The organism is Massilia sp. Soil_C_3 (genome assembly GCF_057657035.1).
Window position 1 is genome coordinate 115,344 of the sequence record NZ_JBDGJG010000007.1, and the last position, 53,632, is coordinate 168,975.

The 53,632-nt window shown below is 65.4% G+C and carries 52 protein-coding genes and 1 tRNA gene; 14 read left to right on the top strand and 39 right to left on the bottom strand.

All coding sequences use genetic code 11. From position 1 onward, the window contains the following. The first annotated feature begins 18 nt into the window (after positions 1-18). On the top strand, positions 19-1,338 hold the full coding sequence (locus AC3A6F_RS15680) for an SGNH/GDSL hydrolase family protein (protein ID WP_487682272.1): 1,320 nt from the start codon (positions 19-21) through the stop codon (positions 1,336-1,338). An 88-nt stretch (positions 1,339-1,426) separates the two neighbouring features. After that, a complete protein-coding gene (locus AC3A6F_RS15685) occupies positions 1,427-1,891 on the top strand; it encodes a hypothetical protein (RefSeq protein ID WP_487682274.1) in 465 nt (154 codons plus the stop codon). 84 nt (positions 1,892-1,975) lie between these two features. Here AC3A6F_RS15685 and AC3A6F_RS15690 read toward each other — a convergent pair whose 3' ends face one another. Beyond that, complete coding sequence (locus tag AC3A6F_RS15690; RefSeq protein ID WP_487682276.1) at positions 1,976-3,376, bottom strand: aminotransferase-like domain-containing protein; 1,401 nt, start codon at positions 3,374-3,376, stop codon at positions 1,976-1,978. A gap of 134 nt (positions 3,377-3,510) precedes the next feature. On the opposite strand from AC3A6F_RS15690, the gene AC3A6F_RS15695 reads away from it, so the two are divergent. Beyond that, entirely contained in the window at positions 3,511-3,747 is a 237-nt protein-coding gene (locus tag AC3A6F_RS15695; RefSeq protein WP_487682277.1) for a hypothetical protein, read from the top strand. Positions 3,748-3,809: 62 nt separating this feature from the next. Here the strand turns inward: AC3A6F_RS15695 and AC3A6F_RS15700 are convergent, their stop codons facing one another. The 3 genes from AC3A6F_RS15700 to AC3A6F_RS15710 all read right to left on the bottom strand — a co-directional run bounded on the left by AC3A6F_RS15700 (position 3,810) and on the right by AC3A6F_RS15710 (position 5,566). Continuing rightward, a complete protein-coding gene (locus tag AC3A6F_RS15700; RefSeq protein ID WP_487682279.1) occupies positions 3,810-4,196 on the bottom strand; it encodes a cupin domain-containing protein in 387 nt (128 codons plus the stop codon). Between the two features lie 138 nt (positions 4,197-4,334). After that, entirely contained in the window at positions 4,335-4,724 is a 390-nt protein-coding gene (locus AC3A6F_RS15705; RefSeq protein ID WP_487682281.1) for a hypothetical protein, read from the bottom strand. 104 nt (positions 4,725-4,828) lie between these two features. Continuing rightward, positions 4,829-5,566, bottom strand: a complete 738-nt coding sequence (locus tag AC3A6F_RS15710) for a DUF72 domain-containing protein (RefSeq protein WP_487682283.1) — start codon at positions 5,564-5,566, stop codon at positions 4,829-4,831. Positions 5,567-5,699: 133 nt separating this feature from the next. Between AC3A6F_RS15710 and trxC the strand changes: the two genes are divergently transcribed. Further along, positions 5,700-6,137 carry a thioredoxin TrxC gene (gene trxC, locus AC3A6F_RS15715; protein WP_487682285.1) on the top strand — a complete coding sequence of 146 codons (438 nt, stop codon included), beginning with the start codon at positions 5,700-5,702 and terminating at the stop codon, positions 6,135-6,137. Positions 6,138-6,236: 99 nt separating this feature from the next. Beyond that, positions 6,237-6,599 carry a DUF4870 family protein gene (locus AC3A6F_RS15720; protein WP_487682287.1) on the top strand — a complete coding sequence of 121 codons (363 nt, stop codon included), beginning with the start codon at positions 6,237-6,239 and terminating at the stop codon, positions 6,597-6,599. Between the two features lie 34 nt (positions 6,600-6,633). On the opposite strand, the gene AC3A6F_RS15725 is transcribed toward AC3A6F_RS15720, so the two are convergent. From AC3A6F_RS15725 to phaC, 4 genes are all read right to left on the bottom strand, one after another. After that, positions 6,634-7,797, bottom strand: coding sequence for a cystathionine beta-lyase (locus AC3A6F_RS15725; RefSeq protein WP_487682289.1), 1,164 nt, complete (start codon positions 7,795-7,797; stop codon positions 6,634-6,636). 32 nt (positions 7,798-7,829) lie between these two features. Then, complete coding sequence (gene rimO, locus AC3A6F_RS15730; protein WP_487682291.1) at positions 7,830-9,278, bottom strand: 30S ribosomal protein S12 methylthiotransferase RimO; 1,449 nt, start codon at positions 9,276-9,278, stop codon at positions 7,830-7,832. Positions 9,279-9,527: 249 nt separating this feature from the next. Next, positions 9,528-10,094: a polyhydroxyalkanoate synthesis repressor PhaR gene (phaR, locus tag AC3A6F_RS15735; protein WP_005670179.1), complete on the bottom strand. Its 567-nt coding sequence runs from the start codon at positions 10,092-10,094 to the stop codon at positions 9,528-9,530. A 205-nt stretch (positions 10,095-10,299) separates the two neighbouring features. After that, a complete protein-coding gene (phaC, locus tag AC3A6F_RS15740) occupies positions 10,300-12,042 on the bottom strand; it encodes a class I poly(R)-hydroxyalkanoic acid synthase (RefSeq protein ID WP_487682293.1) in 1,743 nt (580 codons plus the stop codon). Positions 12,043-12,093: 51 nt separating this feature from the next. Between phaC and AC3A6F_RS15745 the strand changes: the two genes are divergently transcribed. After that, positions 12,094-12,357 carry a hypothetical protein gene (locus AC3A6F_RS15745; RefSeq protein ID WP_487682295.1) on the top strand — a complete coding sequence of 88 codons (264 nt, stop codon included), beginning with the start codon at positions 12,094-12,096 and terminating at the stop codon, positions 12,355-12,357. Between the two features lie 26 nt (positions 12,358-12,383). On the opposite strand, the gene pgeF is transcribed toward AC3A6F_RS15745, so the two are convergent. Both pgeF and AC3A6F_RS15755 read right to left on the bottom strand, forming a co-directional pair. After that, positions 12,384-13,172, bottom strand: coding sequence for a peptidoglycan editing factor PgeF (gene pgeF / locus AC3A6F_RS15750; protein WP_487682297.1), 789 nt, complete (start codon positions 13,170-13,172; stop codon positions 12,384-12,386). Continuing rightward, positions 13,169-14,275, bottom strand: a complete 1,107-nt coding sequence (locus AC3A6F_RS15755) for an RluA family pseudouridine synthase (RefSeq protein ID WP_487682299.1) — start codon at positions 14,273-14,275, stop codon at positions 13,169-13,171. Before AC3A6F_RS15755 ends, pgeF begins: the two co-directional genes overlap by 4 nt. Positions 14,276-14,339: 64 nt before the next feature. On the opposite strand from AC3A6F_RS15755, the gene AC3A6F_RS15760 reads away from it, so the two are divergent. Then, the gene (locus AC3A6F_RS15760; RefSeq protein ID WP_487682300.1) at positions 14,340-15,242 is read left to right on the top strand and encodes an outer membrane protein assembly factor BamD; all 903 of its coding nucleotides are present in this window, start codon (positions 14,340-14,342) and stop codon (positions 15,240-15,242) included. 160 nt (positions 15,243-15,402) lie between these two features. Here AC3A6F_RS15760 and yaaA read toward each other — a convergent pair whose 3' ends face one another. Then, positions 15,403-16,173 (bottom strand): peroxide stress protein YaaA, encoded by a 771-nt coding sequence (yaaA, locus tag AC3A6F_RS15765; RefSeq protein ID WP_487682302.1) that lies wholly within the window; start codon positions 16,171-16,173, stop codon positions 15,403-15,405. Between the two features lie 36 nt (positions 16,174-16,209). Here yaaA and AC3A6F_RS15770 point away from each other — a divergent pair, with 36 nt between their 5' ends. Continuing rightward, a complete protein-coding gene (locus tag AC3A6F_RS15770) occupies positions 16,210-16,665 on the top strand; it encodes a putative toxin-antitoxin system toxin component, PIN family (protein ID WP_487682304.1) in 456 nt (151 codons plus the stop codon). A gap of 30 nt (positions 16,666-16,695) precedes the next feature. After that, positions 16,696-17,853, top strand: a complete 1,158-nt coding sequence (locus tag AC3A6F_RS15775; RefSeq protein WP_487682306.1) for a pyridoxal phosphate-dependent aminotransferase — start codon at positions 16,696-16,698, stop codon at positions 17,851-17,853. Between the two features lie 3 nt (positions 17,854-17,856). Here AC3A6F_RS15775 and AC3A6F_RS15780 read toward each other — a convergent pair whose 3' ends face one another. The 17 genes from AC3A6F_RS15780 to AC3A6F_RS15860 form a co-directional block, all read right to left on the bottom strand. Next, positions 17,857-18,333 (bottom strand): hypothetical protein, encoded by a 477-nt coding sequence (locus AC3A6F_RS15780; RefSeq protein ID WP_487682308.1) that lies wholly within the window; start codon positions 18,331-18,333, stop codon positions 17,857-17,859. Between the two features lie 140 nt (positions 18,334-18,473). Continuing rightward, positions 18,474-19,805, bottom strand: a complete 1,332-nt coding sequence (gene paeA / locus AC3A6F_RS15785; protein ID WP_487682310.1) for a polyamine export protein PaeA — start codon at positions 19,803-19,805, stop codon at positions 18,474-18,476. A 99-nt stretch (positions 19,806-19,904) separates the two neighbouring features. Beyond that, positions 19,905-20,669 carry an AAA family ATPase gene (locus AC3A6F_RS15790; RefSeq protein WP_487682312.1) on the bottom strand — a complete coding sequence of 255 codons (765 nt, stop codon included), beginning with the start codon at positions 20,667-20,669 and terminating at the stop codon, positions 19,905-19,907. Beyond that, on the bottom strand, positions 20,666-21,016 hold the full coding sequence (locus tag AC3A6F_RS15795) for a translation initiation factor Sui1 (protein ID WP_487682314.1): 351 nt from the start codon (positions 21,014-21,016) through the stop codon (positions 20,666-20,668). Before AC3A6F_RS15795 ends, AC3A6F_RS15790 begins: the two co-directional genes overlap by 4 nt. Beyond that, the gene (locus AC3A6F_RS15800) at positions 21,006-21,203 is read right to left on the bottom strand and encodes a type II toxin-antitoxin system antitoxin (protein ID WP_487682316.1); all 198 of its coding nucleotides are present in this window, start codon (positions 21,201-21,203) and stop codon (positions 21,006-21,008) included. The genes AC3A6F_RS15795 and AC3A6F_RS15800 overlap by 11 nt, the downstream gene beginning before the upstream one ends. Positions 21,204-21,215: 12 nt before the next feature. Beyond that, positions 21,216-22,112 (bottom strand): SPFH domain-containing protein, encoded by an 897-nt coding sequence (locus tag AC3A6F_RS15805; RefSeq protein ID WP_487682318.1) that lies wholly within the window; start codon positions 22,110-22,112, stop codon positions 21,216-21,218. A gap of 83 nt (positions 22,113-22,195) precedes the next feature. After that, complete coding sequence (locus AC3A6F_RS15810) at positions 22,196-23,515, bottom strand: TonB C-terminal domain-containing protein (protein WP_487682320.1); 1,320 nt, start codon at positions 23,513-23,515, stop codon at positions 22,196-22,198. 80 nt (positions 23,516-23,595) lie between these two features. Continuing rightward, on the bottom strand, positions 23,596-24,612 hold the full coding sequence (locus tag AC3A6F_RS15815; protein WP_487682321.1) for a tetratricopeptide repeat protein: 1,017 nt from the start codon (positions 24,610-24,612) through the stop codon (positions 23,596-23,598). 10 nt (positions 24,613-24,622) lie between these two features. After that, on the bottom strand, positions 24,623-25,513 hold the full coding sequence (locus AC3A6F_RS15820) for an ExeA family protein (protein WP_487682323.1): 891 nt from the start codon (positions 25,511-25,513) through the stop codon (positions 24,623-24,625). Then, positions 25,513-27,318, bottom strand: coding sequence for a pilus (MSHA type) biogenesis protein MshL (mshL, locus tag AC3A6F_RS15825; RefSeq protein ID WP_487682325.1), 1,806 nt, complete (start codon positions 27,316-27,318; stop codon positions 25,513-25,515). The genes AC3A6F_RS15820 and mshL overlap by 1 nt, the downstream gene beginning before the upstream one ends. Positions 27,319-27,332: 14 nt before the next feature. Beyond that, entirely contained in the window at positions 27,333-27,692 is a 360-nt protein-coding gene (locus AC3A6F_RS15830) for a hypothetical protein (protein ID WP_487682327.1), read from the bottom strand. Next, a complete protein-coding gene (locus AC3A6F_RS15835) occupies positions 27,677-28,351 on the bottom strand; it encodes a hypothetical protein (RefSeq protein ID WP_487682329.1) in 675 nt (224 codons plus the stop codon). Before AC3A6F_RS15835 ends, AC3A6F_RS15830 begins: the two co-directional genes overlap by 16 nt. A gap of 8 nt (positions 28,352-28,359) precedes the next feature. Then, positions 28,360-29,007: a hypothetical protein gene (locus AC3A6F_RS15840; RefSeq protein WP_487682331.1), complete on the bottom strand. Its 648-nt coding sequence runs from the start codon at positions 29,005-29,007 to the stop codon at positions 28,360-28,362. Next, complete coding sequence (gene pilM, locus AC3A6F_RS15845; RefSeq protein ID WP_487682333.1) at positions 29,004-29,936, bottom strand: type IV pilus biogenesis protein PilM; 933 nt, start codon at positions 29,934-29,936, stop codon at positions 29,004-29,006. Before pilM ends, AC3A6F_RS15840 begins: the two co-directional genes overlap by 4 nt. Positions 29,937-30,131: 195 nt before the next feature. Continuing rightward, on the bottom strand, positions 30,132-30,611 hold the full coding sequence (locus tag AC3A6F_RS15850) for a type II secretion system protein (protein ID WP_487682335.1): 480 nt from the start codon (positions 30,609-30,611) through the stop codon (positions 30,132-30,134). Positions 30,612-30,809: 198 nt separating this feature from the next. Beyond that, on the bottom strand, positions 30,810-32,042 hold the full coding sequence (locus tag AC3A6F_RS15855) for a type II secretion system F family protein (protein ID WP_487682337.1): 1,233 nt from the start codon (positions 32,040-32,042) through the stop codon (positions 30,810-30,812). Between the two features lie 10 nt (positions 32,043-32,052). Next, on the bottom strand, positions 32,053-33,756 hold the full coding sequence (locus AC3A6F_RS15860; RefSeq protein ID WP_487682339.1) for a GspE/PulE family protein: 1,704 nt from the start codon (positions 33,754-33,756) through the stop codon (positions 32,053-32,055). Positions 33,757-34,057: 301 nt separating this feature from the next. On the opposite strand from AC3A6F_RS15860, the gene AC3A6F_RS15865 reads away from it, so the two are divergent. Both AC3A6F_RS15865 and AC3A6F_RS15870 read left to right on the top strand, forming a co-directional pair. Beyond that, the gene (locus AC3A6F_RS15865) at positions 34,058-38,146 is read left to right on the top strand and encodes a response regulator (RefSeq protein WP_487682341.1); all 4,089 of its coding nucleotides are present in this window, start codon (positions 34,058-34,060) and stop codon (positions 38,144-38,146) included. Continuing rightward, entirely contained in the window at positions 38,143-39,096 is a 954-nt protein-coding gene (locus AC3A6F_RS15870) for a diguanylate cyclase domain-containing protein (protein WP_487682343.1), read from the top strand. Before AC3A6F_RS15865 ends, AC3A6F_RS15870 begins: the two co-directional genes overlap by 4 nt. Positions 39,097-39,115: 19 nt before the next feature. Here AC3A6F_RS15870 and AC3A6F_RS15875 read toward each other — a convergent pair whose 3' ends face one another. From AC3A6F_RS15875 to AC3A6F_RS15925, 11 genes are all read right to left on the bottom strand, one after another. Next, positions 39,116-39,571 (bottom strand): MaoC family dehydratase, encoded by a 456-nt coding sequence (locus AC3A6F_RS15875; protein ID WP_487682344.1) that lies wholly within the window; start codon positions 39,569-39,571, stop codon positions 39,116-39,118. Beyond that, positions 39,571-40,104, bottom strand: coding sequence for a MaoC family dehydratase (locus AC3A6F_RS15880; RefSeq protein WP_487682346.1), 534 nt, complete (start codon positions 40,102-40,104; stop codon positions 39,571-39,573). Before AC3A6F_RS15880 ends, AC3A6F_RS15875 begins: the two co-directional genes overlap by 1 nt. Beyond that, a complete protein-coding gene (locus AC3A6F_RS15885) occupies positions 40,101-41,321 on the bottom strand; it encodes an acyl-CoA dehydrogenase family protein (RefSeq protein ID WP_487682348.1) in 1,221 nt (406 codons plus the stop codon). Before AC3A6F_RS15885 ends, AC3A6F_RS15880 begins: the two co-directional genes overlap by 4 nt. Before the next feature lie 7 nt (positions 41,322-41,328). Then, the gene (locus AC3A6F_RS15890; protein WP_487682350.1) at positions 41,329-42,531 is read right to left on the bottom strand and encodes an acyl-CoA dehydrogenase family protein; all 1,203 of its coding nucleotides are present in this window, start codon (positions 42,529-42,531) and stop codon (positions 41,329-41,331) included. Positions 42,532-42,681: 150 nt separating this feature from the next. Next, on the bottom strand, positions 42,682-43,425 hold the full coding sequence (locus AC3A6F_RS15895) for a PEP-CTERM sorting domain-containing protein (RefSeq protein WP_487682352.1): 744 nt from the start codon (positions 43,423-43,425) through the stop codon (positions 42,682-42,684). 366 nt (positions 43,426-43,791) lie between these two features. Next, positions 43,792-46,098: a carboxy terminal-processing peptidase gene (locus AC3A6F_RS15900; protein ID WP_487682354.1), complete on the bottom strand. Its 2,307-nt coding sequence runs from the start codon at positions 46,096-46,098 to the stop codon at positions 43,792-43,794. Positions 46,099-46,280: 182 nt separating this feature from the next. Further along, entirely contained in the window at positions 46,281-46,859 is a 579-nt protein-coding gene (locus AC3A6F_RS15905) for a hypothetical protein (RefSeq protein ID WP_487682356.1), read from the bottom strand. A 7-nt stretch (positions 46,860-46,866) separates the two neighbouring features. Further along, on the bottom strand, positions 46,867-47,418 hold the full coding sequence (locus tag AC3A6F_RS15910; protein ID WP_487682357.1) for a thymidine kinase: 552 nt from the start codon (positions 47,416-47,418) through the stop codon (positions 46,867-46,869). Between the two features lie 282 nt (positions 47,419-47,700). Further along, complete coding sequence (locus AC3A6F_RS15915; protein WP_487682359.1) at positions 47,701-48,228, bottom strand: sugar O-acetyltransferase; 528 nt, start codon at positions 48,226-48,228, stop codon at positions 47,701-47,703. A gap of 83 nt (positions 48,229-48,311) precedes the next feature. After that, positions 48,312-50,555 (bottom strand): penicillin acylase family protein, encoded by a 2,244-nt coding sequence (locus tag AC3A6F_RS15920; RefSeq protein WP_487682361.1) that lies wholly within the window; start codon positions 50,553-50,555, stop codon positions 48,312-48,314. A gap of 23 nt (positions 50,556-50,578) precedes the next feature. After that, the gene (locus AC3A6F_RS15925) at positions 50,579-51,430 is read right to left on the bottom strand and encodes a ParB N-terminal domain-containing protein (RefSeq protein ID WP_487682363.1); all 852 of its coding nucleotides are present in this window, start codon (positions 51,428-51,430) and stop codon (positions 50,579-50,581) included. A gap of 150 nt (positions 51,431-51,580) precedes the next feature. Between AC3A6F_RS15925 and AC3A6F_RS15930 the strand changes: the two genes are divergently transcribed. The 3 genes from AC3A6F_RS15930 to AC3A6F_RS15940 all read left to right on the top strand — a co-directional run bounded on the left by AC3A6F_RS15930 (position 51,581) and on the right by AC3A6F_RS15940 (position 53,547). Continuing rightward, positions 51,581-51,667: transfer RNA gene (locus AC3A6F_RS15930), tRNA-Leu, on the top strand. 412 nt (positions 51,668-52,079) lie between these two features. Then, a complete protein-coding gene (locus AC3A6F_RS15935; protein ID WP_487682365.1) occupies positions 52,080-52,514 on the top strand; it encodes a hypothetical protein in 435 nt (144 codons plus the stop codon). A 766-nt stretch (positions 52,515-53,280) separates the two neighbouring features. Further along, positions 53,281-53,547, top strand: coding sequence for a hypothetical protein (locus AC3A6F_RS15940; RefSeq protein ID WP_487682366.1), 267 nt, complete (start codon positions 53,281-53,283; stop codon positions 53,545-53,547). Positions 53,548-53,632: the final 85 nt, after the last annotated feature.

The window sequence follows — 53,632 nt, forward strand, 5'->3', positions numbered from 1 at the left end:
CTTTCTCAGGAGCCCGTCATGTCCCTTCCGGATTCCAGTGCCTCCGACTCGCCTGTCACTTCTTCCACGTCGCCCCTCCAGGGCGATCATGGCGTCGACCAGGGCCGACGACGCATCCTGCTCGGCGCACCGGTCCTGGCGGGCGCGCTGGCTGCACCGGCAGCCGACGCACTGGCCCAGGCGGGCCTGCCAGAGCGCTGGAGCGCGGGCTGGGGCTGCGCGCCGGCCGGCCCGCCGCCGTCCGCCTCGCTCCTGACTTTCACCAACCAGACCTTGCGCCTGATCGCGCGCACCAGCCTCGGCGGCAACCGCGTTCGCATCCGGCTGTCGAACGAGATGGGCGATACCGAGTTGCGGCTGAGCAGCGCCCATATTGGCCTGCGCGCGGGCGGCGCCGTCGTCACCGCGGGCACCAGCCGCCAGCTCACCTTCGGCGGACGCACCAATGTCACGATTCCGGCCGGTGCGCCGGTGGTGTCCGATCCCGTCTCGCTGGCGGTGGCGCCGTTCACCGACCTCGCCATCAGCCTGTATTTTTCGGGCACGGTCCAGGCGAGCACGATCCATAACGCCGCCTACCAGGCCAGCTATGCGTCGACCACGGGCGACTTCGGCGCCCAAGCCTCGCTCCCGGTCCAGCGGGCCTTCGCCTCCTGGCCCTTCCTCACCGAAGTGGACGTCGACCGCGCGGCGCCGGTGCTGGTGGCGGTGGGCGACTCCGTCACCGACGGCGTGGGCAGCACCTCCAACGGCAACCGGCGCTGGCCCGACTTCCTGGCGCGCCGCATCCAGTCCGAGCTCGGCAGCAATCGCATCGGTGTCGTCAACCGCGGCATCTCGGCCAACCGCATGCTGGCCGACACGCCGACCGCCCTGTTGGCCGGCAAGGACTTGCTGGAGCGTTTCGATCGCGACGTGCTGTCCACCGCCGGCGTCCGGGGGCTGGCGGTGCTGATCGGCATCAACGACATCGTCTACAGTCCGTCTTCGGCGCCGATCCCGGCCAACGACCTGATCGCCGGCTACCTGCAGCTGCTGACGCGCGCCCACCTGCACGGCATCCCGGTGCTCGGCGCCACCCTGCCTCCTTTCCTCGGCTTCGTCTACTACACACCGGCGCGCGAGGCGGTACGGCAGGCCGTCAATGCCTGGATGCGCAGCGCGCTGCCATTCGACCTGCTGGCCGACGTCGACCTGGCGCTGCGCGACCCGAGCACCCCGCAGCGGCTGCGCCCCGCCTTTGACAGCGGCGACCGCCTGCATCCGAACGACGCCGGTTACGAGGCGCTGGCGGCGGCAGTGCCGCTGACGGCGCTGTCCTCGCTGATGGGCGCCTGACGTCGGGGCCGGCTCGGTGTAACAGGGTGTAATTCCTTCAGCACACTGGCCCGGCAGCTCGTATGATGGCAGTGTCAGGAGGAGCGTCATGAAAAATATTGCCATCGTTCTCGGGTCGCTCGGTCTGCTGGCCGGCTGCGCCGCGCCCGGCCCGACTTATACCTACGCGCAACCATCCGACCCAAGCCAATGGCGGGTCGTGTCCGTCACACCGGTGCCGGTCGGCACTGGCGCCCAGGTCGCAGCCTCCGGCCAGGGCGGGGTCGTGACCTCGACGCCGATCGCGACTGCGGCGCCAAGTTCGGGCTGGACGACGACGTCGGTGACGCCGGTCTATCGCACCCAGCAACCAGTGGTGGTGCAGCAACAACCCGTATGGGTGCAGCAGCAGCCGGTCTACGTGCCGCAACCGGTGGTCGTCGAACAGCCGCGTTACTGGTATCCGCCGATCTCGATCGGCCTGGGCTTCGACTTCGGCCGCAGCAGCTGGCGCGGCCACCGCCATCGTGGCTGGGGTGGGAGTATCGGGACGCGCTGGCCTTACGGTTGGTAAGCAGCGAAGTAAAAAGCGAAGCCGGCCGATGCCGGCTTTGTCGTATCCTGGCTTCGCCTGATCCAGCGTCGTGTTTCAGGGCCGTCACACCACGGCGGCGCTGAACGACTCGGGCCGCCGCGCGAGCAGATGCGACAGCCGTTGCAGACCCGCCTGCAAGCGTCCACGGTCCTTGATGCTGCCCAGCGAGATACGGATGGCGTTCACTGCGTCGCTGCCGGTCGCGAATGCCTCGGCCGGCGTGACAGCGATACCCTCGCTGTCGGCCGCACGCGCAAGCTGCGATGAGTTCCAGTACGCCGGCAGCTCGAGCCACACATGCAGGCCGTCTCCTGCGCCGCCATAGCGCCCCGCCAGGATATCCCGCGCCATCCGGTGGCGCAGGCGCGCCTCCGTGCGCACGCCTTCCATCAATCCACCAGCCGAACCGTCCAGGATCCATTGGGTGGCCAGCGCGGCGCCCAAGGGAGCGACCATCAGCGCGAACGATCTCAGCGCGGCCAGGAAACGCGCGCGTTCCTGCGGGTCGCGCACGAGCACGAAGGCGACGCGCAAGCCGGGCGTCAGGCATTTCGATAGCGTCGAGATATAGACCACTTGCTCCGGGGCGAACGCGGCGATAGGTGGTGGCGGCGCATCGGCGAGAAGCCAGTAGGGATCGTCCTCGACGATGCGCACATTGCAGCGCTGCGCGATGCTGGCGAGTTCCTTGCGCCGGCTTTCCGGCATGGTGATGGCGGTCGGGTTCTGTAGCGTGGGATTGAGGTAGACCAGCGTGGGCTTGTGCCGGCGGCACGCTTTTTCGAACATCCCGGGCATCATCCCGTGCTGGTCCGCGTCGACTGCGACGATGTGCCGGCCGAATTGGGTGGCTGCCGTGCGCAAGCCCGGATACGTCATCGGCTCCGCCAGGATGACATCGCCAGGCCCGGTCAGCGCAAGAATCGACGCGGCGATCGCCGCTTGCGCCCCCGGACAAACGACCAGCTCCCCAGGATCCAGGTGCCCGAACATCGGCGCGAGCCATGTGGCGCCGGCCTTGCGGTCGGCGTCGCTCCCTCCGCCCAGGTGGTAAGTCATCAGCAATTCACTGTCCGCCCTCATCAGGACTTGAGACAAACCTTGCTTCATCATGTCGTCGAAGTCCACGCCGGCCGGCGGCGGTGGCGTGTTCATGCTCAGGTCGAGGATCGGGTTCAGTTCGACTTTCGGCGCCGCGACGTAGGTGCCCCGGGCGCCGCGGCCCTCAAGCAGGTTGCGGCGCCTGGCTTCATCGTAGGCGCGCGTGATCGTCGTCAGGTCGACGTCCAGCTGCGCCGCGAGCTGGCGCTGCGGCGGTAGCCGGTCGCCGGGCTTGAGCGATCCGTCCACCAGCGCCGCCTGCAAGGCATCGGCAATCTGCAAGAACCGGGGGCCGCCGTGCACGGCCAGGCGCGGCAACCAGATTGGCAGACGGTCATCTTGTATGGCTTTCAACTGGGACATTTTGTCTCGATGTATGGAGATTGCTTTCAAGTAGTATGCCTCAACGCGTCGGCACCTACGCCATACATCTACAACGACCCGAGGTAGCGTTCCTCGAGATAGTCTCAAGTCATAGCCGGGAAATACGCAAAATCATGGAATGGATCCCTATCGTCTTCGTCATATTCAAGGCACTCGTGCTTGGCACGGGCATGTTCTACGCCATCAAGTGGCATTACGACCAGGGAAAGAAAGGGAAGATCGAGGAAAGGCGCGCAGTGCTGCGCGCGGCCGGCAAGGTGGCCGCCATCTTCGTGCTGGCGCTGCTGGCCTTGGGCCTGCTCACCTACGTCATTGTGACGAGGCTCAGTCTGGACCTGGGATTGACATGACAACGCCGGCGAGTGCCGGGAGCGACGCACTGCCGTCCCGGTCGATCGCCGTACGCTGAAGATCAGTGGCCGTGCTGGCGCTCGTATTCGTCCGCTTCGGCCTTGGTGGCGTGGATGATGCCGTCCGGATGCTCCGGCGGGGTGTACAGGGTGTACAGGCGCATCGGCTCGGTCTTCGAGGTATTGATGACGTTGTGCTCGGTGCCGGCCGGGATCACCACGGCGACGCCGTCTTCCAGCTTGTGTTCTTCGCCGTCCAGCAGCGCCACGCCCTCGCCCGCTTCGACGCGGATGAACTGGTCGTGGCCATCATGGTGCTCGAGGCCGATCTCTTCGCCCGCTTGCAGCGTCATGATGACCAGCTGGCTGCGCTTGGTGGTGTACAGCACTTCACGGAAGTTGTTTCCTGCAAGCGTTTTTTCTTCGATATTGATGCTATAGCCCGACATGGGATTCTCCAGGATGCTGCGCGCAGGAACTAAGCCGCGCGCGGTGGTTCACGGGCGGCCAATGCCGCTCTGTCATCGATTGTATAAGAGCCGGACGATTCATGTGCAGGGAGCCCCCCGCAGCGCAGCAATTGTGCGTCAGCCCGCGCCAAACAGGTCGTGCGCATCGAGGATCGCCCAAGCGATCTCGGGCCGCTCGGCCAGGCGGCGCCGCACCGCGGCCGGCACCGACTGGCGCAGCTTCTTGCAGAGGCCCGGACGCTCCTCGAGCATGATCACGATGCCGCGCACGGTGCGCACCTCGTTGGGGCCGGGCGCGATGCGCAGCTCGCTGCCGACGTTCTTGCGGATCAAACTCTGCACGTGCTGCAGGTCGGCATAGCTGTCGACACGCCCAATGCGCTCGATCAGCTTCTGTTCGTGCTGGCGCGTGATCAGGAGCGGCCGCTGGTCTGCCGCCGGATCGGCCAGCACCTGTTCGCGCGCGCACACGCAGGCGCCCGGCGGGCACTCGACCCGCAGGGGCATGCCGGCAAGCGCCGCCGGAGAATGGGATGATGCTGCGGCAGTGGTCGTCACATCAGGGAAGATAATCGGGGGGGGACGGCTGATTCTACACCGGCACGCGCCACTTACCCGCGCATCAGCTCCAACGCGTTCGGCACCGAGGCGCCCTCCGCCGTATTGTCGAAGACGCACCAGACCTTGCGTTTCTGCGCCACCAGCGCATCGAACCCGGCGCGCCAGCGTGCGATCTCTTCTTGCGGATAACGCGAGTAATAGATGCGCGGCGTACCATGCAGGCGCACGTAGACCTCGCTGTCGCTGGTGGGCTCGTGCGGCCCTGGCTGGCCGGCGGCCGGATCGGCGATCACGCGGATCACGCCGCATTCACGCAGCAAGGCGGTGGCGGGCTCGGAAAACCAGCTGGCGTGGCGCGCCTCGAAGGCGATGCTGCAGCCGAAGCGGGCACGCAGGCCGGCGAAGAAGGCGTGCGCCGGCGCGTCGGTGAAGCCGAAGCGCGGCGGCAACTGCACCAGCAAGCAGCCCAGCTTGTGGCCAAGCATGCCGGCCTCAGCCTGGAAGCGGTCGAGCTGCTCGTCGACCTCCAGCAGGCGCGCTTCGTGCGTCATGGCGCGCGGCACCTTGACGGCGAAGCGAAAATCGTCCGGGACGCTCGCGGCCCAGCGGGCGTAGGTTTCCGGCTTGTGCGGCTTGTAGAACGAGGAATTGATTTCCACCGTGGGAAAGACGGCGGCATAGCGTTCCAGGTGGCTGCCTTCCGCAGGAAATGCGTCAGCGCAGGCTTTGGGCAGGCTCCAGCCGGCGCAGCCGACGAGCAGGCTCCCGGTCGATTCGGATTGGGGCATCGGACTATCGTGGTCGTGTCGTTTCCATCATTCTATGCACGTCGGGCCGGACGCGGCGCATGGCTGGGCCGGCGACGCCGATTGCACGGCGCCGCTTACAATACCGTCATCGTTTTAGCTGAAGGAGAACACCATGAGCGACCCGCTCCACGTCGTCTGTCCGCATTGCGATGCGGTCAACCGCATGCCGCAGGCACGCCTGCAGGACGCCCCTACTTGCGGCAAATGCTCGCAAGCCATCTTCACCGGCCGCCCGCTGGACGTCGACAGCGCCCGCTTCGAGCGTCACGTGGGCCGCAACGATATCCCGGTGCTGGTCGACTTCTGGGCCGAATGGTGCGGCCCGTGCAAGATGATGGCGCCGGCGTATGCCCAGGCCGCCCAGCGCCTGGAGCCCAAGGTGCGCCTGCTGAAGGTCGATACCGAGCGTTCGCAGGATTTGTCCGGACGCTTCGCGATCCGCAGCATCCCGACGCTCGCGCTGTTCAAGGGCGGACGCGAGATCGCGCGCCAGGCGGGCGCCATGGATGCAGGGCGGCTGATGGCGTGGGTCCAGCAACATGTAGGTTGAATCCTTCGACCTTCCGGCCGGCATAATCCGGTTCTTTGCGGCCGACGCTGCTACAATGACAACAAACGGGGGCTATCCCGTCCTTCATGAGGAGCCACTATGTCGCAAGAACTGGTTTTGGAACGCGGTGTCGAGGACAACAAGCACTGGGCGCGCATCCTGTACGTCATCCACGCGCTGACCTTCTTCTTTTCGCTCGGGATGCTGTCGATCATTCCGGTGATCGTCAACTACATCAAGCGCCCTGAAACCGTGGGCACGATGGTTCACAGCCATCACACCTGGATGATCCGTTCATTCTGGTGGTATGTGGCCTGGATGGCCGTCGGCGGCGTGCTGTTCATCACCGTGATCGGCATTCCGGTTGCCTACCTGCTGTGGTTCGTGGTCTGGGTCTGGAAAGCCTATCGCCTGGTGCGCGGTTTCCTCGACCTGAACAATAACCGGGCGATGCCGGTATAAAAAAGAATGGGGCCGATCAGGCCCCATTTTTCCTTTACAGCTGGCCGAAGGCCCGCTCCAGATCGGCAATCAGGTCGTTTGGCTCTTCGAGGCCGACATTGAAGCGCACCAGCACGCCGGGATCGGCCCACTTGTCGCGCAGGCTCTTGATCCGATACGGCATCACCAGGCTATTCGGTCCGCCCCAGCTGTAACCGATGCCGAACAGGGTCAAGGCATCGACCATGCGGTCGACCTGGGCCTCGTCAAAACGTGGATCGAACACCACCGAGAACAGGCCGCCGGCGCCCGTGAAATCGCGTTTCCAGAACGCGTGGCCGGGACAATCCTCGAACGCCGGATGCAGCACCTTGCTGACTTCGGGCCGCGCCTTGAACCAGGCGGCCAGCGTCCGCGCGCTCGCATCGTGGCGCTCGAAGCGCAGCTTCATCGTCGGCAGGCCGCGCTGCACCAGGTAGGCGTCGTCCGGGCTCACGCCCATGCCGAGCCGCATATGCGCTTGCGCGATGCGATCGTTCAGTCCACGATCGCGGGTGATCACGGCGCCCATCAACAGGTCTGCCCCACCTGACTGGTACTTGGTCAGCGCATGCATGACGATGTCGACGCCGTGGTCGAAGCCGCGCAGCGCCAGCCCGGCGGCCCAGGTGTTATCCAGCGCGACGATCACGCCGCGCGCATGGGCCGCCTGGCACAGGGCCGGCAGGTCCGGCACTTCCATCGACACCGATCCCGGCGCCTCAGTCCACAGCAGCTTTGTGTTCGGCTGGATCAGCTCCGCGATGCCGGCGCCGATCATCGGGTCGTAGTAGCGCGCCGACACGCCGAAGTCCTGGGTCAGCCAGCGGCCCAGTTCGCGGTTCGGGTTGTAGACGTTATCCGGCAGCAGGACGTCGTCGCCGCTCTTGAGCAAGGCGAAATCGACCATCGCGATCGCCGCCAGGCCGGAAGGCGTCAGCAGGCAATGCTTGCCGCCTTCGATCTCGGCCAGCTTGCCTTCGAGGGTGAACGTGGTCGGCGTGCCGTGCAGGCCATAGGTATAGGCCTGTTTGTCGCGCCACTCGGTAGAGCGCATCGCGGCGGTGTTCGGAAACAGCACCGTCGATGCGCGGTGGATGCCGGGCGGGAAGGCATCGAAACCGCTCGGCGCGACGTAGTCGCTATGGATCAGTGTGGTCTGGATCGACTTCTCGTTCATGGGACTCGCGCGCCGGGCTAGGTGTCAGTGCTTCAGATCGGGTTGGCCCACAGGTCGTGGGCGTCGGCGCGGGTTACGACCACGTCGGCGAACTGGCCGACCGCCAGCTTCTGCTTGCCCGGCACCAGCGGACGCTTGATGTGGACCACGCCGTCGATTTCCGGCGCATCGGCAGCCGAGCGGCCAATGGCTTCGCGCGGACCGACTTCGTCGATCAGCACGCGCACGGTCTTGCCGACCTTGGCCTGCAGGCGCTTGGCCGAGATTTCCTCTTGCAGCAGCATCACGCGCGCGCGGCGTTCTTCGCGCACTTGTTCCGGCACCGGATTGGCCAGCTCGTTGGCGGTCGCGCCCTCGACCGGCGAATAGGCGAAGCAGCCCAGGCGGTCGATCTGCGCTTCCTTCAGGAAGTCGAGCAGGTATTCGAATTCGGCCTCGGTCTCGCCCGGGAAGCCGGCAATGAAAGTCGAGCGGATCGTCAGGTCCGGGTTCATCTTGCGCCAGTTGAGGATGCGCTCGAGGTTCTTCTCGCCGCTGGCCGGGCGTTTCATGCGCTTCAAGACATCCGGGTGCGCATGCTGCATCGGGATGTCGAGGTAAGGCAGCACATGGCCGTCGCCCATGAACGGGATCGCGTGGTCGACGTGCGGGTAAGGATAGACGTAGTGCAGGCGCACCCAGGCATCGTACTGGCGCGCCAGCTGGCCCAGGGCCTCGACCAGCTGCGTCATGTGGGTCTTGATCGGACGGCCGTTCCAGAAGCCGGTGCGGAACTTGACGTCGACGCCGTAGGCGGACGTGTCCTGCGAAATCACCAGCAGTTCCTTGACGCCGGCCTTGAACAGGTTCTCGGCCTCGATCAGCACTTCGTCGATGCGGCGCGACACCAGGTCGCCGCGCATCGATGGGATGATGCAGAAGCTGCAGCGGTGGTTGCAGCCTTCGGAAATTTTCAGGTAGGCGTAGTGCTTCGGCGTGAGCTTGACGCCGTGGTCCGGAACCAGGTCGATGAACGGGTCGTGCGGTTTCGGCAGGTGCAGGTGCACCGATTCCATCACCTCGGTCACGGCGTGCGGGCCGGTCACGGCCAGCACCTTCGGGTGCACCTTGGTGATGATGTCGTCGCCCGCGGCATCCTTCTTGGCGCCCAGGCAGCCGGTGACGATCACCTTGCCGTTCTCGGCCAGCGCCTCGCCGATCGCGTCGAGCGACTCCTGCACCGCGGCGTCGATGAAGCCGCAGGTGTTGACGATCACCAGGTCGGCGCCATCATAGGACGAGGCGGTCTGGTAGCCTTCGGCGCGCAGCTGGGTCAGGATCTGCTCCGAATCGACCAGCGCCTTCGGGCAGCCGAGCGAGACGAAGCCGACCTTTGGCGCGGTCAGGCCCGCGGCCGGCGTCGGAATGACGATGGCTGGGGCCTTGGCGGCGGCGGCGATGCTGCCGGAGTTGGCGGAAGGATTACGACGGAGTTCAGGCATGGGCGGACGACAAATGATTTGGGCAATCCGCGATTGTACCTGAACCGGGTGTGGGAGTGGGACCCGAGGCCCTTGCACGTCGTTCCTGCCACTGGCAGCAACGACTTCCCGCGGAGGCGGGAACCCAAGTCTGTTGCGTAGTGGCTTCGTCGAGCGTAGTCACTGTGCCAAGAAACTTAGGTTCCCGCCTGCGCGGCAACGACGTGCTGAGGCTGGTGACGGTGGTCGCGCAGGCGTTGCGCGACGCGCTTATTTCTTGTCGGTCGGATTGGTCGGCATTCCCGGGAACGGGAAAGCGCCGAACATCGCCTTGCTCTGGTTCTGCATCTGCTCTTGCATCTGCAGGAACAGGTTCTTGCTCTGGTCGATGTAGTTGTTCATCATGCCCTGCATCATCGGGCCCTGGACGTTCATGAACTGGGTCCACATCTCGGGGCTGAAAGGCTTGCCTTCGAGGGCCCCGGCTGCGTTGCTGGTGAACTTGTTCTGGATGTCGGTGAAGGCTTGCACGTTCTTTTCGAGGTAAGAACCCATCATGCCCTGCATCGCGTGACCGTAGTAGCGGATGATCTGGGCCAGGACCGAGCTCGAGAACATCGGGACGCCGTTGGCTTCTTCTTCCAGGATGATCTGCAGCAGGATGCTGCGGGTCAGGTCTTCATTGCTCTTGGCGTCGACCACGGTGAATTCATCGGCGTCGAGCACGAGCTGTTTGACGTCGGACAGCGTAATGTATGAACTGGTCTGCGTGTCGTACAGGCGACGGTTCGGGTATTTCTTGATCAGGCGTTCCGTACTTTTCTTCACACTGCTCATCTCTCGTTCCATAGGTTGCGCCGCGGCTTCGTGAGCCTCGTACTTAGAATTGTGTGCGCCGGCATGGCCGGTTCGTCTCCTGCCCATCCGCCACCAGGTCGGCAGTAGACGGACAGCAGACACCATACCATGCAATTGACGCAGGTGCAGCAATTACCAGTTTAATCACTATCTTAGCTTTTCTGTCAACTTATCCGCCTCACACTCAATCGGCACGCGCCTTGACGTAACGTCCCGGCGCCGGTTCCAGCGCCGCATATTGCGCATTACCAGGCGTCTCGGGCGCCGGCACGTCGGCGCCGCCGTGTTGCGCCAGGAATTTTGCCCATTCCGGCCACCAGCTTCCCTTGTGCTCGACCGCGCCGTCGAACCAGGCGCCGTCGTCCTTCGGGCGCGACTTGCCGCCCTTGTCATTGACCCAATAGCTGCGCTTGTTCTTCGCGGCCGGATTGATGACGCCGGCGATGTGCCCCGAAGCGCCCAGCACGAACCGGTTCGCCTTCGCATTCCTGGGGTTGAGCAGCCCCATCGAGGCATAGGCCGCCTGCCATGGCACGATATGGTCTTCCTTCGAACCGTACATGAATACCGGCGCATCGATCTTGCCCAGGTCGACCGGCACGCCGCACACCGTCAGCGCGCCCGGGTTCTTCAGCTTGTTCTCGAGGTAGGTATTGCGCAGATACCAGCAGAACATCGGTCCCGGCAAGTTGGTGCTGTCGGCATTCCAGTACAACAAGTCGAAGGCAGGCGGTTCCTTGCCCTTCAAATAGTTTTGTTGGACATAGTTCCATACCAGGTCGTTTGGACGCAGCGCCGAAAAGGTCGTCGCCAGGTCGCGCCCCGCCATCAGTCCGCCGCCGCCCAGGGTCTGCTCGCGCAGCGCCACCTGGGCATCGTCGACGAACACTTCGAGCACACCGGTGTCGGAAAAGTCGAGCAAGGTGGTCAGCAGCGTCAGGCTGGCCGCCGGCTGGCGGCCGCGTGCGGCCAGCACCGCCAACGCGGTGGCGGCGATCGTGCCGCCGACGCAGAAGCCGAACACATGGGCCTTCTCTTGCCCGGTGATCTCGCCCACCACCTCCAGCGCGCGGATCGCGCCCGTCTCGACGTAATCGTCCCAGCGCAGGTTGGCCTGGCTGCGGTCAGGGTTACGCCAGGACACCATGAACACCGTATTGCCCTGCTCCACCGCGTAGCGGACCAGTGAGTTCTCGGGCTGCAGGTCGAGGATGTAGAACTTGTTGATGCAGGGCGGGATCATTAGCAGCGGCACGCTGTGCACGGTCGGCGTAGTCGGCGTGTACTGGATCAGCTGGAACAGCTCGTTCTCGAACACCACCTGGCCTGGCGTGTTGCCGACGTTGCGGCCGACCTCGAAGGCCGATTCGTCCGATTGCGAGATGCGGCCCTTTTGCAGGTCTGCCAGCATATTCGCCATGCCTTTGGTCAGGCTCTCGCCCTTGGTGTCGATCATTTTCTTCTGCGCTTCCGGATTCGTCGCGAAGAAATTGGCGGGCGACATGGCGTCGACCATTTGCTGCACTGCGAAGCGGATCTTCTGGCGCTCGCGCGGACCGGCCTCGACCGCATCGGCCATGGCCAGCAGGAATTCGGAATTCAACAGGTAGGAGGCGGCAGAGAAGGCCGACAGCGGGTGCGCCATCCATTCCGAGGCCGAGAAGCGCCTGTCATGCAGCACGGGCGTCTTGCCCGATACAAAATCTTGCCAGAGCTGTGCGCCCTTCTTGAGGTAGTCGTCGCGGATCGACTCCAGCTTGACCGGGTCGATGCCGGCGCCAATATCTTTCAGATAGCCGGCCAGCGGGTTGGCGGATGCGGGCGGCGGGGTCATTGGCGCCATCTTCATCCAGCCGTCCCAGGCCTTGGGATCGGTAAACTGGGACAACCAGGTTGCGGCAAAAGCTTGCGGGTCAGGCATGTTCATGTAGGCATCCGTTGTTAGAATCTCGTCTCTTCAACCAGGAAACAAAACATCATGTGGATCGTCGCCATTGCTTGGATTTACGTTGTCGTGCTCATGGCGGCGACCGAACCGACCGTGGTCGGCGGGATCATGACCTTCGTTTTTTATTGCGCAGTCCCATTATCCATTCTTTTCTATCTCACCGGCGCAAAGCGGCGTCGGCAACGTCGCCGGATGGCAATGGGTGGGCAAAACCAGGGCGGGGACAAACCCGCAAACAAGGATGCGCCTGGGGACGCCACCGAAGCGTCCCATGGGGACGGCGACGGCGACTGAGCAGCATCAGCGAGGATGCCGATCGCTCACTTGATCCAGATCAAGCTGGCCTGACGGCCGGTGACGCCATCGCGGCGGTAGGAATAGAAGCGCTCGGGTGCGCTGGCGGTGCACAGGCCGCCGCCATGGACGCGTTCGACACCATCGCGCGCCAGCATCAGGTGCGCCAGGGTGAACATATCGGCCAGGAATTTGCCCGGACGGCCGGGATAGTCGCGGAAGCAGGCCCGTGCGGCCACTCCCGGGATGGCGGCCACGAAGGCATCCACCACGTCCTGCCCCACCTCGAAGGCATCGGGACCGATGGCCGGCCCCATCCAGGCGGTGATCTCGCCGGCGCCGGCCGCGCGCATGGCGCTCACGGTCGCCCCGAGCACCCCGCCCGCCAGGCCGCGCCAGCCCGCGTGGGCCGCCCCCACCACCTTGCCATCGAGGTCGGCGAACAGCACCGGCAGGCAATCGGCGGTGAGAATCGCGCACACGAGGCCTGGCGCCGTCGCCATGCTGGCGTCGCCGGTACACGCCGGACGATCGGGCCCCACGTTCGCGGCGTCGACCACGTCGGCGCCATGCACCTGGGCGATCCAGGCCGGACGGCCCGGCAGCCAGACTTGCAGGCGCTCGCGGTTGGCGCGCACCGCATCGGGGTCGTCGTTGACGTGCAAGCCCAGGTTCAGGCCGCCGCCACCCTTGCCGTCGTCATAGGGCGCGGCGCTGACGCCGCCATCGCGGCTGGTGGCCAGCGCGCCGATCGAGGCCGGCAGGTCGGGCCAGTCCGGCCAGACCAGGCCGGCGGCGGTCAGGCCTTGCGTCATACGCGGTAGGTGACGACGCCTTCGTCGTCATCCTCGTCATCGAATTTGCCAGCAGAATCGCTACCGAATCCGTCATCCTGCGGCTCCTCGATGCCCGCCTGGGCAATCAGCGCGGCGAAATCGTCGGCCAGCGGCACCGTCCATTCGCACTGCTCGCCCGATCCCGGATGCACCAGGCCGAGGCGGCGCGCCTGCAGCGCCTGGCGGTGGAAGACCGGCGTCAGGTGGCGCTTGCCATAGACGGCGTCGCCCACCAGGGCGAAGCCCAGCGACTGCATGTGGACGCGGATCTGGTGGGTACGGCCCGTTTCCAGGCGGCAGCGCACCAGCGACACCGGACGACGATCGAGCTCGCCGGTGACGACGCGCTCGTAATGGGTGATCGCCGGCTTGGCGAACGGGCTGTTCGAAACCGCCATCTTGACGCGGTCCTTGGCATCGCGGCCCATCGGGCTGTCGATGGTGCCCGAAGCGCGCGGCGTGCCCCACACCAGCGCGAAGTATTCGCGCTTGACGGTGCGCGCCTGCAGCTGGCGCACCAAATCGGTCTGGGCGGCCAGGGTCTTGCCGACCACCATCAGACCGCTGGTGTCCTTGTCCAGGCGGTGCACGATGCCGGCGCGCGGCACACCGACCAGTTGCGGGCAGTGGTGCAGCAGGCCGTTGAGCAGGGTGCCGCTCCAGTTGCCCGAGCCGGGATGCACGACCAGGCCTGCCGGCTTGTTGATGACGATGATGTCGTCGTCCTCGTGGACGATGTTCAGGTCCATCGGCTCCGGCGTGAACGCCGTGTCTTCAGGCGCGGCCTGCGGTTCGACGACGATCGTCTCGTCGCCATAGGCCGTGTCCTTGCCGCGCGCCGGTTTGCCGTCAACCGTGATGTGGCCGCTTTCGAACCATTGCTGCAGGCGGCTGCGCGAGAACTGGGGCACGAGGCCGGCCACCACCTTGTCGAGCCGCTGGCCGCAGTGTTCCTCTTGCAGCGCGAGCGTCATCGGCGACAGGTCGATGCCGGGCACGGGGGCGAACCCGGCCTCCAGTTCATCGTCAAAGTCAGGGTCAATAGGTAAATCCGCCGAATCCGGCGCAGGAGTTAATATCACGTCAGTCCCATCGGCTATAATCAGCCGTTCGTTGAATCTAGGTAAAACTTCTCTGCAAAAAGCTATGCAAAAAAAATTGTCTGTGTTGGTCGCAACTTGCGCCCTCGTCGGCCTCTCGGCATGCAGTGTTCTGCCGAAGCCTACCGACGAATCCAAAAACTGGTCGGCGGAGAAATTATACGCTGAGGCGCGCGAGGAGATGGCCGGCGGGCACTACGAAGCCGCAATTCCCTTGTTCCAGCGGCTCGAAACCAACTTCCCGTTTGGCGTCTATGCAACGCAGGCGCAGATGGAGATCGCCTACGCCCACTACAAGGCGCAGGATCAGGCCGAGGCCCTGGCCGCCGTCGAGCGCTTCATCAAGCTGCACCCGAACCACGCCCAGGTCGACTATATGTATTACCTGCGCGGCCTGATCAACTTCAATGACCAGCTGGGCTTCTTCAGCTTCGTCTATGAACAAGACCCGACCGAGCGCGATCCGCGCGCGACGCGCGAAGCGTTCGCCGCCTTCAAGGCCCTGGTCGACAAGTTCCCGAACAGCAAATATGCGCAAGACTCGATCGAGCGCATGAGCTATCTGATCAACGCGATGGCGCAGTACGAAGTGCACGTAGCCAATTACTACTATCGCCGCGGCGCCTATCTGGCGGCGCTCAATCGCGCCCAGGATGCGGTCGCCAACTACAGCGACGCACCAGCGCGCGAGGAAGCGCTATTCATCATGATGCGCAGCTACGACAAGCTCGGCATGCCGCTGCTGCGCGACGATACCCAGCGCGTGTTCCTGCTCAACTATCCGGACAGCTACTTCCTCAACCCGAATGCGCGCGTGAATGCTGCCTGGTGGAAGTTCTGGGCCAAGAAGGACGTGCGTCCGAGCCCGAACCTGAGCGCCGATGCGCCGTGGTGGAAATTCTGGGCCAAGAGCGGCCCACGTCCTTCGCCGAAGGATGCGGTGGAATAAGGGAGCGGGCTGTTCTTGTTGACTTGGGTTCCCGCCTGCGCGGGAACGACGTTCAACGGTCGCATGATAAAAGCCGCGATGGCTGAACCAGCACATTGAACGTATCAGCACGTCGTTCCCGCGAAGGCGGGAACCCAAGCTCACATGAGCAGCCCGAAGCTCACACCTCCACCCGCCTCCTGAACACCCAAGCGCGTTCGCTGGAAGCACCCGGTTCGTAGGCATACCCGTCGACATCGAACTCCTTGAGCTGTTCAGGGTCGGCAATGCCCTTGTCGGTCGCATAGCGCGCCATCATGCCGCGGGCGCGCTTGGCGAAGAACGAGATGATCTTGTACTGGCCGTTCTTCCAGTCCTGAAACACCGGCTCGATCACCGGCGCATCCAGCAACTTCGGCTTGACCGACCTGAAGTACTCGGTCGAGGCCAGGTTGACCAGTGCCGAGGCCTTGGTCTCGGCCAGCTGGCGGTTCAGCGCCTGCGTGATGGTCTCGCCCCAGAACGCATATAAATCCTTGCCGCGTGCGTTCGCCAGTTTGGTGCCCATTTCGAGGCGGTAGGGATGCATCCGGTCCAGCGGACGCAGCAGGCCATACAAGCCCGACAGGATCCGTACGTGGCGCTGTGCGTATTTGAGCCCTTGCGCATCCAGGCTCGGGGCATCGAAGGCGGTATACACGTCGCCGTTGAAGGACATGATGGCCGGACGCGCCTCGGCGTGATCCGGCTGCCAGTGAGCGTAGCGGCCGACGTTCAACCTTGATAACGCATCCGACAGATCCATTAGCTCGCTGATCCGCGCCGGCGAATAATCGCGCAGCACCTCGATCAGCTCCGCGGCCTGCGGGATGAAGTCGGGCGTAGTATGTTGCTTGGTGGTCAGGGGCGATTCGAGATCGAGCGACTTGGCGGGGGACAGGACAATCAGCATGAACGAACAGAAAATTTCCACAAATAAACAAGCTACATGATAACCGTTCCAGCCCAACCTATCGTCATCGACACCAATGTCTTGCTCGACCTGTTCGTGTTCCACGACCCGCGCTGGGCCGAGCTGCTGGCCGCCATCGAGGCGAAACAGGTCGACGCGATCACGCGCGCCGAATGCCGCGACGAATACCTCGCCGTGTTGCGCTACCCGCACCTGCCGCTGGACGAAGCGGGCCGCGAGCAGGCTGCCGCTCGCTTCGACACCCTGCTGCGCCTGGTCGCACCGGAGTCGAAAGCGATCCGCCTGCCGGTCTGCACCGACCGCGACGACCAGAAATTCATGGAACTGGCGCGCGACGCCGGCGCCTCGGTCCTGATCAGCAAGGACAAGGCCTTGCTCAAGCTGGGCCGCAAGACGGCGCAGGCCGGCCTGTTCCGCATCATGCTGCCCGAAGCCTGGCTCAAGGCCAGGGCCGAAGGCACGCTAGAATAAGAACGTTTTCTTCACGATCCGCCTACGCCCATGAGCCTTCCTCCGCTAGTCTCCCGCCTGCCTCAAGTGGGCACCACCGTGTTCACCCAGATGTCGCAGCTGGCGCTCGAGCATGACGCCGTCAACCTCGGCCAGGGCTTCCCCGACTTCGCCTGCGACCCGAAGCTGGTCGACCTGGTGGCCGAGGCGATGCGCGCCGGCCATAACCAGTACGCGCCCATGACCGGCATGCCGGTGCTGCGCCAAGCGATCGCCGCCAAGATCGAGGCGAGCTACGGCCACCACTATGACGCCAATACCGAGATCACCGTCACGGTCGGCGCCAGTCAGGCGATCCACACGGCGATCCTGGCTGTCGTGCATCCGGGCGACGAAGTGATCGTCATCGAGCCGGCCTACGACTGCTATGCGCCGGCGATCGTGCTGGCCGGCGGCGTGGTGGTGCCGGTGGCAATGCGCTTCGACGACGCCGGATTCAGCGTGCCATGGGACGCGGTACGGGCGGCGGTCACGCCGCGCACGCGCATGATCGTCGTGAATACGCCGCACAATCCGACCGGGACCATCCTGCGCCAGGCCGACCTCGATGCGCTGGCAGCGATCGTCGACGGCACGCCGATCCTGGTGCTGTCCGACGAAGTCTACGAGCACATGGTGTACGACGGCGAGCCGCATGCATCAGTCTCGCGTGACCCAAGGTTGGCCGAACGCGCTTTCGTGGTGTCGAGTTTCGGCAAGGCCTTCCACGTCACCGGCTGGAAGATCGGCCACGTGGCAGCGCCAGCGGCCCTGATGACCGAATTCCGCAAGGTCCACCAATACAATGTGTTCTGCGTCACAGCGCCGATGCAGCATGCGATCGCGGCCTATCTGCAAGACCCGGCGCCATGGCGCGACCTGCCCGCCTTCTACCAGGCCAAGCGCGACCTGTTCCGCGCCGGCCTGGCCGGCTCGCGCTTCACGTTGCTGCCATCGGATGGGACGTATTTCCAGTGCGTGCGCTATGACGCCATCTCGGACCAGTCAGAGGCGGATTTCGCGCGCTGGCTGACCACCGAGATCAAGGTGGCGGCGATTCCGGTATCGGCCTTCTACGGCCAGCCGAAACAATTGCGGGTGGTGCGTTTCTGCTTCGCGAAGAAGGACGAGACGCTGCAACTGGCGTTGTCGCGCCTCGGCCGCCTGTAGAAATCAGTAGCCGCGCTGCGGCTTGGTGGCCATCGCCACGATCGCAGCGCCAGCGGCCACGATCAGCGCATCCTCGATCAAGCCGCTCTTGGTCTGGCCGATGCGCGCCATCGCCTGCTTGCGGCCGGCCAGGGTCAGGTAAGCCAGCGGCACCGCGGTGGCCACCGCGGCCGCGGCGCCCGCCTTTTCCCTTCCCTTCGGCGCCAATGCCGCGCCGGCGATCCCCGCGCTCATCACGCGCGCCAGCAGTCCCAGAAAGACGGTGCGGTCGGGTGCGCTCTTCATCTTGTCGCCGAACAGCTCGCCGACGCCCATCGCCAGCGCGCCATATTTGAAGGTCGGACGGTCCAGCAGGAACAGTTCGCCCGAGGTGCCGCGGCCGGCCAGGCGTGCGGTGGCGATGGTGGCCATGGGCGTCATCGAGCGCGCGCTGGCGACGGCGCCGATCAGGATCGAAGAAAGCAGGTTGCGGATAGACATGTAGGGGGCTCCTGTAGGTTGGAAGCGGCTCGCTTCAAGGAGCGAGCCGGATCATCACAGGCTACCAAAGCGCCCGATATATTGACGCACGGCTCAGCCGCACGCCAGGCGAGCCCTTAGTCGAGCCCTTAGTCGAGCCCTTAGTCGGTCAGCGAACTCACCGACAGCGGCGCCGTATCGGCGCGTTCCAGGCGCTTCACCAGCAACTGGTCGATCCGGTAGTGATCGACGTCGACCACCTCGAAGCGCATGCCTTCGTGTTCGACGCTGTCGGTCGGCTTGGGCACCTTGCGCAGCATATACATCATGAAGCCGGCCGCCGTTTCGTAGCGCTCTTCCTCGGGCAAGGACTGCAGGTCGAGCACCCGCTTCATGTCGGCCACCGGTGTGCTGCCGTCGATCAGCCACGAGCCATCGTCGCGCTGCAAGGTCTGCTGGTCGGCTTCGAGCGGACTGCCCCAGCGACCCATGACGGTGACCATGATATCGCTCAGCGTGATCACGCCGACCACGAAGGCGTATTCGTTGATCACGATCGCGAAGGTTTCCTTGCTCGATCGGAAGCGGTCGAGCATCTCGGACAAGGTCAGGCTGTCCGGGATCATCAGCACCGTGCGGATGGTCAGTTCGCTCAGCTGGAACTTGGTCTGCTTGCTCAGCAGGCGCACCAGGATGTCGCGCGTGTCGACATAGCCGACCACGCGGTCGATCACGCCGTCGCACACCGGGAACTTCGACAGCGAATGATTGGCGATCTTCTGGCGGATGCTTTCCTCGGGCTCAGTCAGGTCGAAGAACACCACGTTCTCGCGGGTCGTCATGGTCGACGTCACCGTGCGCGATTCGAGCTCGAACACGTTCTCGATGAAGTGCTGCTCCTGCTTCTGCAAGACGCCGGCCTGGGCGCCGGCTTCGACCACGGCCGAGATCTCGTCGAAAGTGATGCGGTCTTCGCGCGTCATGTCGACCCCGAACAGGCGGAACAGCATATTGGCGATCTTGTTCAGCACCCAGGAAAATGGACTGAACAGGCGGATCACGAACAGCACCGGGCGAATTACCGCCATCGCCGTGGTTTCGGGCGCGATCATCGCCAGGCGCTTGGGCATCAGGTCCGAGAACAGCACGAACAGGGTCGTGACGAACACGAAAGAAAGCGCGAAGGCCACGTTGTCGCGGCCCGGGCCGCTGTAGAACAGCGATAGCCAGTCCAGGAAGAACGGCCGCAGGGCGCCCTCGCCCAGGATGCCGCCGAGGATGGCGATCGCGTTCAGGCCTAGTTGCGAGACGGCGAAGAAGTCGGCCGACTGGGCCTGCAGCGCCATGACCTTCTGGGCGCGCTCGTCGCCCGCCTGGGCCAGCAGTTTCAGCTTGATCTTGCGTGCGCCCGCGAGCGCGATCTCGGTCAGCGACAGGAAGCCGGCCGCCAGCACCAGGAGCGCCAGGACAGCCAAATGTTCGAACAGATTCATGGGACACCCGGGGTTTATTATTTGGGTCGCTTAGACCGGGGGAATACGCGCTGGCTGCATGCTACACCAGCAATCATGCCACTTTAGCACATGGCTGCCCTAGCGCCCGTCGCGCGTCCGGTCCAGCAGGATGTCGACCATGCGCTCGGGGTTCACCACGAAGTCGTGCATGACCTGGAAGTGCTCGGTGTCTTGATAATGCACGCGCTGGATGCCTGCCGCCGAACATTCATACACCCAGGCATCCGGATAGGCCATCAGGATCGGCGAATGGGTGGTGATGATGAACTGGGAATCGTCGTTGGTCAGTTCGTGGATCCGGCAGAGCAGCGCCAGCTGGCGCTGGGGCGACAGCGCGGCTTCCGGCTCGTCGAGCACGTAGAAGCCGCGGCCTCCGAAGCGGTTCATCACCAGGGCCCAGAACGATTCGCCGTGCGATTGCTCGTGCAGGGATTTGCCGCCGTAAGAGTCAACGATACGCGGCGCGCCGGAGGGTTCGCGATCGAGGTGCTCGATCTCGGTGGCCAGGTTGAAGAAGCTTTCGGCGCGGAAGAAGAAGCCATCCCTGGGTCGTTTGACGCCCTTCGACAGCCGGATGTATTCGTGCAGGGGCGAGTGCGACTGGCGCGTATTGAAGCCGAAGTTCCTGGTGCCGCCCTCCGGATTGAAGCCGTAGGCGACGGCGATGGCTTCCAGCAGCGTCGACTTGCCCGAGCCGTTTTCGCCGACGACGAAGGTCACCTTCGGATGCAGTTCAAGGGTACCAAGGTGGCGCACCGCGGGCAGGCAGAACGGATACCCGTCGAAGCTCGCGACCTGGTCGGCCTTCAGGGCTACCCGCGAGACGAATTGTTTGGAGATCATGCCCGCTTCGGCGCGTGGCCCAGCGTCGTCAAGGTGTCGATCACCAGGTCGCAATGGTCTCCCTGTACTTCGATCACGCCATCCTTGACGGTGCCGCCCGAACCGCAGGCCGTGCGCAACTGCTTGCCCAGCAGCGCCAGCGCGAGCGGGTCGAGCGCGACGCCCTTGACGAGGGTGACCGTCTTGCCGCCCCGCCCCTTCGACTGGCGCGACACCCGCACCACGCCGTCGCCGACGACAGGCGCCCTGGCCGAACAGGCGCAGGCGGCGACCGGCTGCCGGCATTCGGGGCACATGCGCCCGCTCTCGGTGGAATACACCAGGCCACCGTTCGAACTATGTTTCATCTTGCCCTCCACTATCCTTGCTCTTCGCTTCCCTGACTTTCACGCCGCGGCGGGCCAGGCTCTCGCGTAGCAGGAACTCGATCTCGGCGTTCACGCTGCGCAGGTCGCGCGCCGCGAGACGCTGCAGCTCTTCCCACAGGGCGGGATCGATCCGCAAGGGGAACGCTTTTTTGCCCGGACTTGCCATGCTGTTTCGCTGCTAGTTATACAGGGTGCCGGTGTTCACGATCGGCTGGGTTTCCTTGTCCGAGCACAGCACGACGAGCAGATTGCTCACCATTGCCGCCTTGCGCTCGTCGTCGAGTTCGACGATGCCGCGCTCCGACAGGCCCTTGAGCGCCGTCTCCACCATGCTCACCGCGCCATGCACGATTTTAGCGCGGGCGCTGATGATCGCCTCGGCCTGCTGGCGGCGCAGCATCACCTGGGCGATCTCGGCGGCATAAGCCAGGTGGGTCAGCTTGGCGTCCAATACCTCGACGCCGGCCGCCTCGAAGCGCGCCTGCAGTTCGACCTTGAGGGTCTCGGCCACCACGTCCATGCCGGCGCGCAGCGTGGTCTCGCCCGGGGCCAGGTCTTCGCCTTCGTCGTAGGCATACTGCGATGCCAGGTGACGCAGCGCGGCCTCGGCCTGGATCGAGACGTAGCGCTCGAAGTCGTCCACCTCGAACACGGCCTGGGCGGTGTCGCGCACGCGCCAGACCACCGCCGCACTGATCTCGACCGGGTTGCCGCGCTTGTCGTTGACCTTGAGCGTCGGCGCATTGAAGTTACGGGCGCGCAGCGACAGGCGCCGCTTGACATAGAACGGGAAGGCCCAGCGCAGCCCTTCGCTGCGGTCGGTGCCGATGTACTTGCCGAACAGGGTCAGGATCGCGCTTTCGTTCGGCTGCAGCATGTACAGGCCGCCCAGGCACAGCAGACCGGCGAGACCCAGTGCCACCGCGCCGATCAGGAACGAGAGGCCGTCGGACGACTCGGCCATCCTCTTGAGCAGATAGAAGGACGCCAGCAGCAGGACGATCCCGGCGCCGGCCGCCAGGTAGCCGTTTGCCGATGAGAACGCCGATTCGCGGCGCGTGTGTGCTGCATTCATGGTGGACACCCCTCAGTTAAGTAGCATCAAAGTGATATCACTTTAGGATCACTCAGGGTTCTTGTCAAGCAACTTGATGATACTTATTGCAAGCGCACGGCGACGTCGAACAGCCAGGTACGCCGGATCTCGACCACGTCGTACTGTCGCGCCAGCGCCGGCGGAAACGGGCCGTATGGCGCCTGGCTCGCGATGATCTTGCGGATGCCGTCGTCGATCGCCGCCACCCCGCTCGAGGTCTCGAAAGTGATCTTTTCCACGGAACCGTCGGCGCGTACCGCCACCGTCACGACCGGCTGCGTATGCGGCTGCTTCACCGCTTCGCGCACCATGTCCAGGGTCCGGTTCAACTCAATCTTGCGGCCCATGGCTTGCGCATACTGGACCAGGTCCTGGTTGGGATCGGCGCGTCCGAACAGCCAGCCGCGGCGCAGGCCGCTGACCGTGGGCGGCGGCACACCTGGCGCACTGCCGGCGCGGTCGCGCCCGGCGGATTCGCGAGCCAGTTGTTCGGCGATCGCGCGCAGCCGTTCGGCGCGCGGCGCCAGTTGCGCGGCCTGGCCCCGGTCGACAGGTCCCTGCTGCACCGGCGCCTGGCTGGCCTGCGCCTGGGCCTGCGCCTCCGCCTGCCTCGCCCGCTCCTGCTCGCGCTGAGCTTCGTCCAGCCTGGCCTGCTCTTGGCGCGCCTGCTCTTGGCGCGTCTGTTCTTGCTGGATGGCGTCCTGGCGCGCCGCCTCGAGACGCGCAGTCTCCTGCTCGCGTCGCACGGCGTCGAGACGCTCACGTTCAAGACGCTCGGCCTCGATACGCGCCGCAGCAGCGTATTCTTCCTCCAGGCGGGCCAGCGCGTTGCGCCGTTCCTGCTCCTGCCGCGCCGCTTCCCGTCGCTCGGCCGCGATCCGGTCCAGTTCCACGCGCGCGCTTGCCTCGCGTTCGGCCTGCTCGCGCGCGAGCGCGATCAGCTCCACCTGGCGCGACTGCTCCGCGGCTTGCGGGTCCCGCTCAGGTGCGGGTGTGGATTTGAGTTCGGCCTTTGCTGGCGGCGCTGCGGCCGGCTCCTCGCGCGGGGCAGGTGCCGGCGCGGGAGGCGGGAGCGGCCGTGGCGTCACGGCAGGCGCCGGGGGCGTGGCGGGTGCCGCGGATGGCGCAGGCGCCGGCCGTGGCGTCACGGCACGCGCCGGGGGCGTGGCGGGTGCCGCGGAAGGCGCAGGCGCCAGCACGATCTGCAGGTCGCTGGCCGCAAGACGCCGCTCTTCCCATGGAAAGCGCAGGCCCGAAAGCCCGAACACATCCCCTTGGATGGGAATGCTCAACAGCAGCAGGTGGAGCAGCACGGACAGCGATAACGCCATGCGCATGCGCCATGGCGCGGCTGGAGGGACGAACTGCGTTGATGTGACCACGTGACCTTGCGAATAGATGCCAGGAATGAAACGAACCCGGCGATGCTATCACAAGGGCCGCTGTCGCCGCCGGGACTGGATTATCGTTCGAGCTGTCCCAGGCGGCGCTCGACGAAGGCGGCCAGCTCGGGCGACAGCGTCCCGCTGCCAAGGGCTTGCCAGAATGCCGCCATCGCGTCGGGATCGCGCTTCTCGGCCTGCAGCGAAATGCCCAGGCCCATCCACCACACGCCATTGCCCGGCGCGGCTCGCAGCGCGGCCTGGTAGTGCTCGGCCGCTTCGCGATGACGACCTTCGCGCTGCAGCACGCCGGCCAGGAAGGCGTGGTATTCGCCATTGCCGGCCGCATGCGGCAGGGTGCGCATCAGGGTGTCGAGCGCGGGACCGCCCCGCTCCAGCTGCAGGCGCGCAAGCAGCATCGCCATCGACGGTTGACGGGCATCGAGCGCCAGCGCGGCCTGCAACTGGCGTATCGCCTCGTCGGTCCTTCCCGCCTCGATCAGCAGTCCCACCAGCGTCTGGCGCGACGGCTCATGCTTCGGATCGATGCGCAATCCGGCCTGCAGGGTCGCGATGGCCTCGGTCACGCGCCCGTCTTCCAGCACCAGCAGCGCGCGGCGATAGGTGTTTTCGGCGCGCTGCGGCGCCGTCTCGACCCGGCCTTGCGCTGCCGGCGCCGGCGCCGGCTTGGGTGGCGCCGGCTTGGGTGGCGCCGGCGCTGGCTTCGACGGTGGCGGCGCAGGCTCGGGTTCCGGCTCCGGTGCCGCCACCACCGGCGCCGGCGGAGCGACATCGGCCACCTGCACCGGCGCGGCCGCCGGCATCTCGACGAGCACCGCCTTGGGCGCCGGTGCGGCAGGCGCAACTGGCGCCGCCGCGGCCACCGCTACTGGCGGCGGCTGTTCGCCCGCCATCCGCCAGCCGATCACGCCGGCCGCGGCGACGGCGATCACTGCCCCAGCCGCCAGCGCGCCACGCAGCCACTGCCTGCGCGGCTCGGGCGCCGGCGGCAAGCGCACGTCGGCCGGCAGCGGCGTAGCGCCGGGCTGGCCGGCGCGCGCATCGAGGTCTTGCAGCATCTTGTTAATCAGGCTCATATAATCAGGCTCATAGCGAGATCGCCCAGGCCAGGGCCGCCGCCGCGCCGGCGACGACGGCGCCACCGGCGAGCCAGGTCCAGATCGTGCGCGTCACGCCCACCGTATCGCGCGCGGCGATGGCCACGTGGCTACCGGCCACCTGCTGCTTGCCCTGGCCGTAGCTGAGCATCAGCGCCTTGTGCGCCATGATGTTGACCAGGCGCGGCACGCCGCCGCTGGCTTTATACAGGCCGCGGATCGCCGCGCCCGTGAACAGGCGCGCGCCATCGAAGCCGGCCACGCGCAGGCGGTGCGCCACGTAGAAATCCAGGTCGTCGCGGCTCAGGGGGCCGAGGTGGTAATGAAAGGTGATGCGCTGGGCCAGCTGGCGGATCGCGTCGAGTTCGAGCTTGCGGTTCAGTTCCGGCTGGCCGAACAGGACGATCTGCAGGAGCTTCCTCTTCTCGGTCTCGAGATTGGTCAAGAGGCGCAGCGCCTCCAGGCTCTCGACCGGAATCGCCTGCGCCTCGTCGAGGCACAGCACCACGCGCAAGTCCTGGCCGGCCAGCTCGAGCAGGCGCAGGTTGATCGCCTTGAGCAGCTGGTGCTGGTCGACGTCGCGCTCGAGCGGGATGGCCAGTTCGTCGGCCAGCGCCAGCATCAGGGTACGCGGCTCCAGGTAGGGGTTCGGGATATAGGCGGTGACGAAGCCCTCTCCCAAGGTGGCCATGAACTTGCGGCACAACAGCGTCTTGCCGGTGCCGACTTCGCCCGTGATCTTGATGAAGCCTTCGCCGCCGCGGGTCGCCACCAGCAGCGTATTGAGCGCTTCCTGCGAGCGCGGGCTGCCGAAGAAGAAGCTGGTGTCGGGCGTGATCCCGAACGGCAGCTCGCGCAGCCCGAAGTGCGTCGCGTACATCAGTCCGCGCCCAGAGTGCGGCCGCGGCTGCGCGGGTCGAGCTGTTCGATGCGGCGGCTGGCGTCGAGCATGTCCTGGCTCCAGTCGCTCGCCCCTTCGACGATGGTCGGCTTGATCAGCACCACCAGCTCGCGCTTCTGGCTCATGCGGGCCTTGTTGCGGAACAGATTGCCCAGCAGCGGGATCTTGTCGGCGCCCGGCAGCTGGTCGGTGTCGCCGCTCGAAGCCTGGCGCATCAGGCCGCCGATCGCGACCACCTGGCCGTCGCGGCCGCGCACGATGCTGTCGAGCTCCGAAGTGCTCGACGCCGCCAATGGCAGGCGCAGCGTGCCGCCCGAGCCCAGGTCGACGTCCTTGTTGACGGTCGTGACCTGGCTTACCGAAGGGTGCACGTGCAGCAGGATGTTGCCCTTGTCGTCGATCTGCGGCGTCACGTCCAGCACCACGCCCGAGAAGAACGGCTGCACCGTCACGCTCGGGCTGACGATGGTGCTGTTATTGCTGGTGTTGATGTTGTTGGTGATGCCGGTGACGAAGAATTCGTCGGTGCCGATCTTGAGCACGGCCTTCTGGTTGTTGATCGCCGCGATGCGGGGGCTCGACAACACGTGCACGCTGCCCTGCGACTCCAGGAACGTGATCAGCGCCGCGAAGTTATTGGTCTGGAAGGCGAAGCCGAACAGCGAGCCGGCGGCGCTGGCCGCGTTCGACAGCGAAAAACCGGTGCTGGCCGCCAGGCCCGAACCGTTGTTGATCGGGGCCGGCTGGCCGCCATTGTATGGCAGCGGCGCCAGGTTCGCGCCTGGCGAGATCATGCCGCTCGAGACGCGGTTGGCGGTGCCGCCGCGGAACGAGGCGAACGAGGCCCAGTTGATGCCGCTCTGGAAGCTGTCGGAAAGCTCCACTTCGAGGATCTTCGCCTCCAGGATCACCTGGCGGTCCACCGACAGCTGGGTCGCCTTCAGGTAGGCGTCGACGTTGCGCAATTCGTCGGGCATGGCGCGGATCACCAGCACGCCGGACTGCGGGCTCACCACCACGCTGCGCCCGCCCTCGAGCGTGCCGACGATGGCAATAATCGATTCCTTCAGATCTTTCCAGAAGTCGTTGTCGGAGCGGGTCTGGACGTCGGTGCTGTTGAGCTGGCGCTGGCCGTTCGGGTTGTTGCCGTTCTGGCCGTTCTGGCCGTTCTGGCCGTCCTGGTTGCCGAAGCCCTGCCCCATGCCGCCGCCGTTGTTGCCGCCGTTATTACCATTGTTGCCGGCATCGGCGACCGAGGTCGAGGACACGCGCGTGTTCGACATCCCGCTGCGGCTGGCGGTCAGGTAGTTCACCTGGAACATGCGGGTCTGCATGGTCAGCGGGCGAATGCTGATGCGCGCGCCGTCGATCCTGTAATCGTAGCCGTACATTTCGCGCACCGCTTCCAGCGTCTCGACCAGGGTCACGTCCTTCAGGTTGGCGCTGATGTTGCCGCTCACGTCCGGGTGCACCAGCATGTTGTAGCGGGTGCCGGCCACGATCGAGCGGAAGAACTGCTGCGCGGGCACGTTGTTGAAAGCGACGTTGAAGCGCTCCTCGAGCGCTGGCCGCGCTTTCGGCAACTGGCTGGCCAGCGTCGCTGCCGGCGGCAGCAATGCATTGGCCACCGCATCGTCGACCGCCGGCCGCGGCGCCGGCTGGCTGCTGGCCTTGGCCATCTCCTGGGCGATGGCGTCGTAGGTGGCGTTCGGCGGGGCGCTCTGGCAAGCGGCCAGCAACAGCGTCGCAGCCAGCACGCAGGGAATCGCGAAAAGCTTGGTCATGATGGATTGCCTTGTCATTTGGCGGCCGGCGTCATGCCCGGCAGCGGCGCGTCCATGCGCAGCACCTGGCGTTCGGCGCCGCGCACCAGCACGACCTCGTTGGCGCTGACGCGCGCCACGCGCGCGCCCTTGAAACGCTCACCCAGGCGCACCGTCTCGCCGTCGATCACGGCCACGTGGCGGCCACCCGCATGGCGCGCGATCAGCACCGACTGCAAGCGCGGCGCATCGTCGGCAGCGGCCAGTTCAGGGGCGATCCGGTCCATGCCCGGCGGCGGACGGGTGGGGTCGAGCAGCGCTTGCGCGGCGGCGGGTTGGGCCAGCGCGAGGCAAGCCAGCGCGGTCAGGAACAGGTTCTTCACAGCTTCATCCATTGTCGGTCCAGGCTCAGGGTATGCAGGGTGAGCGTCAGGCGCGCGGCGGGATACTCCTCCACGTCGAGCTGGGCACGGCCCCAGAACATCCGGGTCGGCATCGCATCGAGTGCGCTCATGTAGTCGATCATGTCGAGATAGTTGCCACGCACCGAGACTTCGATGCCGTGGCGGTACAGTAGTGGCGCGGCGGCCGGTGCGGACGTTGCCGCTGGCGCGGGCGCCTGCTTGTCCGCCAGCGGTTCGACCGGCAAGGTGCGCATCGACACCAGCTTCAGGCGTCCGTTGGCGCGCAGGATGCCGTCGACCAGTGGGCCCATGCGCTCGGGCGGCACCAGGCCGTGCTCGATGGCCAGCAACTGTTCGCCGAGCTGGCCCATTTCCTGGCGCAGCGCATTCAGGCGCGTGCGCGCCGCGGCGTCGGGATCGAGCTGGAAAGCCTGCACGCGGACCGTGATGGCCTCGTCGATCGCCGCCATGTCGGTGCGCTGCTGCGCGATCTGGCTGCGCAGCGTCTCCTGGGCCGCTTCCATCGGCGCCAGCACCAGCGTGTGGCCGGCGAAGGCCAGCAGCGCGCACGCCGCCAGGCATACCAGGCCGCGTTCACGCAGCGACAGCGCATCGATGCGCGCGCGCAGGATCAGGATCCGCTCTTTCATTTGCCCACTCATGGACGAGATTCCTCGGGGACCGACTGCAGGCTGAATTCGATATAGGGCGCAGGGCGCGTGGCCGGCTTGCCGTCGGCGTCCTGCACCTGCAGCGGCGCGGCCTCGCCGATCTGCAGGCTGGCGAAGGATTTACCCTGCATCAGCGGCTCATGGGTCAGGCGATTCAGGTAGCCCGGCACCATGGCCGGATCGACGGTGCGGCCCTTGATGCCGATCTGCGCGCCGCCGGCGCCGACCGTCACGCCGGTCAGCCACAAGCCTTGCGCGCTCTGGCGCGCCAGCGCCTTGAAGTAGCCGGCGAAGCCGCTGGTGTCGCCCAGTTCGCCGCGCGACAGCGCGCCTGAGATGTGGCGCATCGCGGCCAGTTGCGTATTCGCTTGCGCGATCTGTGCGTCCAGCGTGGCGTCCTTCTGGCGCGGCGTGAACTCGCGGTTGGCCGTGGCCAGGCGCGCCTGGCGCTTTTCGAGCTGGGCGGCGCCGCTGCCAGCCTGCTGTTGCAGTTCAGCGGTTTCCATCTTGCCGGCAACGGCGAGGATCGCGATGCCGACGATCACGACGCCCACGGCCAGCGCGACGGTGGCGCTCGACAGCACCTGCTTCTGCGGCTGGAAGGCCGGATTGAACAGGTTGATCTGTTGCTTCATGCGCCCTCGCCTTCGCGCAGCGCGGCGCCGATCGCGAGAAAGAAGCGCTGCTGCTGCGCCTTGTCCGCCAGCTCGGGCACGCGTGACAGGTCGAACAGCGTGGCCAGGTCGAGCGTCTCGACCGGTGTGTACAGATTGCTCGACAGGTATTCGTCCAGGCCGCTCACGGGGGACGGCCCCAGCACCAGCTTGGCGATGCTGATGAAGGAATACTGGCGCTCGAAATGGTCGAGCGAGCGTTGCAGCTCGAGGGTGATCTTGTCGAAACTCTGGTGCTTGCGTTCGTGGTCCGGCTCGAGCAGCTGGGCCAGCGTGACGTCGAAGCGGCGCGACAGGTACAGCTCGCCGCGATAGGACACGGTCAGCAGGCCGCCGTCGTCGCCGAAGGAGAGCATGGCGACGCCGCGGCCTTCGGGTTCGAGCATGACCGATACGTTCCGTTGCGCCATCTCGGGGATGTCGATCGCGTGCAGGTCGACTTTCGCGTCGAGGAACAGCTTCTGGCGCGGCTGGATCACGGTATTGCGGGCGGCGACAGTGAAAATCGATTGCTGGGCGCGCGAATTGGCGTCGAGCGGGATGTCGAGCACGTCGATGGTCGCTTCCGCGGCCGGGAAATCGAGGATGTCTTTCAGGCGCCAGCGGATGGCGGTCTTCATTTCCTCACGCGGCACGTTGGGCGCCTCGACGTTCAGGATCTGGTATTCGCCGCCCGACAGCAAATTGGTGCAGTGGCGCAGATGCGCCTGCACATCACGCCCGGACTTCTCGAGCGCATCGGCGCCGGTCGATCCCGGAAGGAACTGGGCCAGGTGCACCAGCGGTTTGCCGCCCGCGTGACGCTCGACGCTCGCAAGCGCCATGCCATCGCGATGGAATGCCACGGTCAGCCAGCCATCCCTTCTTTTCGCTTTCTTAAACAAACGCATGCAAGCTGCTTCGGTGATCGAACGTTGTCGGCTTCTGAGTACTTGATTATAGACAAGACCCGCGGCCCGGAATCGGAAAAAGTCGCCGATCGGGCACAAGATGGCCGAGGAGTGTGGTCAGAAGGCACCATCCTGCGAACCCTCCATAAACAAAAGGCGCTGCAATGGCAGCGCCCGTCGTGCATCAGGCGAAACTTACTCGCACTTCAGGCCGGTCGCGAGGGCGATGACCGGTGCGGCATTGGCGCTGGCGGCTTCCGTATAAGTGACATGGCAGGTCGTCGCGAGCGCGGACGGCACGCTCTTCGGCGTGATCTTCAGCACGGTACCTTCGTCGGCGATGGTGTAGTCATCGGCGCTCAATCCCGCAGCCGCTGCGAGCTGGGTGGTAGCGTTCGCGTAGCCGGTGGTTCCCATCGGGACATTGATACCGCCTTCGATCTGGAACACGCCATCTTGCGGATTCGGGTTGATCAATGCGCGGCCGTGCAGCATGGCCGAGGTCGAAGCCAGCGAACCCTTGACTGCGTTCAGGCTAGCAATGCGCGCATCGCCGTTCAGGCCCGAAAACTTCGGCAACGCGGTCGCGGCCAGGATACCCAGGATGACGATCACGACGATCAGTTCGATCAGGGTGAAACCACTCTGCGCCGTCTTGTTGAAACTGGTTTTCATTCTTTTTTCTCCGTTACGATGATGGGGACGAGTGGCCGTCCTGCGTAGCATTACCTTGCTGCCCAATTCTACCGTGAGAATCTGCAACTTTGATGTCTTCGCGGCAAAAGGATCGCCTAAAAGCAATGTTTCATTGATGGAATTTTAATTTTCATCAAGCCGATGCGTTCTTTTTGCAACAGCTCACGCCGGTTGCGCCTACTTCGGATGGATCGCCGCCTGTCCCAGGTCCCACATCGGCATGAAGATTCCCAGCGCCAGGACCAGCACCATCGCGCCAAGAAAGGTGATCAGGATCGGCTCGATCTGGCTCGACAAGGTCTTGAGTTCATAGTCGACCTCGCGCTCGTACATCTGCCCGATCTCGTCCATGAGGTCGTCGATCGACCCGGTCTCTTCCCCCACCGCGATCATCTGCAACACGATCGGCGTGAACACATTGGCCGCGGTCGAAGTGCGCAGGATGCTCTCGCCGCGCTCGACGCCGTCGCGCATCTGCTCGATGCGCGAGCTCAGGTAGGCGTTATCGGCGGTCTGCGACACCACGGTCAACGCATGCACGATCGGCACCCCGCTGCGCATCGACAGCGCGAAGCTGCGTGCGAAGCGGGCCATCGTGCCCTTGTGGATGATCTTGCCGGCGATCGGCAGCCGCAGCTTGTAGCGATCCCAGGTCAGGCGCCCTTGCGCAATGCGGGTCCAGGCCCGGAACCCATACCAGCCAAGGATCGCGACACCCGCCAGCGCCGGCCACCACTTGACCGTGAACCCCGACGTCGCCAGCAGGATGCGCGTCATCAGCGGCAATTCGGAGCCGAACGACTTGAACACCGAAGCGAACTGCGGGATGACGAAGATGTTGACCACCACCATGGCGATGACCATCGCGATCACCACGAAGCTCGGATAGCGCAGCGCCGTCTTGACCCGTTCGCGCATGTCGCGATCGAACTCCAGGTGGTCGAACAGGCGCAGGAAGACTTCTTCCAGCCGCCCCGTCATTTCTCCCACTTTCACCATCGACAGGTAGAACGGCGAGAAGCATTGCGGGTGGCGCATCATCGCGCTGGATAATTCGCGCCCGGCGTCGAGCGACTCGCGCAAATCCTTGATCACGCGCGCGAACGATTTGCTGATCGCCGACTCCTGCAACCCGGCCAGGCCGCGCATGATCGGCACGCCGGACTTGAGCAGCGTGTGGATCTGGCGGCTGAACAGCTGCACGTCCATCGACGTGACCTTCTTTTCGAACAGGCGCTCGCGCCATCCCAGGCCGCCAGTGGTCGCGGCCTTGCGCGTGACCGTGATCTCGATCGGCGTGACGCCGCTGCCGAACAGCTGGTCGGCCACGGCGCCGCTGTCGGCGCCTTCGAGCACGCCGTGTACCGGCTCACCGCGTCCATTGCGGCCCTTGTAGGCGAAATATGGCATGGGCTGTTAATCAGTCGTCCATCTGGTTACTGACCCGCATCGCCTCGGCGATCGTCGAGCGCCCCTGCACCGCCAGGTTCACCGCGTGGCGGCGCAAGGTCTCGCCGCGCATCTCGGTGTGGGCAACCTTGAGGAAGTGGCCCGGATCGGGATGGTTGACCGCGTCGGTGACGGCGCGCGTCATCTCCAGCAATTCATAGACGCCGGTGCGGCCGCGATAGCCGGTGCCGTTGCAGTGGGAGCAGCCCTTGCCATGATAGAAGCGCGTGGTCGCGGCATGCTCGCCCAGTTCGGCGCGCAGCCAGTCGGTCTCGTTGGCGGCCGGCTGGTAGTCGACGCTGCAGCTCTCGCAGATCACGCGCACCAGGCGCTGGGCCAGCACCGCCTGCAGCGAACCGCTCACCATATAGCGCGGCACGCCCATGTCCATCAGGCGCAACGGGGTCGACGCGGCATCGTTGGTGTGCAGGGTCGACAGCACCAGGTGGCCCGTCATCGCGGCGCGCAGGCCGATGGCGGCGGTTTCCTGGTCGCGCATCTCGCCGACCAGCACGATGTCCGGATCTTGCCGCAGCGCCGAGCGCAGCACGCGGGCGAACGACAGTTCGATCTTGTCGTTGACCTGCACCTGGTTGATGCCCGACAGCCGGTATTCCACCGGGTCCTCGACCGTGATGAGTTTCTTCTCGACCGAGTTCAGTTCGGACAAGGCGCTGTACAGGGTGGTGGTCTTGCCGCTGCCGGTCGGGCCGGTGACCAGCACCAGGCCGTTCGGCCGGGCGACGATGGCGCGAAAGCGCTCGACCAGGCGCGCCGGCATGCCGATCGCATCCAGCCGCAGGTTGGCACTGACCTGGTTCAGCAAACGCATGACCACCGATTCGCCGTACTGGGTCGGCATGGTCGAGAGTCGCACGTCGATGCGCTGGTTGCGCACCTTGACCGCGAAACGGCCGTCCTGCGGCAGGCGCTTCTCGGAGATGTCGAGGTCGGCCATCAATTTCAGGCGCAGCGCCAGCGGCGTGGCGACCTTGAGGTCGGCCTCGGTCTGCAGGTGCAGCACGCCGTCGATGCGAAAGCGAATCTGCAGCCGCCCTTCCTGCGGCTCGATATGGATGTCGGAGGCGCGCACCTGGGCCGCGTCGTCGAACACCGATTGCAGCAGCTTGACGATCGGCGCTTCTTCGAGCCCCGGATTGGCGGCCAGCGCGCCGAAGTCGATCGAGGCGTCGCCCAGGTCGGCCTCGACCTCGCGTGCCAGGCCGGTGATCTCGCCGGTGCGGCGGTAGATGCGGTCGATCGCCGCCAGCACCTCGGTCTCGTTGACCACCGCCAGCTCCACGCCCTTCTTGATCAGGCGCGCGATCTCGTCATAGGCGAACAGGTCGGTCGGATCTGACACACCGACCAGCATCGTTTCCTTGCGGTCTTCCAGCACCAGCGCGCGGAAACGCCGCGCGGCGGTCTCTGGCAGCAGGCGCACCAGTTCGGCGTTGATGTTATAGAACTTCAGGTTCAGGTAAGGGATGTCGAGCTGGCGCGCCAGCGCGCCCGAAATCTGGTCTTCGGTGACGAAGCCGCTTTCGACGAATACCCGGCCGAGCTTGCGGCCGGTGCGCTTCTGGTCGGCGAGCGCCTGCTGGAGTTGCTCTTCGCTCAACAGTTTCTGCTGCATCAGCACTTCGCCGAGGCGGACTTTCTCTGGCCTTGCCATACCATCCCTTGGGTTAATTCCTGCAAGGAGGATTTTAATGCCTGAAGGAACAATAGTGATTATCGGCATCATGTCGGCTTGCGATTCTGTCTCGGTTTCGCCTCGTTGCCCACACCTGACGGTAACAATCCATCATCGACCGACGTTTATCTGGCATTGCATAAGGACAATATGGCCTGTCTGCTATGTTGCAGAGTGAAGACGATGCACGGCGGCAATTAAAACCGCCGCTATGCGGTATGGATGGGGGCAGCTAACATGGTGCCTGCGTCCATTACCGTGTTGAAACCAGGAGTCGTCTTTGCCGTTTGCCCGTCTTTCGCTGCCCTCGATCCGCGCCAAGCTCTATATCCTGGTGCTGGCATGCGCGTTACCGATCCTGGTCGGCTACGTCGCCCTGGCGCGCGATGCCGCCTTGCGCGAACGCGCCCACGTCGCGCGCGACGCCCAGACCGTGGCCGAGGTGCTGGCGGCGGCAGTCGAGCGCGACATCGAAAGCGGCGAGACCGCGGCCCGGGTCCTGGCCAATACGGCGATGATGGCCCGGGGCGACATGGTCGCTATCCACGAGGTGGCCAAGAGTCTGCTGCGGCCCGACTTCCCGGCCCAGGCGTTCGTATTGAGCCTGCCGAACGGCATGCCGTTGATTAATACCCGCTATCCCATCGGAGTGCAGCTGCCGCGCACCGGCAACGAGGACGACATCCGGCGCGTGGCCGCGACGGGCAACACCGTGGCGTCCGGCCTGCACCGGCTGGACGACGGCGGCCAGTACGCGCTGTCGGTCGAAGTGCCGATCTGGCACGAGGGCGAGGTGCGTTTCGTGCTGTCGGTGCACCTGCGCCCGCGCCGCATGGCCGAGCTGCTCGACAGCCAGCACCTGCCGGAAGGCTGGATCGCCGGCGTCTACGACCGCCGCCTGCTGACCGTCTCGCGCAGCGCCGATGGCGGCCAGCACCTGGGCCTGCCGATGGAAGCCGCGCTGGCCACGGCCGTGGCGCGGGGCGGCGCCGGCACCGTCGAACTGCCGGAGAGTAGTAACGCCCCGGGCTACGCGGCCTTCGCGCGCTCGCCCGAACACGGCTGGGTGGTGACGATTCGCTATCCGTACAACGCGGCCGGCGAACTGCTGGGGCAGTCCATGCCCAAGACGGTGGCCGCGATCGCCGGCCTGCTGGCGATCAGCCTGACGCTCGCATGGGCCCTGGGCGGCTCGATCGCGCGCGCCGTGCAGGGCCTGGCCGGCCCTGCCGAGCAACTGGGACGCGGCGAGCCGCTGGTCTTGCCGCAGTCGGACATTCGCGAGGTGGAGACGGTGGCGCATGCGCTGCGCCAGGTCGACGCCGAGCTGCAGGAATACCGGCGCGGCCTCGAGACGCTGGTAGCCGAGCGCACGCAGGAGCTGGAACGCTCCAAGGCGCAGCTGGAAACGGTGTATGCATCGATCCCCGTCGGCCTGTGTTTCATGGACACCGAGATGCGGGTGGTGATGGTCAACGACTACCTGGCCGACATCAACGGCCGTCCGGCGCGCGACCATGCCGGCCGCAGCCTGCCGGAGCTGCTGGGACCTGCCGGCGAGGAATTCGAAGCGAACTACCGGCGCGTGATCGCCAGCGGCCGGCCGCTGGTCGAGATCGAGGCCACCGGCGACGCCCCATCGGCGCCGGGCAGCGCGCGTCACTGGATATCGAGCTACTTCCCGGTGTATGGGCCCGACCACCAGCTGATGGGCGTGAACGCGGTGGTGCTCGACATCACCGAGCGCAAGCGCCAGCAGCAGCGCGAGCGCGATCACCAGGAGATGTTCCGCGCCCTGTTCGAGGCCGCCGGCGATGCCCACCTGCTGCTGGCCTATGGCGCCAGCTACGTCAGCGCCAACCAGGCGGCGGCCGACCTGTTCGGCTTCGCCAACCCGGCCGCCCTGCTCGAGGAGTCGCCGGCCAGCCTGTCGCCGCTGCTGCAGGCCGACGGCCGCCCGAGCAACGAGGTGGCGATCGAGCACATGCGGCGCACGCTGGACGAGGGCCGGGACGCCTTCGAGTGGCTGCACCTGCGCGCCGACGGCAGCGTGTTCCATGCCGACATCCTGCTGACCCGGGTCGACATCGGCGGCGTCGGCATGATGCAGGCCACGATCCGCGACATCAGCACCCGGGTCGCGGCCGAGGCGGCGTTACGCGCCACCGGCGTCCAGCTCGAGGCGGCGCTGCGGCTGGCCGAACAGGCCAGCCGCGCCAAGAGCGAGTTCCTGGCCAATATGAGCCACGAGCTGCGCACGCCGATGAACGCCATCGTCGGCCTGGCGCGCCTGCTCGAGGAAGGCCAGCTGGGCCAGCGCGAACGCGGCTACGTGGCGCGCATGCGCACCGCCGCCCGCTCACTGCTGGGCATGCTGAGCGACCTGCTCGACTTCTCGCGCATCGAGGCCGGCCAGCTGACCCTGGAGCGCATCCCGCTGCGCATCGACGACATCCTGGCCAGCATCGCGGTGCTGCACGGCCCCGGCGCCTGGGCCAAGGGCGTCGAACTGGCGTTCGCGGTCGATCCCCACTTGCCGGCGCTGCTGCAGGGCGACCCGGTGCGGCTCGAGCAGGTGCTGCTCAACCTGATCGGCAACGCAGTCAAGTTCACCGACCGGGGCGAGATCGTGCTGTCGATCGCGCTGCGCGGCGCAGCCGACGACCAGGTGCGCCTCGCATTCGAGGTGCGCGACACCGGCATCGGCATCGCCCCCGAGGTGCAGGCCGGGATCTTCGAAGTGTTCTCGCAGGCCGACAGCTCGACCGTGCGCAAATATGGCGGCGCCGGCCTGGGCCTGTCGATCGCGCGCCGCCTGGTGGAGCTGGCCGGGGGCGTCTTGCGCCTGGACAGCGTGCCCGGCGCCGGCGCCACGTTCCGCTTCGAACTGTCGTTCCCGGTATTGGAAGCCGCGCCCGAGGCGCCCGCCCTCGAGGACGACGCCTTGCGCGTCCTGGTCGCCGACGACAATGCCAGCGCGCGCGGCGCGTTGGCCACGGCCTGCACCGCCTTCGGCTGGCGTGTGGAGACGGTGCCCGATGGCGATGCCGCCCTGGACGCCCTGCGCCGCAGCCGCTACGACCTTGCCTTCGTCGATCAGGCCATGCCGGGGCTCGATGGTGTGCCGTTGATCTCGGCCGTACGCGCGGCGCAAGTGCACATGCCCCGCCTTTGCCTGCTGGCGCCCGATCCCGACACCGAGCGCTACGTCGAGCTGGCCGATGAACTGGGCGTGGCGGCCGTACTGGGCAAACCCTTTACCCACGCCAGCCTTCACGCGGCCGTGGACCGGCTGCTGGGCGGCGCCGGCGCGCCGCATCCGGCGCCCGCGAGCACGCCGCTGGCTGGCGCCCTGCGCGGCCTGCGCGTGCTGGTGGTCGAGGACAATCCGATCAACCAGGAAGTGGCCAGCTTCATCCTGGCCCACGCCGGCGCCACGTTCGAGATCGCCGCCAACGGCCGCGCCGCGCTGAGCACGCTGCAGGAAGACGCGGCATTCGACGTGGTGCTGATGGACTTGCAGATGCCGGTGATGAACGGCTTCGAGGCGACCGCCGCGATCCGTTCCGCCGGCCTGGACCTGCCGATTGTCGCCATGACCGCGAATGCGATGGACGAGGACCGCCAGCGCTCCCTCGACGCCGGCATGCAGGCGCACCTGTCCAAGCCGGTCGACGTCGACGCGCTGGTCGCGACCCTGTCGCGGGTCACCGAACGTGCACCGCGCACGCCCGCTGACGTCCCCACCCCCACGCTGCCCGCACCGCTGCCGCACCTGCCCGGCATCGACCTGAAGTCGACCCTGCCGCGTTTCGCCGGCAGCGTCGAGCGCTTCTGCGAGCTGTTCATCCGCTACGCCGACGGCCAGGCGCAGACCTTCGGCGAGCTGCGCGCCCATGTCGAGGCCGGCGAGCGCGGCGCCGCCGGCCAGCTGGCGCACCGGCTGCGCGGCGTGAGCGCCAATCTCGGCGCCACCGAGGCAGCCGAGGCGGCCCATGTGCTCGAACAGGCGCTGCGCGACGCCGACGACGGCACGGTGCGCCTGCGCCTGGCCGACCTGGCGCGCGCGCTCGACGCCGTGGCCGCGACCGCGCGCGAGCTGGCGCCCCCAGCCATCCAGGGAGCGGCCCAGGACCTACCCGGCATGGATGAGGGCGCCACGCTGCACGATACACTGGCGCGCCTGCTCCACTTACTGGAGAATAACAATATGAGGGCGATCGCCGCCGAAGCTGCCTTGCGGCCGGCCCTGGCGCTCGATGCCGGGCAGCCAGCCGCAGCCGCGCTGGCCGATGCCGTCGCCACCCTGCGCTTCGACGAGGCGGCGCGCCAGGTGGCAGACCTCATGAAGCGAAAGGGAACCCCGTGAGCTGGACCGAGATGGCACTCAATGGCCGCATCCTGGTGGTCGACGATGCGATGGAAAACATCCAGATCCTGCATGCGGCGCTGCAGGACGAGCAGGAAGTGCTGTTCGCGCTGGACGGCGCCCGCGCGCTCGAGCTGGCGCGCACCCAGCACCCGGACCTGATCCTGGTCGACGCCATGATGCCCGGCATGGATGGCTACGCCGTGTGCGCGGCCCTGCGCGCGGCCCCCGAGACGCGCGACATTCCGGTGATCTTCGTCACCGCGCTCAAGACGCCGGAAGATGAAACCCGCGCGCTGGAGGCCGGCGCGGCCGACTTCATCACCAAGCCGGTCAACGCGGCCGTGGTGCGCGCCCGCGTGCGCACCCAGCTGACCGTCAAACGCCAAGCCGATGCCCTGCGCGCGCTGACCCTGACCGACCCGCTGACGGGCGTGGCAAACCGCCGCGCCTTCGACGAGCGCCTGGAAGCCGAATGGCGCCGCTGCGCGCGCGCCGGACTGCCGGTGGCGCTGATCCTGGCCGACGTCGACCATTTCAAGGCCTATAACGACCATTACGGCCACCAGGCCGGCGACGCCTGCCTGGTGCAGGTGGCGGCGGCGCTGCGGCGCGGCGCCGGCCGCACCCACGACCTGGTCACACGCTATGGCGGCGAGGAATTTGCGATCCTGCTGCCGCAGCTCGACGCGCCCGGCGCCGAAGGCGTGGCGCACCGCCTGTTGGCCGAACTGGCCCAGCTCGGCCTGCCGCATGCGGCGTCGCCCACGGCGCCACACATCACGATGAGCCTGGGGTTGTCGAGCCTGGTGCCGCGCGATGCGCAAGGGGCCAATGTGCTGGTTGCCAGCGCCGACGCCCTGCTCTACCAGGCCAAGGCCGGTGGGCGCAACCAGTACCGGATGGGCGGCATGGGCGCGCTCGGCAACGCCGGCGGCCACGGTTCGTGACGATGAAGTTGCGGATACTTCAGGCGTAGCAGCGGATCAGGAACTCGGCCACGCACACGGGCTTGGCCGCCCCGTCGGCCTCGATCGCCACGTCCCAGGTGAATTGCCAGCCGCCGGCGACCGCATCGGCGCCGCGCAAGGTCCAGCGCCCGCGCACCCGGCTGCCGGCCGGCAGCGGGCTCGGGAAACGCACCTTGTTCAGGCCATAGTTCACGCCCATGCGCATGCCCTCGATCGCCAGCGCGCTGGTAAGCATGGCCGGCAACAGCGACAGGGTCAGAAAGCCATGCGCGACCGGCTGGCCGAACGGCGACTCGCGCTTGCAGCGTTCGGGATCGAGGTGGATCCACTGGCGGTCGTCGGTGGCTTCGGCGAAGGTGGCGATGCGGTCCTGCCCGACCTCGAACCAGTCGGAGACTGCGACTTCGCTGCCGACCCGGGCCGGCAGCGCTTCGAGTGCGATCGTGGTGGCCATTAGTTCTCCCTGGCGGGCCGGCGCCCATAAAGGCCGATGCCGTCAACCGTGCACACCTGGTCGCCGTGCTGGTTGGTGGCGGTCCAGGTCGACCACACGACGCCGCGATCGGGTTTGCTGTTGGACGCCTTGACCTGGCGCGTAAGGTAGCGCACGCGCAGCGTGTCGCCGGCGCGTACCGGCTGCAGCCAGCGCACGCCGTCCAGGCCGGGCGAACCCATGCCGTCGGCCGCGCTCAAGAGGCCATCGACCACCATCCGCATCATCATGCTGCAGGTGTGCCAGCCGCTGGCGATCAGGCCGCCGTAAGGCGAGGCTTGCGCCGCCTGGGCGTCGACGTGGAAGGACTGGGGGTCGAACGCGTGTGCGAAGGCGAGGATCTCGGCTTCGGTAACGGTGCGCTCGCCCAGGTCGATCTCCTGGCCCGGATAAAAGTCGTCGAAATACCAGCGCTTGCCGACCGGCGTCCCAGCCTGGGCGTCGTCTCGCGCATCCGCCGCCAGGCCCGCGCCTTCATCTGGTGCTGCCCTCATGCGGCCTCCCGGAATCCCGGCTGCGCCATGAAGCGCTCCAGGTGGTGGTCCATATCGCCCAGCGTCAGTTCAATCATCGACAGGCGCTTGAAGTAATGCGAAGCCGGCAGCTCGTCGGTCACGCCCATGCCGCCGTGCAGCTGGATGGCGCCCTGGCCGATGAAGCGCGCGGCCAGGCCCACGCGGTACTTGGCGGCCGACACCACGCGCCGGCGCGTCTCGACATCGGCGTCGTTGTCGGCGTCGGCACCAGGGCCACCGGCGGGACCACGCGAACGCGCCAGGGCCAGCGCCGCCAGCAAGGCCATCGACCGCGCCTGCTCGAGGTGGATCGCCATATCGGCCATCCGGTGCTGCAGCGCCTGGAACTTGCCGATCGGCGCGCCGAACTGCTGGCGCACCTTGAGATACTCGAGCGTCATGTCGAACAACGCCTGCATTGCCCCCAGCGCCTCGGCGCATAGCAGGCTGGCGCCGTAATCCAGCGCCGCATCGAGGATGGCGCCGCCCCCTTCCACCCGGCCGATCACTGCATCAGGCCCGACCACCACACCGTCGAGCGCTACGTCCGCCGCACGCAAGCCATCGAGCGTGCGGTAGCCCGTGACGCGCAGCCCGGCGCTGTCGCGCGGCACCACGAACAGGCTCACACCATCCATGCCATGGCCATTGCCCACATTCGCTGCGCTCCCCAAGCCCACCGCGCTCTGCGCGCTTCGGGCCGACACGATCAGGGCATCGGCCTGTGCGCCATGCAGCACCACCCGCTTTTCGCCATGCAGGCGGTAGCCGCCATCGACGGCCTCGGCCCGCGTGGCGATGGCGAAGGCGTCGTGGCGCGACTGTCGCTCGCCCAGCGCGCAGGCCAGCTTCGCTTCGCCGGCGGCAACCCGCTCGAGCAGGGTACCGTGCCTGCCGCCTTGGCGCAGGAAGTCGGCGCCCAAGACCGTCGCCACATACGGTTCGACCACCAGTCCACGGCCGAGTTCCTGCATCACGGCGAACATGGCGACGGCGTCGCCGCCGAAGCCGCCGTTCTCCTCGGGTACCGGCAGCGCCGTCAGGCCCAGTTCGACCATCGTCGCCGAGGCCTCGGGCGAAACGCCCGACTCGGAATGGACAGTCGCGCGCCGCGTCTCGAAGCCGTAATCGCGGCCGATCCAGCGCCGGATCGCATCGGCCAGTTGCTGCTGTTCGCCGTTCAATTCGAAATGCATGCCGTCCTCACAGTCCCAGGATCATCTGAGAGATGATATTGCGTTGGATTTCGTTCGACCCGCCGTAGATCGAGGTCTTGCGGTAGTTGAAGTAATAGGCCGCCAGCGGGGCCGCATCGTCGTCGCCCGCGACGGCGTGTTCGCGCGCGCCGCCCAGGTAGGCCGGATCGAATGGCAGCGCCAGCGGGCCGGCCGCTTCGACCATCAGCTCGGTAAGCGCCTGCTGGATCTCGGTGCCCTTCACCTTCAGCATCGACGCTTCTGGGCCAGGCGCGGCCTCGCCCCTGGCCAGCACGCGCAGCACCGTCATCTCGAGCGCCATCAATTCGATCTCGAGCGCCGCCACTTTGGCGCCGAACAGGGGATCGTCGAGCAGCGGCCGTCCGCGCTTCTGTTCGCGCAGCGCCAGGCGCTTGACGAAGGCCAGCTCGCGCTTGGATCGGCCGACGGCGGCGATGCCGGTGCGCTCGTGACCGAGCAGGTATTTGGCATAGGTCCAGCCGCGGTTTTCCTGGCCCACCAGGTTGGCGACCGGCACCTTGACGTCGTTGAAGAAGACTTCATTGACTTCGTGGTCTTCATCGAGCATCGCGATCGGGCGCACGGTGACGCCGGGACTGCGCATATCGATCAGCAGGAAGGAAATGCCCTCCTGCTTGCGCACGCCGGGATCGGTGCGCACCAGGCAGAAGATCATGTCGGCGTGCTGGGCCAGCGTGGTCCAGGTCTTCTGACCGTTGACGATGTAATGGTCGCCCTCACTGTCCTGCACACGCACAGCGCTGGTCTTGAGCGCGGCCAGGTCGGAGCCGGCGCCGGGTTCGGAATAGCCCTGGCACCACCAGTGCTCGCAGGACAGGATGCGCGGCAGATAATAATCCTTCTGCTGCTGGCTGCCGAAAGCCATGATCACCGGCCCCACCATATTGACGCCGAACGGCAGGACCTGCGGCGCGCCGGCCAGCGCGCATTCTTCTTCGAAGATATGGCGCTGCAGCTGCGTCCAGCCGGGGCCGCCGTACTCGGCCGGCCAGCCGGGCGCGGCCCAGCCCTGGGCAGCCAGGATGCGATGCCAGCGGACGTAGTCGTCGCGGGTCAGGCGCAGGTGCTGCCGAACCTTGTGCTGCAGTTCAGGGGGGAGATGGGAAGCGAGAAAAGCGCGGACCTGGTCGCGAAACGCCAGGTCCTCGTCGGAGTAGTACAGGTCCACGTCGTCTCCTTGTTGTTGCCGTCATGAATAGCACGATCGTTCACAAGGATTGTACCCGAATCGGCCGCGCCGCCAAGTGTGGACGGCGTGGCCGATCGGGTTAAAGCGCGAGCCTGGCCTTGGCCTGCAGCGGCCAGGCCAGGACGCCGATTACTGCTTGGCGTTGCGGCGACGCGAGAAGGCGCCGGCGCCCACCAGGCCAGCCAGCATCAGCGCGATGGTGCCTGGTTCCGGCACGGCGTTGACCTGATCCGGCAGTGCGCCGATCTGGTCCTGCACCGGCAGGTTGAAGACCGGGTCGGCGCCCGGCGCCGGCAACGTCACGTTGCCGCCACCGCTGTCGCTGCCCGAGCCTGGCGTGGTTGGGCTGCCGCTGTTGCCGCCTGGCGCCGTGCTGCCGCCGCCTGGTGCCGGGCTGCCGCCACCCACTGGGGCGCCGCCACCACCACCACCGCCGCCGCCGCCACCACCGGCTGCCGGGGCGCCGGCCGCTGGTGCGCCAGGCGCGGCGCTGCCGCCACCCGCATTCTGGCCAGGCACGATCTTCACGCCGTCGCCATCGTTGATGACCGATACCGAGTTACCGTAACGGGCTGCCAGCAGGCCGTTACCGGCGCTCAGCACATAGGCGGCGTCGATGCCTTGCTGGACGAAGAGTTTCTGTGCATCGGCGGACGACAGGCTGGCACTAGCCTTGCCGATCAGGTTGCCAGTGCTGCCGTGCGCGACGCCGCCTACCAGGCTGACGTCGCTACCCAGCACACCCGAACCGATCACACTAGTGCCGTTTCCGGCGGTCCAACCATTCTGGAAGCCTGTCGTGGAAACGACATCTGCCTGGGCTGCGCCGGCGCAGACCAGCAGGGCAGCAACAACGAGGTGACGTGTTGACATGAAAATAACTCCTAAGGTAAGTAAACATTATTATTTTTACAATTACGAAGTTATGTTATCACAAACCAAAAAAACTTAAGTTTTGATCAACCGCAAATCGTGCATGCGATTTTATTGTTGAGTCCGAGTTCTTTCATGCCACGCAACCTCTATTGACAGCAGATTCATTTTATTTTGCCGATTTCTTGAAGTACATGTACTTTCGAGGCAGGCGCGGCTGGCCGTGGGCCCGGCCCTGATAACTTTGCCAGTTATTCCGGCAAGAAACGCAGTCAGAGCCAGTTGTGTTGAACGGAAATAAAAAAGGCCACACCTGTCACAGTGTGGCCTTCCTTGGGGCGGCGTCCTGCCGCGGTGGCGACGTCCTTACTTGCTGTCGACCACCGTCATATACGGCATGACGCGCGACGCCATCCGGGTATCGGTCTTGAGCATCTCGACCTCGTCCGCCAGAATGTTCGCTGCCTCTTGCAGCATGACGTCCTTGGCATCCTTGGCCGCCTTTTCGGCCGCCAATTCCGCCTGGAGATCGCGCTCGTCGCCCTGCAGGCCATCGTCCTGGCGCGGGGTGCCGCGCAGGGCGACCACCGACTTTTCGGGCTTGGTGGAATCCGGCGCCTCGGCGCGCTTCTCGACGCTGCCCGGACCGCTGGTCGGTTCGCCCGGCGTGGCCGAGGTGCCGGCCAGGCGTGCTTCGCGCAGCTTCGACCGCGCATCCTGGGCATCGCGCTCCTTGCGCCGCACGGCCTCGTTCAGCGAGATGAGGTTTTCCTTGCGCAGTTTCAGCACCTCGTTGATGTCTTCCTGCAGGAACTGGAAGTCCTTGTCATTGGCGATGCGATCTTCATGGCGCTTCTGCAGCGGTGCGACCAGTTCCTTCAGGTCACCCAGCGGCATGTATTGCGCCGGCTTGATCGCCACCCATGGCAGCGCATTGTCGTAGGACGATTCGCCAAAGGTGTCCATATCGGTCAGCACCGGCAACTTGATGTCCGGCGTCACGCCGCGCAACTGGGTGGTGCCGCCATTGATACGGAAGAACTGGGCGATGGTCATCTTCAGCTCGCCGTAGCGCATCTTTTCGTTCGGCGCGAAGCGGTCGAGGTCGATGAGGGTCTGGACCGTGCCCTTGCCGAAGCTCGGCTCACCGATCACGAGACCGCGGCCGTAATCCTGGATCGCCGCCGCGAAGATCTCGGACGCCGAGGCCGAACCGCGGTTGATCAGCACGCCCATCGGACCGTCCCAGGCCAGGCCCGGCTTGGTGTCGCTCTCGACTTCGACCCGGCCTTCGGCCGTGCGCTGCATGACGACCGGACCCTTGTCGATGAACAGGCCGGTCAGTTCGACCGCCTCGGTCAGCGAGCCGCCGCCGTTATTGCGCAAGTCGATCAGGACGTTGTCGACCTTCTCTTTCTTGAGTTCGGTGAGGATGCGCTCGACGTCGCGGGTCGCGCTGCGGAACTCGCGGTCGCCCTTGCGGCGCGCTTCGAAATCCTGGTAGAAGGTGGGCAGCGCAATGACGCCGATGCGGCGCTCGACGCCGTTTTCCTTGACCTTGATGATCGACTTCTTGGCGGCCTGCTCTTCCATGCTGATCTTGTTGCGCACCATGGTGACGGTCATGTGCTTGGCGTCGACGCCGCCGGCGCCCGGGATGACGTCCAGGCGCACGGTTGAACCCTTCTCGCCGCGCACCAGCGCCACCACGTCGTCCAGGCGCCAGCCCAGCACGTCGACGAACGGCTTGTCGCCCTGGGCCACGCCGACGATGCGGTCGCCGACCTTCAGCTTGCCCGACTTGTCGGCCGGGCTGCCCGGCACGATTTCGCGGATGATGGTGTAGTCGTCGCGCGCCTGCAGCACGCAGCCGATGCCTTCGAGCGACAGGCGCATCGCGATGTCGAAGTTATCGGCCGAGCGCGGGCCGAGGTAGTTGGTGTGCGGCTCGATCGCGGTCGCATACGCGTTCATGAACATCTGGAACACGTCCTCGTTGTTCAGCTTGCCGATGCGGTTGACGTAGTTGTCATAGCGCTTATCGAGCGTTTCGCGAATCGATTTGTCGTCCTTGCCCGCCAGCTTGAGGCGCAGCCAGTCGTTCTTGACGCGCTTGCGCCACAGGTCGCGGATTTCGTCCTCACTCTTGGCCCAGGCTGCCTTTTCGCGGTCGAGCTCCATGGTCTCGTCGGAGTCGAACTCCAGCTTGGTCTTGAGCACACCGCGCGCATAGGCCATGCGTTCGGCGAAGCGCTTCTGGTACAGGTTGTAGATGGCGAACGGCGCGGTCAGGTCTTCGTTGTTGATGGCGTCGTCCATCTGGGTGCGCAGCGCGGCGAAATGATCCAGGTCGGCCTGCACGAAGTACAGTTTCTCGCCGTCGAGCCCATCGAAGTAATTGTCGAAGATCTTGCCCGACATGGCGTCGTCCAGCGGTATCGGGCTGTAGTGGTAGCGGCCCAGCACGCGCGAGGCCCACAGGGCGGCCTGGGTCTGGGCGGCGATCGGCTTCATCTCGAGCGAGGCCGGGGTCTTGGCGGTTTTCTTGGTGGAGTCTGCGGGCTTGGCAGGCGCCGCGGGCGTTGCGATGGCAGCCGACTTCTCGGGCTGTGCGGTCACCACATGGGCGGACATGGCAAATGCCATGGCGGCGATGAGCACGTGCTTCTTCATTCTGCGTTTCTCCGTACGGAATTCCTGCGGATTGCGGCATGACCAATATCGATAAGCCAACCATACCGCGCTTTGCGGTCCATTCTACAGGATAGAACCGCGTGCCAGAGGCGGCTTGTCCCGCTTGAAACGCCGGAATCGCCGGAAATTAAGTCTGCCGTAAGCGATTTATTTCCAAGTATTTACGCCTTGATAATACCCAGGGCCGCATCCTTGAAATACCAGCATGCCAGGACCAGCGCCAGCAGTGGCGCCCAGGGCCAGGAACGGGCCGCCAGCTTCCAGTCGACCGGCGATGGCCAGAATGACAGGAACTGGGGCGCGAGGAAGAACATGATGGCCAGGTCGAGCGGCTCGAAGGCCAGCCCCCCACGCGTGCGCCACCACGCCACGCCGAACGGCACCAGCAACACCAGCAGCGGCGCCAGCGCGGCCGGGGCCGCGTTATACCAGCGCAGGTTGGCGAAGGTAACTGAACCGAGTTCCCAGTTATGCCCGCCCTTGGGCCGTTTGATGCGGCGCGGGAAGACGCTCATCCCGACCGGTTCGGCATTGGTCAGCAAGCCCACCGAGAAATGGGCGAGCTCATGGCACAGGGTGCCGGCCGCGGTGAAGACGAAGAAGGCGGGATGGGCGCTGGAGGCGATCCACAACAGCACGGCCAGTGCGGCCGAGGGGATCAGGTACAGAAAGATGTCGAGCGCGGGCCCGGCCGCGGCGCAGGCGGCGGCCGGGAGCCAGGCGCCGCAAGCGATCGACATGAGCGGCTCAGGCCGAGTAGAAGCAGCGCCCGCAGGCCTGGCGGTAGCTTTCGTTGCCGCCGATGCTGACCTGTTCGCCCTCGCGGATGCGGCGGCCCTGATCGTCGACGCGGATATTCATGGTCGCCTTCTTGCCGCAGGTGCAGATATTCTTGATTTCCTCGATATCGTCGGCCAGCGCCAACAGGTAGGCCGAGCCGGGGAACGGTTCGCCGCGAAAATCGCTGCGCAGTCCATAGCAGATAACGGGCACGCCGCGCACCTGGGCCAGCTGGTGCAGCTGGCTGACCTGGGCGCTGGTGAGGAATTGAGATTCATCCACCAGCAGGCAAGCCACGCCGGACACTTGCTCGAGGAAATTGGTGTCGGTGTCGAACACCTCGGCATTGCGCTGGGCGCCCAAGCGCGAGGTAATCAGGCCGACGCCATAGCGGTTATCGATCGCCGCCGTGTAGAGCTTGACCTGCTGGCCCTGCTCTTCGTAATTATGGGCGACCTGCAACAGGGCAGTCGATTTGCCGGCGTTCATCGCCGAGTACCTGAAATAAAGTTTGGCCACTGCCCTGTCCTGCCTTGCTGTCCGGTGAAACGAAGCTGCGATTATAGCAAGCGGGAAACAGGCGCCGCCAGCCATCGGCCGCTCGCTGCGGCATCACGGTCGCTAGCGCGCCATCACCGTCGCTTGCGCAACACCATCGTCGCTTGCGCGCCATCACCGGCGCTCCCGCGAAGGCGGGAGCCCAAGTGTGCACGCTCACCAGCTACAGCCAGCGCTGGCAACGGCGCTGAAGACTTGGGCTCCCGCCTCCGCGGGCGCGACGTGCGACGGAGGCGTGGCGGATCAGCCCGAAATCGGCTGCGCCGGATTGCCCGCGACCTGGGCGCCCGGCGCCACGTCATGGGTGACCACGCTGCCGGCCCCGACGATGGCATCGTCGCCGATCGTCACGCCCGGCAGGATAATCGCGCCGCCGCCGATCCAGACGTTGCGGCCAATGGAGACCGGCAGCCCCGACTCGAAACCGGCGCGGCGCAAGGCCGGATCGCGAGGATGGTCGGCGGTATAGATGTGCACGCCCGGGCCGATGCGGCAATCGTCGCCGATGACGATCGGCGCGACGTCGAGGAAGACGCAGTCGAAATTGATGAAGACGCGCGCGCCGAGGGTGATGTGCCAGCCATAGTCGCAGTGGAAAGGCGGACGCACGGTCGTGCCCTGCCCCGCGCGCGCAATCCGCTCGCCTAGCAGCGACTGCCAACTGGCCGGCTCGCCCAGCGCACCGTTGTAACGCGCCAGCCATGCTGCCGTCGCGTTCTGCTCGGCGCGCAGCTCGGGATCGCTGGCGTGATACGGCATACCAGCCAACATTTTTTGCTTCTCGCTCAGTTCCACGCCGTCCCTTCTAAATGTACTTGCTGTGCTGCGTGCGTTACGTCACCAGGCGGCATTCGTTACTGCCCCGGATGGTATTTGCGCTCCAGGTTGCGCTCGATGTCTTCCTTGTAAAACAGCACGTCCTTGAACTCGCCGCGCGCATACATCGCCGCCTGGTCATTGAAGTGCGGCGAGCGCGGATCGCCGCTCTGGCCGCCGGCCAGGATGCTCTTGGCCTTGATGCGCGGGCCGAACTCGACCGCAGCGACGAAGCTGTTGCCGCGATCGCCATAGATGCGTTTGGTGCTCTGCTTGGCCGACATGCCGAACGAGGCCAGCGAACCCCAGTTGGCCGAGGCGAAAGCGACCGGAATGCTGGGTTTGCTGTCGTCGTACGGCTGGTCGACATCGCCGCTGACCCGCTGGAAGCGGTTGATCTCGCCCCATGGCGTGCGCCAGCTGCCGAAGTCGGCCTGCAGCCTGTTGGAGGCGCGCACCAGCGCATCGAGGCGGTCGGCCGGGCTCAGGCGAGAAGCGATGTAGTCGACCGCCGGAATGTTCTCGGCACGCGCACGCGCGCCATGCTCCGCCACCATCTCTTGCCCCCAATAGATCGCGAGCGAAGTCGGCACCGAATCGATCGCGTAACGCAGGTTCCAGTCGCGCAGCACGGCGATTTGTTCAAGCAGCGCCGCCTTGCGCGCATCGCTTTCGTGCAGCGCTTCGTAATCCGCCACCACGGCCGGCACCAATGGCTCGAATGCCGCCAGGCGCGTGTCGTAGGACGCCGCGATCAGGCCATCGATCGTGAGGCCCTTGGCGTCCTTGAACACGCGATCGGCGTTACGGCCACGGGCATTCTCGGGCAGCGACCACATATAGGCCGGGTAGCTGGCGCATTTCGGGCTGCTGCCGGCGCCGGCAGCATTACACGGCCAGTTGTTAGTGTTGGAGATGTAGCCGCTGGCTGGGTTCAGCAGGGTGATCGTTTCCTTGATCTCGTGCAGACCCTGCCACTCGGTGGCCGGATTGCTGCCGTCGACCGGGCGGGTCCAGTCGAAGCGCGGGTCGCGCTTCGGAATGAAATTGCCGTGGAAGTAGGCGATATTCCCCTGCGCGTCGGCGTACACCGTGTTGTTCGAGGAATTGGTCCGCAGCTCCATCGCCTTATAGAAAGCGTTGTAGTCGCGCGCCTTGGTACGGGTATAGGACTGGGTCAGCGCATTGAGCGGGTCGTCCATCATCTTGACCGACACCCATTTATTACCCTCTTGGCGCACGACCGGGCCGTGGTGAGTGAAATAGGCGGTGACGGTGCGGCTGGCCATGCCGCCGTTCGGCGTTTTATAGGGCAGGTTGATCTGCGCGGTGCGCATCCGGCCTTCGTGCTTGCCGTATTTATAGAAGAACTCGCCGTCGCGCTCGACGACGGTCTCGAGGTATTCGTCGATCACGTCGCCACCGCCCGAGGTGTGCATCCAGCCCACCTTGTCGTTGAAGCCCTGGTAAATGAAGAACTGGCCCCAGGTCACGGCGCCGTAGGCATTCAAGCCCTCCTCGCTGACCATATGCACTTCGGGACGGAAATAGAACGAGGTGTGCGGGTTGATCATCAGGAGCGCATGGCCGTTGGCCGAGCGCCTGGGGGCAATGGCGAAGCCGTTCGAGCCGCGCGGCTCGGGATCGAAGCCCTTGTCGACGCCGGCCTGGGCCAGCACCGGACGCTTGCCATAGAAGCGTTCGAGTTCCTTGAGGTCAATCGACTCGATGTCGCCGCCAATGCTGCCCTCGCTGAACGTCAGGGCCATCCACGGTTCGAAGCGCGTGATGAGCTTCGGCTTGACCTCGGGGTGGGTGTGCAGGTAGTAGTTGAGGCCATCGGCAAAGGAATTCATCAAATTCTTCAGCCAGGCCGGGCTGGCGGCGTACTTGGCCTGCATCTCGGCCGGCTGGATGTACATCTTCATGCGCAGGTCGCGCCAGATTTCCTTCTCTCCCTCGACCTCGGCCAGGCGCCCCATCGCATTGATGTAGTTGAGCTCGATGCGGTTGAAGTCGTCCTCGGCCTGGGCGTACAGCATGCCGAACACGGTGTCGGCGTCGGTGCTGCCGTAGATGTGTGGAATGCCCCATTTGTCGCGCATGATCGTCACCCTGTGCGCGGTCGCTTTCCAGCGCGCGACGTCGGCGGCGCTGAAGGCCTGCGTTGCGGGCGCGGCACTGGCCGGCGCCTTGGTCTGCGCAAGGGCGCAACCTGGAGCGGCCAATCCGGCCAGCAAAGCGCCGAGCAGGGCCGGCGTGAACGAACGGGGCATGCGCATCTTTGGGCTTCCTTCAGGTCGTGTTATTCGTCGTCCAGGCCGGCATTGGCCAGGCGCTGCTTGAGCCGCTGGTTATCGGTCAGCAGCGTTGCCATGCGATCTTTCAGGCTTGCCACTTCCTTGCGCAGGGCCGCGAGCTCGTCTTCGGGATCGAGCTCGACCTTTTCCTTTTTCGGACGGGTAGCCATCTTCTGTTCGCGCACCTGGCGCGCGGCCTGCTGCAACTCCTTGCGGCCACCTGCGACGGCGGCGATCTGCTGCTCTTCCGGCAACTGCGCCACATTGGCGGCGGCATTGATCGAGATGGCGCCGGTGCGGACCGCCTCGCGCAACTGCGGGGTGGCGGCCTTCTGGATGCGTTCGATCTGGCTGATGGTATTGCTCGAGACGCGGGCCGCGCGCGCGACGTCCTCGCGCGTATTCCATGGCGGCGAGGTCTCCTCGGCCGGGGCGTTCTTATCGCCCTCCTCCTGTGGCGCCTGCTCGGCCATCCGCGCCGCGACGAGTTCCTTCTTGCGCAGGGCGAGCACGCCGCGCTGGAAGTCCGACACGCTGCGGCGCGCCAGGTGATTGTCGATCATCCACAGCATTACGTCTTCGAGCGAGGCGAAGTTGTTGTTGTGGACGGTGCGGAAGGGGATATTGTGCTTCGTGCAGATCTCGTAGCGGTTATGGCCGTCGATCAGCGTGTCGCGCCAGAGCACCAGCGCGTCGCGGCAGCCCTCGGTCTGCAGGCTGCGCTCGAGCGCGGCGTATTCGATGTCGGTGAGCGGGTCGACGAAGGACCGCAGCTCGTCGTTGATTTTGATGTCCAATTCTTGTCCTTGCGTGGTCTTGCCATAGGTAGCGCCAGCTTGGGTGGCGCCGGTTGGCATGCTACACCATCCGGGCGGGGGTTCCAAAGATGCAAGAGACCGGTTGAGAAGGATGCGCGGGCGATCATGCCGCGGCAAGGGGCTTATCAGGAGGATAAAGTTGCCAAACCGCTCCGAATTGAGCACGCCTGTGCTAGAATCTCGGGCGTTGCCCGGATGGTGAAACTGGTAGACACCGCAGACTTAAAATCTGCTGCCAGCAATGGCGTGCCGGTTCGATTCCGGCTCCGGGCACCAGTGTTGATGCGGTTTTCATCCGCAAGCGATGATCAACGTTAGTTCCGCAAAAACCCAGTAGTTCCGCATGGAGTGTTTTCTATGCGCCTTGTGGGGCGTGTCATTTCTCCCATCCCCTCCTCATCTCGCGTCCTATCCTGTTTACGTTTTGTCATGCATTAGGACTGTGCTGCATGTCGTGGCCACCACGCGACTCGCGCCTGGAATCGGTCGGCAACTCGTGCATGCAAAAGGTCTGCAAGCAAGCGCTTGCGAAAGTTAGACCTGACACCGCTTCGTGACACCGCTTCGAAAAGGTCAGTCATTGATGACCTGTAGGAGAAGTCCCGCCTGCCTGACCGGCGCGCACTGGTATTGTTAATGAGTGAATAAGAAGTAAACTCGAGTCAAGTAATCAGAACATGGCGCCGACATGAGAGCAGCATTGGTGGTAGGTGACAGCCGTAAACTGTGTGGCGATCTGAAGACTCATATGACGTCGCTCGGCTACATGACTGTCGCCACTGAAAAGCATGACGCCGCGTTGAGCGCGGTGGGGACAACACAGTTCGATGTAGTGTTGATCTGCAGCCCGACGCGCCCGGTGGAGCGGCGATCATTTGCTGGTGAGCTGAAGAGCCGCTGCCATACCGCCGTTATCATCCTGATTACAGCAAGCGATGCAACGTACGCAGCCGCAAAAGCCTGCCAATTTGCTGGCATCACCGCTGTGATCAAAGGTCCGGTCTCGCTCGTCGCGCTATGGCGTGTGATCGAGTTCGGCCTGGAGGGCTTGGGCTGTCACAGAGGATGGGTCGACGAGACCGACGATCGACGGCGCGCGCGCGCCCAGGCGGAACGGCTTTAGAAGTTCGGCGGCCGTCCGGTGGGTCCAAGGCGCCTGCACCGATCTTGTCGGCGTTTCGACGCTTCGGTGCCTGAGACTGCTTGCTATCTCAGCCATGAGTTGTTCGATTGACACCTCTGACGACATGGCAAAGTGGGCTCCCCCAAAGTTACTGCATAGCCAGGTCTGGTAAGACGAAAGATCACAAAATTGAACGGCGTGCGCGAGCAGATCCGCACCACTCACCGTTCCTTTCACGTACGCGCATAGCATCGCCTGATCCGCTTCGGAGATAACGACTTCCTCAGCTTCCAGTTCGTTCATCATTTGCGCGACGCGCTTTCCTCGTAACTTCTGCATTTTTCCACCTTTGAGACACACCAATCCCAGCGAGTTGAGCACGAACGTGACAATTGGAGAGATTTCCTTGTGAATATTAATTGCAGTCTGCAACCAAGTACAGCGGGGTTCGCTTAGGAAGTTCTTAAAAACAACAAACAATGCATTTCATCAATAATTGAGATAATGCTCTTTCCAACCCGTTATCACCGCTAGCCTCCGACTATTTCAGGCTCTGGCTTCCAAGGTGCCGCGCATCGTAGCACCGGTATACGCCGGCGCCGGCGAGGCTTCGCACATCGATTGGCAAACTTTAGTCGTTCAAGTTACCAAACAACGTATGCATTTCGCATGGCTGGTATGATTTTGACCCGCCATCGATATGCTTCCTACTGACATCGTGCCGTGCCACTCGTAAAATAAGTTGTCGATATAGAACGAGGGGTTTATGGACAGCTTTGAATCAACAAGGTCGGTCAACCCTTGGGATGAAGGCGATTACCGCATCCATGGCCGCGTCGTGGAAGCCCCCGACGGCGGATTCTGGCCCGCATACTCGATCGAGCGGATCCGCGGCATCCCCGATGCACCAAAACAGGCCGCTGCCTTACACGAGGTCCGCGCACAAAGCTTTACCACCAGGGGCCTTGCAGAAATGATGGCCGTATCTCACGGCGTACAAAGGGTTCGTACAATGTACCGACTGGACTGCTGAAGACTTCTGCGATCACCCGAACAGGTCGCCAATGCGTGCGCGACAGGGTCTGCGCGACAGGGTCAGGTCTGACATTCGGACTCGA

Bases quoted from the DNA above. Each gene is read 5' to 3' on its own strand.
- AC3A6F_RS15680 (WP_487682272.1), top strand. From the start codon at position 19: ATGTCCCTTCCGGATTCCAGTGCCTCCGACTCGCCTGTCACTTCTTCC.
- AC3A6F_RS15685 (WP_487682274.1), top strand. From the start codon at position 1,427: ATGAAAAATATTGCCATCGTTCTCGGGTCGCTCGGTCTGCTGGCCGGC.
- AC3A6F_RS15690 (WP_487682276.1), bottom strand. From the start codon at position 3,376: ATGTCCCAGTTGAAAGCCATACAAGATGACCGTCTGCCAATCTGGTTG.
- AC3A6F_RS15695 (WP_487682277.1), top strand. From the start codon at position 3,511: ATGGAATGGATCCCTATCGTCTTCGTCATATTCAAGGCACTCGTGCTT.
- AC3A6F_RS15700 (WP_487682279.1), bottom strand. From the start codon at position 4,196: ATGTCGGGCTATAGCATCAATATCGAAGAAAAAACGCTTGCAGGAAAC.
- AC3A6F_RS15705 (WP_487682281.1), bottom strand. From the start codon at position 4,724: ATGCCCCTGCGGGTCGAGTGCCCGCCGGGCGCCTGCGTGTGCGCGCGC.
- AC3A6F_RS15710 (WP_487682283.1), bottom strand. From the start codon at position 5,566: ATGCCCCAATCCGAATCGACCGGGAGCCTGCTCGTCGGCTGCGCCGGC.
- trxC (WP_487682285.1), top strand. From the start codon at position 5,700: ATGAGCGACCCGCTCCACGTCGTCTGTCCGCATTGCGATGCGGTCAAC.
- AC3A6F_RS15720 (WP_487682287.1), top strand. From the start codon at position 6,237: ATGTCGCAAGAACTGGTTTTGGAACGCGGTGTCGAGGACAACAAGCAC.
- AC3A6F_RS15725 (WP_487682289.1), bottom strand. From the start codon at position 7,797: ATGAACGAGAAGTCGATCCAGACCACACTGATCCATAGCGACTACGTC.
- rimO (WP_487682291.1), bottom strand. From the start codon at position 9,278: ATGCCTGAACTCCGTCGTAATCCTTCCGCCAACTCCGGCAGCATCGCC.
- phaR (WP_005670179.1), bottom strand. From the start codon at position 10,094: ATGAGCAGTGTGAAGAAAAGTACGGAACGCCTGATCAAGAAATACCCG.
- phaC (WP_487682293.1), bottom strand. From the start codon at position 12,042: ATGAACATGCCTGACCCGCAAGCTTTTGCCGCAACCTGGTTGTCCCAG.
- AC3A6F_RS15745 (WP_487682295.1), top strand. From the start codon at position 12,094: ATGTGGATCGTCGCCATTGCTTGGATTTACGTTGTCGTGCTCATGGCG.
- pgeF (WP_487682297.1), bottom strand. From the start codon at position 13,172: ATGACGCAAGGCCTGACCGCCGCCGGCCTGGTCTGGCCGGACTGGCCC.
- AC3A6F_RS15760 (WP_487682300.1), top strand. From the start codon at position 14,340: ATGCAAAAAAAATTGTCTGTGTTGGTCGCAACTTGCGCCCTCGTCGGC.
- yaaA (WP_487682302.1), bottom strand. From the start codon at position 16,173: ATGCTGATTGTCCTGTCCCCCGCCAAGTCGCTCGATCTCGAATCGCCC.
- AC3A6F_RS15770 (WP_487682304.1), top strand. From the start codon at position 16,210: ATGATAACCGTTCCAGCCCAACCTATCGTCATCGACACCAATGTCTTG.
- AC3A6F_RS15775 (WP_487682306.1), top strand. From the start codon at position 16,696: ATGAGCCTTCCTCCGCTAGTCTCCCGCCTGCCTCAAGTGGGCACCACC.
- AC3A6F_RS15780 (WP_487682308.1), bottom strand. From the start codon at position 18,333: ATGTCTATCCGCAACCTGCTTTCTTCGATCCTGATCGGCGCCGTCGCC.
- paeA (WP_487682310.1), bottom strand. From the start codon at position 19,805: ATGAATCTGTTCGAACATTTGGCTGTCCTGGCGCTCCTGGTGCTGGCG.
- AC3A6F_RS15790 (WP_487682312.1), bottom strand. From the start codon at position 20,669: ATGATCTCCAAACAATTCGTCTCGCGGGTAGCCCTGAAGGCCGACCAG.
- AC3A6F_RS15795 (WP_487682314.1), bottom strand. From the start codon at position 21,016: ATGAAACATAGTTCGAACGGTGGCCTGGTGTATTCCACCGAGAGCGGG.
- AC3A6F_RS15800 (WP_487682316.1), bottom strand. From the start codon at position 21,203: ATGGCAAGTCCGGGCAAAAAAGCGTTCCCCTTGCGGATCGATCCCGCC.
- AC3A6F_RS15805 (WP_487682318.1), bottom strand. From the start codon at position 22,112: ATGAATGCAGCACACACGCGCCGCGAATCGGCGTTCTCATCGGCAAAC.
- AC3A6F_RS15815 (WP_487682321.1), bottom strand. From the start codon at position 24,612: ATGAGCCTGATTAACAAGATGCTGCAAGACCTCGATGCGCGCGCCGGC.
- AC3A6F_RS15820 (WP_487682323.1), bottom strand. From the start codon at position 25,513: ATGTACGCGACGCACTTCGGGCTGCGCGAGCTGCCGTTCGGGATCACG.
- mshL (WP_487682325.1), bottom strand. From the start codon at position 27,318: ATGACCAAGCTTTTCGCGATTCCCTGCGTGCTGGCTGCGACGCTGTTG.
- AC3A6F_RS15830 (WP_487682327.1), bottom strand. From the start codon at position 27,692: ATGGATGAAGCTGTGAAGAACCTGTTCCTGACCGCGCTGGCTTGCCTC.
- AC3A6F_RS15835 (WP_487682329.1), bottom strand. From the start codon at position 28,351: ATGAAAGAGCGGATCCTGATCCTGCGCGCGCGCATCGATGCGCTGTCG.
- AC3A6F_RS15840 (WP_487682331.1), bottom strand. From the start codon at position 29,007: ATGAAGCAACAGATCAACCTGTTCAATCCGGCCTTCCAGCCGCAGAAG.
- pilM (WP_487682333.1), bottom strand. From the start codon at position 29,936: ATGCGTTTGTTTAAGAAAGCGAAAAGAAGGGATGGCTGGCTGACCGTG.
- AC3A6F_RS15850 (WP_487682335.1), bottom strand. From the start codon at position 30,611: ATGAAAACCAGTTTCAACAAGACGGCGCAGAGTGGTTTCACCCTGATC.
- AC3A6F_RS15855 (WP_487682337.1), bottom strand. From the start codon at position 32,042: ATGCCATATTTCGCCTACAAGGGCCGCAATGGACGCGGTGAGCCGGTA.
- AC3A6F_RS15860 (WP_487682339.1), bottom strand. From the start codon at position 33,756: ATGGCAAGGCCAGAGAAAGTCCGCCTCGGCGAAGTGCTGATGCAGCAG.
- AC3A6F_RS15875 (WP_487682344.1), bottom strand. From the start codon at position 39,571: ATGGCCACCACGATCGCACTCGAAGCGCTGCCGGCCCGGGTCGGCAGC.
- AC3A6F_RS15880 (WP_487682346.1), bottom strand. From the start codon at position 40,104: ATGAGGGCAGCACCAGATGAAGGCGCGGGCCTGGCGGCGGATGCGCGA.
- AC3A6F_RS15885 (WP_487682348.1), bottom strand. From the start codon at position 41,321: ATGCATTTCGAATTGAACGGCGAACAGCAGCAACTGGCCGATGCGATC.
- AC3A6F_RS15895 (WP_487682352.1), bottom strand. From the start codon at position 43,425: ATGTCAACACGTCACCTCGTTGTTGCTGCCCTGCTGGTCTGCGCCGGC.
- AC3A6F_RS15900 (WP_487682354.1), bottom strand. From the start codon at position 46,098: ATGAAGAAGCACGTGCTCATCGCCGCCATGGCATTTGCCATGTCCGCC.
- AC3A6F_RS15905 (WP_487682356.1), bottom strand. From the start codon at position 46,859: ATGTCGATCGCTTGCGGCGCCTGGCTCCCGGCCGCCGCCTGCGCCGCG.
- AC3A6F_RS15915 (WP_487682359.1), bottom strand. From the start codon at position 48,228: ATGTTGGCTGGTATGCCGTATCACGCCAGCGATCCCGAGCTGCGCGCC.
- AC3A6F_RS15920 (WP_487682361.1), bottom strand. From the start codon at position 50,555: ATGCGCATGCCCCGTTCGTTCACGCCGGCCCTGCTCGGCGCTTTGCTG.
- AC3A6F_RS15925 (WP_487682363.1), bottom strand. From the start codon at position 51,430: ATGCCAACCGGCGCCACCCAAGCTGGCGCTACCTATGGCAAGACCACG.
- AC3A6F_RS15935 (WP_487682365.1), top strand. From the start codon at position 52,080: ATGAGAGCAGCATTGGTGGTAGGTGACAGCCGTAAACTGTGTGGCGAT.
- AC3A6F_RS15940 (WP_487682366.1), top strand. From the start codon at position 53,281: ATGGACAGCTTTGAATCAACAAGGTCGGTCAACCCTTGGGATGAAGGC.